General features: G+C 39.9%; 55 protein-coding genes and 2 pseudogenes (1 of these 57 running past the window's edge). 42 read left to right on the forward strand and 15 right to left on the reverse strand.

The window, feature by feature from the left end:
* Positions 1-123: 123 nt before the first annotated feature.
* Both BGP15_RS05900 and BGP15_RS05905 read right to left on the reverse strand, forming a co-directional pair.
* Positions 124-1032, reverse strand: coding sequence for an IS3 family transposase (locus BGP15_RS05900; RefSeq protein WP_286768954.1), 909 nt, complete (start codon positions 1030-1032; stop codon positions 124-126).
* Complete coding sequence (locus BGP15_RS05905) at positions 1029-1433, reverse strand: hypothetical protein (RefSeq protein ID WP_286768955.1); 405 nt, start codon at positions 1431-1433, stop codon at positions 1029-1031. The genes BGP15_RS05900 and BGP15_RS05905 overlap by 4 nt, the downstream gene beginning before the upstream one ends.
* Before the next feature lie 51 nt (positions 1434-1484).
* Here BGP15_RS05905 and BGP15_RS05910 point away from each other — a divergent pair.
* The 5 genes and pseudogenes from BGP15_RS05910 to BGP15_RS05930 form a co-directional block, all read left to right on the forward strand.
* Positions 1485-2093: pseudogene (locus BGP15_RS05910) on the forward strand (class I SAM-dependent methyltransferase); the annotation flags it as partial.
* A complete protein-coding gene (locus BGP15_RS05915) occupies positions 2083-2292 on the forward strand; it encodes a hypothetical protein (protein WP_286768956.1) in 210 nt (69 codons plus the stop codon). The pseudogene BGP15_RS05910 and the gene BGP15_RS05915, both read left to right, overlap by 11 nt.
* Before the next feature lie 284 nt (positions 2293-2576).
* Positions 2577-3071: a hypothetical protein gene (locus BGP15_RS05920; RefSeq protein ID WP_286768957.1), complete on the forward strand. Its 495-nt coding sequence runs from the start codon at positions 2577-2579 to the stop codon at positions 3069-3071.
* 127 nt (positions 3072-3198) lie between these two features.
* Positions 3199-3501 (forward strand): MGMT family protein, encoded by a 303-nt coding sequence (locus tag BGP15_RS05925; RefSeq protein ID WP_112374679.1) that lies wholly within the window; start codon positions 3199-3201, stop codon positions 3499-3501.
* A 9-nt stretch (positions 3502-3510) separates the two neighbouring features.
* Entirely contained in the window at positions 3511-4038 is a 528-nt protein-coding gene (locus tag BGP15_RS05930; RefSeq protein ID WP_286768958.1) for a DUF1697 domain-containing protein, read from the forward strand.
* A gap of 101 nt (positions 4039-4139) precedes the next feature.
* On the opposite strand, the gene mgrA is transcribed toward BGP15_RS05930, so the two are convergent.
* A complete protein-coding gene (gene mgrA / locus BGP15_RS05935) occupies positions 4140-5171 on the reverse strand; it encodes an L-glyceraldehyde 3-phosphate reductase (protein WP_286768959.1) in 1032 nt (343 codons plus the stop codon).
* Positions 5172-5390: 219 nt separating this feature from the next.
* Here mgrA and BGP15_RS05940 point away from each other — a divergent pair, with 219 nt between their 5' ends.
* A complete protein-coding gene (locus BGP15_RS05940) occupies positions 5391-6032 on the forward strand; it encodes a peptidylprolyl isomerase (protein ID WP_115048508.1) in 642 nt (213 codons plus the stop codon).
* A gap of 51 nt (positions 6033-6083) precedes the next feature.
* On the opposite strand, the gene BGP15_RS05945 is transcribed toward BGP15_RS05940, so the two are convergent.
* From BGP15_RS05945 to BGP15_RS05960, 4 genes are all read right to left on the reverse strand, one after another.
* Positions 6084-6719 carry an HdeD family acid-resistance protein gene (locus tag BGP15_RS05945; protein WP_046676237.1) on the reverse strand — a complete coding sequence of 212 codons (636 nt, stop codon included), beginning with the start codon at positions 6717-6719 and terminating at the stop codon, positions 6084-6086.
* 107 nt (positions 6720-6826) lie between these two features.
* On the reverse strand, positions 6827-8167 hold the full coding sequence (locus BGP15_RS05950; protein ID WP_286768960.1) for a TolC family protein: 1341 nt from the start codon (positions 8165-8167) through the stop codon (positions 6827-6829).
* A gap of 84 nt (positions 8168-8251) precedes the next feature.
* Positions 8252-9100 carry a helix-turn-helix domain-containing protein gene (locus BGP15_RS05955; protein ID WP_286768961.1) on the reverse strand — a complete coding sequence of 283 codons (849 nt, stop codon included), beginning with the start codon at positions 9098-9100 and terminating at the stop codon, positions 8252-8254.
* Positions 9101-9271: 171 nt separating this feature from the next.
* The gene (locus BGP15_RS05960; protein WP_286768962.1) at positions 9272-10111 is read right to left on the reverse strand and encodes an aldo/keto reductase; all 840 of its coding nucleotides are present in this window, start codon (positions 10109-10111) and stop codon (positions 9272-9274) included.
* A 273-nt stretch (positions 10112-10384) separates the two neighbouring features.
* Here BGP15_RS05960 and BGP15_RS05965 point away from each other — a divergent pair, with 273 nt between their 5' ends.
* The gene (locus BGP15_RS05965) at positions 10385-12604 is read left to right on the forward strand and encodes an NADP-dependent isocitrate dehydrogenase (protein WP_286768963.1); all 2220 of its coding nucleotides are present in this window, start codon (positions 10385-10387) and stop codon (positions 12602-12604) included.
* Positions 12605-12683: 79 nt separating this feature from the next.
* On the opposite strand, the gene BGP15_RS05970 is transcribed toward BGP15_RS05965, so the two are convergent.
* Both BGP15_RS05970 and BGP15_RS05975 read right to left on the reverse strand, forming a co-directional pair.
* A complete protein-coding gene (locus BGP15_RS05970; RefSeq protein WP_286768964.1) occupies positions 12684-13637 on the reverse strand; it encodes a glycoside hydrolase family 43 protein in 954 nt (317 codons plus the stop codon).
* Positions 13638-13891: 254 nt separating this feature from the next.
* A complete protein-coding gene (locus tag BGP15_RS05975) occupies positions 13892-14785 on the reverse strand; it encodes a DUF4377 domain-containing protein (protein WP_070560871.1) in 894 nt (297 codons plus the stop codon).
* 39 nt (positions 14786-14824) lie between these two features.
* Between BGP15_RS05975 and BGP15_RS05980 the strand changes: the two genes are divergently transcribed.
* The 4 genes from BGP15_RS05980 to BGP15_RS05995 all read left to right on the forward strand — a co-directional run bounded on the left by BGP15_RS05980 (position 14825) and on the right by BGP15_RS05995 (position 19902).
* The gene (locus BGP15_RS05980) at positions 14825-15724 is read left to right on the forward strand and encodes a hypothetical protein (protein WP_286768965.1); all 900 of its coding nucleotides are present in this window, start codon (positions 14825-14827) and stop codon (positions 15722-15724) included.
* Positions 15711-16637 carry an alpha/beta hydrolase gene (locus tag BGP15_RS05985; RefSeq protein ID WP_353681978.1) on the forward strand — a complete coding sequence of 309 codons (927 nt, stop codon included), beginning with the start codon at positions 15711-15713 and terminating at the stop codon, positions 16635-16637. The genes BGP15_RS05980 and BGP15_RS05985 overlap by 14 nt, the downstream gene beginning before the upstream one ends.
* 136 nt (positions 16638-16773) lie before the next feature.
* Positions 16774-19098, forward strand: a complete 2325-nt coding sequence (locus tag BGP15_RS05990; protein WP_286768966.1) for a TonB-dependent receptor — start codon at positions 16774-16776, stop codon at positions 19096-19098.
* A 6-nt stretch (positions 19099-19104) separates the two neighbouring features.
* The gene (locus BGP15_RS05995) at positions 19105-19902 is read left to right on the forward strand and encodes a DUF4249 family protein (protein ID WP_112374687.1); all 798 of its coding nucleotides are present in this window, start codon (positions 19105-19107) and stop codon (positions 19900-19902) included.
* On the opposite strand, the gene BGP15_RS06000 is transcribed toward BGP15_RS05995, so the two are convergent.
* Positions 19899-20450: a polysaccharide deacetylase family protein gene (locus BGP15_RS06000; protein ID WP_376746068.1), complete on the reverse strand. Its 552-nt coding sequence runs from the start codon at positions 20448-20450 to the stop codon at positions 19899-19901. The two genes, BGP15_RS05995 and BGP15_RS06000, sit on opposite strands and share 4 nt — an antisense overlap.
* Positions 20451-20564: 114 nt before the next feature.
* On the opposite strand from BGP15_RS06000, the gene BGP15_RS06005 reads away from it, so the two are divergent.
* The 5 genes from BGP15_RS06005 (at position 20565) to ispE (ending at position 25700) form a co-directional block, all read left to right on the forward strand.
* A complete protein-coding gene (locus BGP15_RS06005) occupies positions 20565-21944 on the forward strand; it encodes a TolC family protein (protein WP_159332923.1) in 1380 nt (459 codons plus the stop codon).
* 22 nt (positions 21945-21966) lie between these two features.
* Positions 21967-23271 carry an efflux RND transporter periplasmic adaptor subunit gene (locus BGP15_RS06010; protein WP_046676244.1) on the forward strand — a complete coding sequence of 435 codons (1305 nt, stop codon included), beginning with the start codon at positions 21967-21969 and terminating at the stop codon, positions 23269-23271.
* A 106-nt stretch (positions 23272-23377) separates the two neighbouring features.
* A complete protein-coding gene (locus BGP15_RS06015) occupies positions 23378-24340 on the forward strand; it encodes a ComEA family DNA-binding protein (protein WP_286768967.1) in 963 nt (320 codons plus the stop codon).
* Positions 24327-24854, forward strand: a complete 528-nt coding sequence (locus BGP15_RS06020; protein WP_046676245.1) for an adenine phosphoribosyltransferase — start codon at positions 24327-24329, stop codon at positions 24852-24854. Before BGP15_RS06015 ends, BGP15_RS06020 begins: the two co-directional genes overlap by 14 nt.
* 30 nt (positions 24855-24884) lie before the next feature.
* The gene (gene ispE, locus BGP15_RS06025; protein ID WP_286768968.1) at positions 24885-25700 is read left to right on the forward strand and encodes a 4-(cytidine 5'-diphospho)-2-C-methyl-D-erythritol kinase; all 816 of its coding nucleotides are present in this window, start codon (positions 24885-24887) and stop codon (positions 25698-25700) included.
* Positions 25701-25774: 74 nt separating this feature from the next.
* On the opposite strand, the gene BGP15_RS06030 is transcribed toward ispE, so the two are convergent.
* Positions 25775-26620: an ATP cone domain-containing protein gene (locus tag BGP15_RS06030; RefSeq protein ID WP_046676247.1), complete on the reverse strand. Its 846-nt coding sequence runs from the start codon at positions 26618-26620 to the stop codon at positions 25775-25777.
* 135 nt (positions 26621-26755) lie between these two features.
* On the opposite strand from BGP15_RS06030, the gene BGP15_RS06035 reads away from it, so the two are divergent.
* Positions 26756-27052, forward strand: a complete 297-nt coding sequence (locus BGP15_RS06035; RefSeq protein WP_046676248.1) for a YgaP family membrane protein — start codon at positions 26756-26758, stop codon at positions 27050-27052.
* 76 nt (positions 27053-27128) lie between these two features.
* Here BGP15_RS06035 and ychF read toward each other — a convergent pair whose 3' ends face one another.
* Positions 27129-28229 carry a redox-regulated ATPase YchF gene (ychF, locus tag BGP15_RS06040; RefSeq protein ID WP_070560853.1) on the reverse strand — a complete coding sequence of 367 codons (1101 nt, stop codon included), beginning with the start codon at positions 28227-28229 and terminating at the stop codon, positions 27129-27131.
* 68 nt (positions 28230-28297) lie between these two features.
* On the opposite strand from ychF, the gene BGP15_RS06045 reads away from it, so the two are divergent.
* From BGP15_RS06045 to trxB, 7 genes are all read left to right on the forward strand, one after another.
* A complete protein-coding gene (locus tag BGP15_RS06045) occupies positions 28298-28633 on the forward strand; it encodes a Rieske (2Fe-2S) protein (protein WP_286768969.1) in 336 nt (111 codons plus the stop codon).
* Between the two features lie 88 nt (positions 28634-28721).
* Positions 28722-29726 carry an NAD(P)H-dependent glycerol-3-phosphate dehydrogenase gene (locus BGP15_RS06050; protein ID WP_286768970.1) on the forward strand — a complete coding sequence of 335 codons (1005 nt, stop codon included), beginning with the start codon at positions 28722-28724 and terminating at the stop codon, positions 29724-29726.
* Positions 29727-29745: 19 nt separating this feature from the next.
* Positions 29746-30642 (forward strand): oxygen-dependent coproporphyrinogen oxidase, encoded by an 897-nt coding sequence (hemF, locus tag BGP15_RS06055; protein WP_070560847.1) that lies wholly within the window; start codon positions 29746-29748, stop codon positions 30640-30642.
* 20 nt (positions 30643-30662) lie between these two features.
* Positions 30663-31922 carry a M16 family metallopeptidase gene (locus tag BGP15_RS06060; protein ID WP_112374694.1) on the forward strand — a complete coding sequence of 420 codons (1260 nt, stop codon included), beginning with the start codon at positions 30663-30665 and terminating at the stop codon, positions 31920-31922.
* Positions 31912-33234: a M16 family metallopeptidase gene (locus BGP15_RS06065; RefSeq protein ID WP_286768971.1), complete on the forward strand. Its 1323-nt coding sequence runs from the start codon at positions 31912-31914 to the stop codon at positions 33232-33234. Before BGP15_RS06060 ends, BGP15_RS06065 begins: the two co-directional genes overlap by 11 nt.
* A 71-nt stretch (positions 33235-33305) precedes the next feature.
* Complete coding sequence (locus tag BGP15_RS06070) at positions 33306-34262, forward strand: 3'-5' exonuclease (protein WP_204991167.1); 957 nt, start codon at positions 33306-33308, stop codon at positions 34260-34262.
* A 28-nt stretch (positions 34263-34290) separates the two neighbouring features.
* A complete protein-coding gene (gene trxB / locus BGP15_RS06075) occupies positions 34291-35247 on the forward strand; it encodes a thioredoxin-disulfide reductase (protein WP_286768972.1) in 957 nt (318 codons plus the stop codon).
* A 45-nt stretch (positions 35248-35292) separates the two neighbouring features.
* On the opposite strand, the gene rnhA is transcribed toward trxB, so the two are convergent.
* Positions 35293-35787: a ribonuclease HI gene (rnhA, locus tag BGP15_RS06080; protein ID WP_112374834.1), complete on the reverse strand. Its 495-nt coding sequence runs from the start codon at positions 35785-35787 to the stop codon at positions 35293-35295.
* 428 nt (positions 35788-36215) lie between these two features.
* On the opposite strand from rnhA, the gene BGP15_RS06085 reads away from it, so the two are divergent.
* The 4 genes from BGP15_RS06085 to BGP15_RS06100 all read left to right on the forward strand — a co-directional run bounded on the left by BGP15_RS06085 (position 36216) and on the right by BGP15_RS06100 (position 40586).
* Positions 36216-38054 carry an alpha-L-fucosidase gene (locus BGP15_RS06085; RefSeq protein ID WP_070560838.1) on the forward strand — a complete coding sequence of 613 codons (1839 nt, stop codon included), beginning with the start codon at positions 36216-36218 and terminating at the stop codon, positions 38052-38054.
* A 174-nt stretch (positions 38055-38228) separates the two neighbouring features.
* Positions 38229-38684: a hypothetical protein gene (locus BGP15_RS06090; RefSeq protein WP_112374698.1), complete on the forward strand. Its 456-nt coding sequence runs from the start codon at positions 38229-38231 to the stop codon at positions 38682-38684.
* Between the two features lie 82 nt (positions 38685-38766).
* The gene (locus tag BGP15_RS06095; RefSeq protein ID WP_046676258.1) at positions 38767-39456 is read left to right on the forward strand and encodes an SIR2 family NAD-dependent protein deacylase; all 690 of its coding nucleotides are present in this window, start codon (positions 38767-38769) and stop codon (positions 39454-39456) included.
* 32 nt (positions 39457-39488) lie between these two features.
* Positions 39489-40586, forward strand: coding sequence for a DUF2891 domain-containing protein (locus tag BGP15_RS06100; protein WP_070560832.1), 1098 nt, complete (start codon positions 39489-39491; stop codon positions 40584-40586).
* On the opposite strand, the gene BGP15_RS06105 is transcribed toward BGP15_RS06100, so the two are convergent.
* Positions 40575-40940, reverse strand: coding sequence for a winged helix-turn-helix transcriptional regulator (locus BGP15_RS06105; protein ID WP_112374699.1), 366 nt, complete (start codon positions 40938-40940; stop codon positions 40575-40577). The two genes, BGP15_RS06100 and BGP15_RS06105, sit on opposite strands and share 12 nt — an antisense overlap.
* 91 nt (positions 40941-41031) lie before the next feature.
* Here BGP15_RS06105 and BGP15_RS06110 point away from each other — a divergent pair, with 91 nt between their 5' ends.
* The 10 genes and pseudogenes from BGP15_RS06110 (at position 41032) to BGP15_RS06155 (ending at position 52428) form a co-directional block, all read left to right on the forward strand.
* Positions 41032-41403: a DoxX family protein gene (locus BGP15_RS06110; protein ID WP_046676261.1), complete on the forward strand. Its 372-nt coding sequence runs from the start codon at positions 41032-41034 to the stop codon at positions 41401-41403.
* A gap of 920 nt (positions 41404-42323) precedes the next feature.
* Positions 42324-43034 carry a hypothetical protein gene (locus BGP15_RS06115; RefSeq protein WP_286768973.1) on the forward strand — a complete coding sequence of 237 codons (711 nt, stop codon included), beginning with the start codon at positions 42324-42326 and terminating at the stop codon, positions 43032-43034.
* Between the two features lie 15 nt (positions 43035-43049).
* Positions 43050-45284 carry a TonB-dependent receptor gene (locus tag BGP15_RS06120; RefSeq protein ID WP_286768974.1) on the forward strand — a complete coding sequence of 745 codons (2235 nt, stop codon included), beginning with the start codon at positions 43050-43052 and terminating at the stop codon, positions 45282-45284.
* Positions 45285-45362: 78 nt separating this feature from the next.
* Positions 45363-45809 carry a VOC family protein gene (locus BGP15_RS06125; RefSeq protein WP_112374702.1) on the forward strand — a complete coding sequence of 149 codons (447 nt, stop codon included), beginning with the start codon at positions 45363-45365 and terminating at the stop codon, positions 45807-45809.
* Positions 45810-46825: 1016 nt separating this feature from the next.
* Positions 46826-47413: a hypothetical protein gene (locus BGP15_RS06130; protein ID WP_070560823.1), complete on the forward strand. Its 588-nt coding sequence runs from the start codon at positions 46826-46828 to the stop codon at positions 47411-47413.
* Between the two features lie 228 nt (positions 47414-47641).
* Positions 47642-48988: a Gfo/Idh/MocA family protein gene (locus BGP15_RS06135; RefSeq protein WP_286768975.1), complete on the forward strand. Its 1347-nt coding sequence runs from the start codon at positions 47642-47644 to the stop codon at positions 48986-48988.
* 216 nt (positions 48989-49204) lie between these two features.
* Positions 49205-50038, forward strand: a complete 834-nt coding sequence (locus BGP15_RS06140) for a phosphatase PAP2 family protein (RefSeq protein ID WP_112374706.1) — start codon at positions 49205-49207, stop codon at positions 50036-50038.
* On the forward strand, positions 50025-51545 hold the full coding sequence (gene eptA, locus BGP15_RS06145) for a phosphoethanolamine--lipid A transferase EptA (RefSeq protein ID WP_286768976.1): 1521 nt from the start codon (positions 50025-50027) through the stop codon (positions 51543-51545). Before BGP15_RS06140 ends, eptA begins: the two co-directional genes overlap by 14 nt.
* Before the next feature lie 23 nt (positions 51546-51568).
* Positions 51569-51759: pseudogene (locus BGP15_RS06150) on the forward strand (penicillin-binding transpeptidase domain-containing protein); the annotation flags it as partial.
* 51 nt (positions 51760-51810) lie between these two features.
* Positions 51811-52428: a class I SAM-dependent methyltransferase gene (locus BGP15_RS06155; protein WP_286768977.1), complete on the forward strand. Its 618-nt coding sequence runs from the start codon at positions 51811-51813 to the stop codon at positions 52426-52428.
* 72 nt (positions 52429-52500) lie between these two features.
* Here BGP15_RS06155 and BGP15_RS06160 read toward each other — a convergent pair whose 3' ends face one another.
* Positions 52501-52842 (reverse strand): winged helix-turn-helix transcriptional regulator, encoded by a 342-nt coding sequence (locus tag BGP15_RS06160; RefSeq protein WP_070560815.1) that lies wholly within the window; start codon positions 52840-52842, stop codon positions 52501-52503.
* Between the two features lie 93 nt (positions 52843-52935).
* Here BGP15_RS06160 and BGP15_RS06165 point away from each other — a divergent pair, with 93 nt between their 5' ends.
* The 4 genes from BGP15_RS06165 to BGP15_RS06180 form a co-directional block, all read left to right on the forward strand.
* Positions 52936-53226 carry a redoxin family protein gene (locus tag BGP15_RS06165; RefSeq protein ID WP_286768978.1) on the forward strand — a complete coding sequence of 97 codons (291 nt, stop codon included), beginning with the start codon at positions 52936-52938 and terminating at the stop codon, positions 53224-53226.
* Positions 53227-53236: 10 nt separating this feature from the next.
* Positions 53237-54040, forward strand: a complete 804-nt coding sequence (locus tag BGP15_RS06170) for a DNA alkylation repair protein (RefSeq protein ID WP_112374710.1) — start codon at positions 53237-53239, stop codon at positions 54038-54040.
* Positions 54041-54222: 182 nt separating this feature from the next.
* Positions 54223-56988 (forward strand): TonB-dependent receptor, encoded by a 2766-nt coding sequence (locus BGP15_RS06175; RefSeq protein WP_286768979.1) that lies wholly within the window; start codon positions 54223-54225, stop codon positions 56986-56988.
* A 17-nt stretch (positions 56989-57005) separates the two neighbouring features.
* On the forward strand, positions 57006-57671 hold the 5' portion of the coding sequence (locus BGP15_RS06180) for a DUF4876 domain-containing protein (protein WP_286768980.1). 651 nt of this gene lie beyond the right edge of the window; the window shows 666 of its 1317 coding nt (coding positions 1-666); the start codon lies at positions 57006-57008; its stop codon lies beyond the right edge, outside the window.

Below are 57671 nucleotides of genomic sequence, written 5' to 3' on the forward strand. Positions count from 1 at the left end.
TCTCGTCCTGAAAAAACTTTACAGATTTAACCATTAGTCCTAAATAGATCTTACAGCATTTTTTGGTAATCCTGAAAATCCTTTACAATTATACAAAGTACTTTTCACATCTAAAATATTGATTTAAACTTCCGCTGTTATAGCCACCGATTTTCTAGGATATCGCTTCCATCTCTTTTTTATTTCACCAGTTTTAGAATGTGCATTTTTGGGAGTCTGGAAATCCAAACTGCTGTGTGGGCGTCGCAAATTGTAGACTTTAATAATCTTATCAATGTTTTTAGCCGCGTCCTTATGATTTTGGTATACTCGCTTAGGATAGAATTCATTTTTAAGAATACCGTTAACACGTTCAGCTAGCGCGTTATCGTAAGGACTGCCACTCTGCGTCATACTAATCGCAATGCCATAACGCCGGAGCATTTCTGTATATTCATTGCAACAATACTGGATACCTCGATCGGAATGATGGATGAGATAAAACGGAGATAAATGCTTCCAACCTGTTATCGCCATTTCCAATGCCCTTAAGCAACCAATCGCCTCTAACGTTGGATGCAAGGAATAGCCGACAATCATTCTTGAGTAGGCATCCGTAATCAAGCTGAGGTAACTAAACCCATGCAAAGTCCGAATATATGTGATATCGCTTACCCACAGCTGCTCGGGGCCAGTTATCATTAATTCCTTTATTAGGTTTGGATACCTTTTATAAACATGATTGGAATCTGTTGTTCGCGCGATACGCTTGCGGCGTCTGATCAAGAGGCCATGAAATCGAAGTAAATCAAAAAGATGGTCTCGCCCCATCTTAATGCCATGCTCAATTAACTTTGGTTCCAGCACATACATTAGTTTTCTTGTTCCCAACATTGGCATCTGACTCCGTATTTCTTTTACCAGAGTCAGCACCACCATATTTGCAATAGTAGCTTTTTCAGCATGTCGGATAGCGTCATAATAAGCTTGTCGGGTTACGCCAAACAGTGCACAGAGATCTCCTAAACTCACATAGGAATGGCTCTGCCTCATTCTTTTGACTGTTTGGCACCATGCTTTTTTCTTATTTTGATTTTAAGTTCTTCTTCGCTAACCTGGATTAAAGTTTCTAATCCATTAATTTTTAGGTTGGCCTTCTCCAAGGCTTTCTGCAATTCTAAAACTTGTTTGGATAGTAGCTTTATCTTTGAGTTTTCATTTGGTTCCTTCATCGGCTTTGCAATCAATTCATTACGTTTCAAAGGAAGTAAAGAAAACTGGGTAATCCAACTGTCAATTGTTTTCCGATTAATCTTATAAGTCCTTTCTACAGCACGTTGACTGAGCCGACCGCTCTCAACTTCTTGCACAAGCCTTTTTTTTAAATCTTCTGGATAAGACCTTCCAACTCTTTGGAACGGCTTGGATTTATCCACATTACTCTTTTTTGTCATATACTTTACAATTTAGTGTAAAGCTATTTCAGGACAAGACAGGTAGAGCCCGTTACAAAACATTTAAAAATAGCCCGCGACAGAGCTAATAAATTGAAAAACAAATTTGCTGTGCACAAAGGAGAATCTCGAAAATTAGAGTTCTCAAATAATTATGCCGACCTTATTATACTGCACGGTCCACTTTATCATCTTCAAGAGAAAGAGGACCGGGATTTAACCATTTGTGAAGCTAAACGAGTTTTGAAAAACAACGGCGTTATATTGGGTTTTGCCATTAATTATACTGCATCCACTTTGGTAGGTCTTTTAAATGGGTTAATCCACAAAAAGTCATTTTTTGAAATGTGTAAGGAAGAACTAACACTTGGCAAACATAATCCGCCCCCAGATTTCCCTTGGCTTTTAGCAGAAGCATTTTATCATAGGCCCGAACAATTAAAGAATGAATTTTTAAATCAACAATTAACCTATTTAAATACGTACGCAGTTGAAGGTATGGCATGGTTGGACAAAGACTTTTTTGCCAATATGCAGAACTACCAACGGCGGAGAGTACTCATGGAGCTTATTCAAATTACTGAAAATGATAGCTACCTTCTTCCGTTCAGTCCACATATGATGATAGCGGTACAAAAAACATATAACCATGGAAAATAAAGACAAATATTACTGGGCACTAATAGACAATGATGGTCAACTAAACGAAATTGATCTCGGAGAAAAAATAGGATTGAACGAAAACGAAACCAACGAAATAATTGTACAGCTTTTGTCTGAATATAAAATTGAATATACAGCAATCAGATCCTGCAATTACAGCCCGACGAAAAGAGCGAAGAGAATGAAGAAAAATTAACCGCTAATGTATTTTTCCTAGGAGATGTTACTGCAATAGTATGCGTTGCCTTTAGTCTGGCAAGGCTGGTCATGACGATAGTTGCGGCTTTGCTTATTGGTGGGTTTTACGCTGAGATTGTATTTCGAGGGATCAATTTGATACGTAAGGAATATAGCGATTGGGAGCGCGAAATCCTAATAACTTTTGTAAATTAGGAAAGCAGCAAAAGACGTTGTCTGTTGACAACAGATAACGTTTTTTTTGTTTGATTATATACTTATTAACGTTTAAAGGAACAAGATATGGGCGGAAAATTGATCCTACAGTTCTCACTTTTGGTCGGACAGCTATTCTTAGGAGAAAGCTGTACCCATAACTCACATCGGGTGACGGCAGAAAATACTAAAGATGAGATTACAGCAGTGTCAATTTCTATGGTTGGCGGATTTACAGTAACACCTTCAAAAGGTTATACGATGAAGATAACAAGAGATAGTATTTATTGTCTGTTTTCTGCAATTGATACAGCGCAGAGTACCCTAAAATCATATGTCAACACGGAAGATAAATGGAACTTGCTATTGGATAAAATTGATTTGGAAAAATTTATTGTCGCTAAAGAAGAGGAATCGCGTCAGCCATACGACGGAATAGATATAAAAATAAGCATTACAACAAAAAAGGGGCAATATGTAAAACTGAATGCTGACGATAACCCTAGCTGGAATCGTGTATATAGACAATTGGAAGAATCTTTTCCCCTACAATCATATGGAAACAAAAAATTAGACAATTGAATCAAATAAAGACTGTACAGCTTATAGTAGCTTTTTGTAACTTAGTTTACTTTCCTTTTTTGCTGTAGAAATAGCGAAAGAAAATTTTTTGACATGTATAATCAAGGCAAATAAAATATAAATTAACATGGATGAGCAATTCAAACAGCAGGTATATGAGGTTGCAAAGCTGATTCCGAAAGGTAGAGTGACGACCTATGGATCGATAGCAAAAGCCTTGGGCTATCCAAATCATTCGCGACATGTCGGAAAGGCTATGGGAGGGTGTCCCAGCGATGTACCCGCCCACCGTGTTGTATCCAGTGGCGGCACGCTTGCAGTGCCTGAATTTCAAGAACGGCTTGAAGCCGAGGGGCTTGTTGTCAATAATTTACGGATCAAGGACTTTAGAAAGCTGTTTTGGGATCCGATGGACGAAATAATCGATTAATGTAATACTATGAAATACTGTGCTTTTCTACGCGGCGTCAATGTGAAGGGAACCAATATGAAGATGTCAGATGTCTGTCAGGTTTTTAAGGACGCCGGTGTAACGGACGTTACTTCGGTACTGGCTTCTGGAAATATTGTTTTTTCGTCGGACAAAGCGCCCGCCTCGCTCAAGCAGTTACTAGAGGATTCCATGTCGGCATATTTTTCTTATGAAGCTTTTTTGTTCATCCGATCACAGGAAGAAGTGGAATTGCTGCAGGCAAATATTCCTTTTGAAATACATACAGACTTCCATGTCTATGCTTTTGTAGGGACAACAGGTGTCGAAACAATATTGATGGATGAATTCAGCAATTCGACACATGTGCCGGGAGAGAAGGGAGAAATTGTCGATACGGTCTTTTATTGGTGCGTACCCAAGGGCAATACCTTGGATTCCAGCTTCGGAAAGGTGTTGGGGAAAAAGAATCTGAAAGATAAGATGACAAGCCGGAATATCAACACCTTTGAAAAGATATTGAAAAAAATGGGTTAATTAACGGAATGAGCCCGGTATTATCCAGGCTCATTTTTAGTTTATGGAATTCAGCCATGCGCGAAGTAGTTCCTCGGATGAAAACTTTTATGGCATTGATCTTAATCAATCTCAGCCGATTTAGCCCAGATGTTAATATGGCCGTCTTTTGCATAAAGATCAATTTCGTGAATTTCTTCCGGGCTAAACGTCAGATTCTTCAGCGCACCCACGCAATCAATAACCTGTTGTGGTCTTGAGGCGCCAATTAGCGCCGATGTAACTTGCTTCTTGCGTAAAACCCATGCTATAGCCATTTGTGCCAGTGATTGTCCTCTACGCTGTGCAATTGCATGTAAGGCCTGGATGTTCTTTTGATTTTCTTCATTCAGAAATTTTGTCTGAAGTGATTTGGATTGCGCCGCACGGCTATTCTCGGGGATATGCTGTAAATATTTATCGGTGAGCATGCCCTGTGCCAAAGGGGAAAAGACGATAGAACCAATGCCTATCTCATCCAAGGTATCAAGCAAACCATCGGTTTCTACCCATCTGTTTAGCATAGAATAGCTAGGCTGATGAATAATAAAAGGTGTGCCCAATGATTTCAGGATTGCATGGGCTTCTTTTGTGCGTTGCGAATTATAGGATGAAATACCGACATAAAGCGCTTTTCCGCTACGGACAAGCTGATCTAGCGCCAGCATGGTCTCCTCCAAGGGGGTATTGGGGTCGAAACGATGTGAATAGAAAATATCGACGTAATCGATACCCAGGCGTTTAAGTGATTGCTCACAGCTTGATATCACATATTTACGGCTTCCCCATTCTCCGTAAGGCCCGTCCCACATATGATATCCCGCTTTTGATGAAATAATCATCTCATCGCGTAAACCGTAAAATTGTTCTTTTAATATTTGTCCGAAGGCCCTTTCGGCACTTCCAGCAGGCGGACCATAATTGTTTGCGAGATCGAAATGGGTAATTCCCAGGTCAAACGCTGTTGTGCAAATATCAACTTTCGTTTGATGAGCTGTGTCGTCACCGAAATTATGCCACATTCCCAATGAGATGGCAGGCAATAGAAGACCGGATTGACCACAACGATTATAGATCATATCTTGATATCGGTCTGGATTTGCTGTATACTGCATAGTCTTGAATAGTTTTAATCCAAACTAAGATAAATTTACGCTTATTTGCAAGTTTTAATTCCATACGATGGCTGTAATTTTTTAGTGCAGGAAAAGTTTTGAAAGTATCCTGTACAGATATTCTTCGAGAGCATTTGGAAAACTGCCGCTCAATGTCTTTCAAAAATCGAAATTTAATGTATTTTTATATGAAATCTAAGAAAACCATTAATTCATACGATGAGGAAAATTCTAACCATCCTAAGCTTTGTTTTTATTGTATTGGGGAATTGTTATGCCCAATCAAAACATTTACTTTTCAAGACTGATTTTGGCGATTTTAAAGTTGTACTTTATGATTATACCCCCAATCATCGCGATTTGATGTTGCGATCTATTCGGGATACGGTCTATCAAGGAGCATTGTTTAATCGCATTATCGAAAATTTTGTTGTGCAGGGCGGAGAGCATGATATCGATATTGAAAAACGTGAGGCGGCAGATCCTCTTCATAGAAAACCGCGATTGGCGGCAGAGTTCGATGACCGGGCGTATCATAAAATAGGTGCCTTGGGTGCAGGACGCGATGGAAACCCCGCAAAAGCATCTTTTTTGAATCAGATCTATTTCGTGGTCGGAAAGAAAATCACGGCAGCAGAACTGGATAGTCTGGAATTGAAGAAAGGGATAAAATATACTGCAGCACAACGTCAGGAGTACTTGGCTCGTGGCGGACAGCCAAGACTTGATCACGATTTTACCGTTTTTGGCGAGATTTATGAGGGATTAGAGGTGATCATGAAAATCAGTCGGGTAAAGACGGATAAACAAGATTTTCCACTTCATAATGTGCCTTTTAAGATTGTCGAAATAAGTAAATAAACTTAACAGTCGGAGCAATATTGATAAAAAAAGGGCAATTAAGCCCTTTTTCTATTTGCGGTGTTGATCAAATTCTTCTTTAAGCTTCTGATAACGCTCTTTCCACTCGTCTGGCAGCTTGCTCGGGATGTCTTTGAGACTTTTCAGCTGAAATGCAAAGACACAGGCTGCAAAGCCCACCGTACTTATGGCCATTCCGGTCCATATGACCAGCGAAAAACCTGCAAATAGCGGATTCCAAAGTAAGATAAAGCTGAAAATAATGCCTAAAATGGCAAATAATAAATTCCAGCCCCAAGATTTACTGCCGTAATTTTTGAGGTCAAAAGAAAAGGATAGCAACTGAAAGGATTTAAAGAGCGCATAAAAGCCTACAATAAACGCCAACGTGCTGGCTGAAAGCAACGGGTTGGCAATCAGTAATATGCCGAATAGGGTATAAAGAATTCCTCCGGTGAGGTACCAACCCCAACCGTCCACTTCATCTTTGTTCTGCACGGCAAAGATAATTTCCAAAATACCGGAAATAATAAATGACCATGAAAAAAGAATCGCTAATGTGAGAAATGCGGCAACAGGTGTGTAAATGGTATAGAACCCCAAAAGAATTAATAGAATGCCGATAATCAACGGAATATACCAGTGCTTGATGGATGATCTGATCGTTTTAAAAAATGAATTTGCCATAATAATGAGTTAAGATGATGCAGTATTGTCGATAAAAAAGCCCCATTAATTACTTAATGAGGCCTTACATATATAAAACTGATTAAATTAGGCAAAAGGAAAATGTACTAGATCTTTCCAGTCTCTTTTAAAAGTTTGTAATATGCATACACAATATTGATTTCAGCATTTGTGTATTTCAATTCCGCTTCAAGTTTTGAGTTTGAAGCATCCATGATATCGACGATCAACGCCAATTGGTTCAAATACTTTTTCTCAATAATACGATAGTTCTCATCTGCAAGGGCTTTATTGTATTCCAGCGTCTTGCGTTGTGAGTAGGCCTCATTGTATTTAATGTATGCAGTATTAACAGCGACGCTGGTTTTTTGTTTCAGAGCACTTGTGTATTTTTCGTTCTTTTCAATTTGTAGATCATTTAGTTTAAGCTTTTTTCCTGTCGTGTAGAGTGAAGAAATCGTATAATTCAGGGAGATACCGGTATTCCAGGTATTCATATACTTGTCGATCACCGGCATCACATTGGTGATAGGTTTCACAAGACTGTTTCCCGCGAATATGCTGAGGGCAGGGGATCGCTCTGATTTTGTAATAGCCTTTTCTGTCAGTAAAAGTTCGGTTTCCTTGGCCGCGAGCTGAAGGCCCGGGCTGAATACATACGCGTCTTGTTTTAAGCTCGCGAGGTCTTCCAGCTGAAAACTGCTGTTTAATAGTTTGTCATCCGGTTCAATTACTGTGCCCTCCGGTAGCCCTAATGCGACTATAAGCTCGTCATTCAGGATTTTCCGATTATTCTGAATCACCTCTTTGGCTAACTCCAACTCGGATATTTGCAATTGGTTGCGGATAACATCATTTTTGGTGATCATGCCCTGTTTATATAATTTTTCCGTCAGGTCCAGTCTCTTGTGCGCAAGCTCAATATTTTGATTGTAGACAGCTTCTTGATTTTTCAGTTTAAATAGATCAAGGTAATAGCCTAAAACCAAAATTTTAATGTTCTGTTCTTCATTCTTATGGTCCAATTCAGCCAGTTCTTCGCCCAGCGAGGATGCTTTGATGCTATTTTTTACGACACCGCCCTTCCAGATAAGTTCTTTCGCTTCCAATGCATAGTTGTTACCGAAATGGGGTAAGGGGACTTTTTCCGACCCCGAAAGGTCTTTGTCGATCAACGCAGCGTTGCCGAGGTAAAAAGCCGATGCTGAAGCACTGATTTCGGGAAGCCTTCTTAATTTTGCAACTTCCGTTTTTTGTTGGGCGATACTTACGGCGGATGCCGAAACAATAAGATTCGGGTGATGATGGATGGCAAGTTCAAACAGCGTTTCAATGGTTATTTTTCGGCTGTTTATGCTGTCTTGACCGTATGTTTGATTGCAAAAGAATGTAAAGAAGCATAACGTCAAGTAAAAACCTATTTTTCGGGCTCTTGACTTTGTATTCATGGTATTTAACTTTGTTTATATATGTGCTACAAAGTTAGTATGCCCTGGGGTGAAAAGAAATGTTTGATTACTGCTTTATGATGTTCAATTGGTAACAAGATTTGCCTGTTGTTCACGAAATAGCTTAGGTGTTATGCCGACATGTTTTTTGAAAAACTTGCTAAAAGCATATTGATCTGAAAAATTAAACTCTTGTGAGATCTGGTTGATTGTTTTGGTAGAAATGGTGAGCTGCGCTCTAGCTTCTGTGACTAGCCAGTTACTGATAATTTCCGAGGGCGATTCTTGTGTAATCTCCTTGACGCTGATCGACAGGTATTTGATGGAAATGTGGAGGCGGTCGGCGTAGAATGCGAGATCGCGCTGCGCTTTGTAGTGATCAGCTATAAGCTGTAAAAAATGTACGGTAATTTCTTCCTTTCTCTTGTTGCGTGCCTTTCCGGAGCTTTCACCAGCAGTATAGATCATATCGGCCAAAAGGTAGATAATAGCCATAAAAATATTGATGTTGGCTTTTTGGAGAAAATCCTTCTTCGGGTCGATCGGTTTTTTACGATTGCTATGCAAAGTGCATAACAATGTCCAGATAGCTTCAAAATCGTTGGGGGCGGGAGTAAAAGGTGTGGAACGATTGGCATTGATTAACCGATACGCATCATATCGACTGATCGACAAGCGTATTCGGTTGGAAAAATTCCGGTCATAATGAAGGATTTTAAATATAGCATCGGTACTAATTGTTGTAAAGCTGTAGTACTTATTGTATCCGATAAAGAGGATACTGCCAGCTTGGAGATCGGTAAGCGTACCATTGCTATTGACCTGGATAGAGCCTCTATACAGCAGTATACACGTCGTCCATAAGGGGTGATAGTAGTAGTCTTCTCCCTTCGCAGGAAGTTCCGATTGATCTATAAGTTCTATTTCATTCATTTTTTCAATGAAAAGGTACGGAATATTTTAGGCAACTTGGTCACTATGGTAGTAAAATATGTTAAATGTATTCAGGAAAACGGGAATCAGTTTCTTTGGTACTAAAAGCTCAACAGTATAAGATTGGTGGAGCAGCCCAAGAGCGACTCCATCAATCCTATAATATCACCTTTAAAAAGCGACTTTTTTAGGGTCCGATCCGGAAAAGCCCATTTCAGGTAAATCGAGGATAGTTTTGATATCGCTTGCTGTCAGCTCAAAATCGTCGACCGCTAAATTTCTTTTAATATTATCGGGATTGGTTGATTTTGGCAGCGGCAAGATACCCTGAGATAAAGCAAATTTGATACAGAGTTGTCCAACACTAGTATTCTTTTCCTTAGCCAGTGCAACGAGGGTTTCATCCTGTAATATTCTGCCCGAACCCAGGGGTGACCAAGCCTGAACAAGGATGTCATTGGATTGGCAGAGTGCCACAGTATCTTGCTGAAGGTAACCCGGATGAAATTCAATTTGGTTCACTGCAGGAATGATTGTCGCTGACTCCAGTAATTTGGCGAGGTAGTCTTTGGGGAAATTACTCACGCCGATCGCTCTAACTTTCCCCTCTTTGTACAGCTGCTCAAAAGCCCGCCAGGTATCGGCGTTGATGTCAAACCAGTTTGCAAATTGCGTTTCGTTGGCAGGCCAATGAATCAGGTAAAGATCAAGGTAATCCAATTGTAGATCGCTGAGCGATTTTTCGAATGCAGCAATAGTCTTATCGTATCCACGCTCGGTATTCCAGAGTTTTGTTGTAATAAACAGCGAATTACGATCGATACCACTGTCTTTTATCGCTTTTCCAACACTTTTTTCGTTGCCATATATGGCCGCAGTATCAATATGTGTATATCCAGCGGCAAGTGCTTCTTTAACTGCCTGATAAGCTTCGTCGCCCTCAGGAATTTGCCAGGTTCCAAATCCAATTGCCGGAATTTCAACTCCATTGTTCAATTTGAATATTTTCATTGTAAGTCGTGTTTTTATGTTGAGCTAAAATAGGATTTCGCCTGTAGTATCTGGTCACTGAAATGTCAAGAGGAAATACTTTTGGGTAGAGGAGGGGCGACTTATTCTGTATTGCCAAAATATATTTATTTTCACAATTTTATTGTCAAAAGGGGTGCAATTCCTCGTTAATTATGGCATTTATTCTTATCTTTAGGCGAATTTTTGAGAAATTCAGATTTTTCAATGATTTCACATAGCATTAAAAATTAAACATATTTCTAATAGATTACTATGTCAAACAAATCAAAAATTGTTTGGACAAAAACAGATGAAGCTCCTTTATTAGCGACTTATTCGTTTTTGCCTATCGTTCAAGCGATTACAGCTACAGCTGATATCGATGTTGAATTGAGAGATATCTCTTTAGCAGGCCGTATTCTTGCTAGCTTTCCAGAATTTTTAAAAGAAGATCAAAAAATTGCTGATGCATTGGCTGAGTTGGGTCAGTTGGCAACAACTCCTGAAGCAAACATCATTAAATTACCGAATATCTCCGCCTCGATTCCGCAGTTAAAAGGTGCTATCGCTGAATTACAGCAAGCAGGCTACGCTGTTCCAAACTATCCTGATGAAGCGACAACAGAAGAGGAAAAGTCAGCTAAAGCGAAATATGCCAAAGTATTGGGTTCTGCGGTAAATCCTGTATTGCGTGAAGGAAACTCAGATCGCCGTGCGCCTAAAGCGGTTAAGAACTATGCAAAAGCAAACCCACATAAAATGGGTGCTTGGGCGAAAGATTCTAAAACAAAGGTTGCATCAATGACTTCAGGTGATTTCTATGGCTCAGAGCAGTCTGTAACCGTAGAAAATGAAGGCCAATTTAAAATTGAGTTTGTTGATGAGCAAGGTGCAGTAACAGAATTAAAAGGACTTTCGCCATTGAAAGCGGGTGAAGTTATTGATTCTTCAACGTTGAGTTTAACAGCATTGAAAGCTTTTGTAGCAGATGCTATCGCTGAAGCGAAAGCGGCAGGGGTATTGTTGTCTGCACATTTAAAGGCAACAATGATGAAAGTTTCTGATCCGATTATCTTTGGTGCTGTTGTTGAAACTTATTTTGCAGATGTTTTTGCGCAATATTGCGATTTATTCAAAGAGCTGGGTATCAATAAAAATAACGGCTTAGGTGAGGTTTATGCTAAAATCGCGGGCCATGCAAAAGAGGCTGAAGTGAAAGCTGCTATCGACGCTGCTATCGCAAACGGCCCTGCTTTAGCGATGGTAAATTCGGATAAAGGCATTACAAATTTCCACGTGCCTTCTGATGTTATTATTGACGCTTCTATGCCAGCAATGATCCGTATTGGTGGTAAAATGTGGAATAAAGACGGTCAAGAAGAAGATACTATTGCGATGGTTCCTGATCGTTGTTACGCTGGCGTTTACGAAGCTACAATTGAAGACTGTAAGGAGCATGGTGCCTTAGATCCTAAAACAATGGGTTCTGTGCCAAACGTAGGTTTGATGGCGCAAAAAGCTGAGGAATACGGATCTCATGATAAAACTTTTCAAGCTGCAGGAAACGGCGTTATTCGCGTGGTGGATGCTGCAGGAAATGTTTTCATGGAGCAAAAAGTGGAGACAGGTGATATCTTCCGTATGTGTCAAACGAAAGATGCACCAATTCAAGACTGGGTGAAATTGGCTGTGAATCGTGCTCGTTTATCTGAAACTCCAGCTATATTCTGGTTAGATGAAAACCGTGCACATGATAGAGAAATCATCAAAAAAGTAGAAAAATACCTGCCAAACTTTGATACAACTGGTTTGGATATTCGTATTTTATCTCCGATTGATGCGACGAAATTCTCTTTGGAACGTATTCGTAAGGGCGAGGATACCATTTCAGTAACTGGTAACGTGTTGCGTGATTATTTGACGGATTTATTCCCGATCTTAGAAGTGGGTACATCAGCTAAAATGTTGTCTATTGTTCCATTGATGAATGGTGGTGGTTTATTTGAAACAGGTGCTGGTGGTTCGGCTCCGAAACACGTAGAACAATTCCTTCAAGAGGGTTACTTGCGTTGGGATTCATTGGGTGAATTCTTGGCGCTTGGTGCTTCTTTGGAACACTTGTCTCAAACACAGAATAATCCAAAAGCGCTTGTATTGGCGGAGACCTTGGATGAAGCAACAGAAAAATTCTTAGCGAACGATAAATCTCCGGCACGTCGAGTTGGTCAGATTGATAATCGCGGATCACATTTCTATTTGACACTATACTGGACTCAGGCTTTGGCGGCACAGACAAAAGATGCTGAATTGGCAGAGAAATTTGCAACTGTTGCAACGGTGTTGACAGATAATGAAGCGAAAATCAATGAAGAACTGATCGCTGCACAGGGGCATGCACAAAACATCGGCGGTTACTATTTCCCGAATGATGAATTAGCAGCTAAGGCAATGCGTCCATCTGAAACATTAAATAATGCAATTTCTAGCATTTAAGCGGTAATTGTTTTCATAAAAAAAAGCCCAGTTCGATTGATCTGGGCTTTTTTTGTTGTTTACAAAAACGAGTATTTTGCTATTTTAATGGATATTTTACACCTGTAAAGGTCATCTTCACAGGTATGATATGTCCATTTTTGTCAAATTTCATTTCCTCGATACAGGTGACGCGCTCATTGGCTCCATCTTTGCCAAGCGGTCTACGGTGGTAGACGATAAAATACTTGTCTTTGTTGGGCACTTTGATGACTGAATGATGTCCGGCGCCAACAGCGACTTCCGGATCTCGTTCTAATATTGTCCCGATGCGCTTAAAAGGCCCAAATGGCGAATCGGCGATGGCATAAGCGACTTTGTAGTCGGGGCCTGTCCAACCGCCTTCCGACCACATGAAGTAATATTTTCCATCTTTTATAAACATAAATGGTCCTTCAACGTAATCTTTAGGGGTGATTTCTTTGTAAAAGCTACCATCATCAAAAGGGAGCAAGCCGGTGAAATCTGGCTTGAGCTTCACCATATTGCAATGCTTCCAACCGCCGTAATACATATAGAAAGTTCCGTCTTTATCTTTAAAAACAAACTGATCTATCGGTTGAGCGCCATTGATAATATCGTTGATTAAGGGTTTGCCCAATAGGTCGGTATAGGGACCTTCTGGCTTGTCGGCCACAGCGACCCCGATGCCTCCGATCTCGCCTTGATGTACATCATTGGCTCCGAAAAATAGGTAATATTTGCCTTTGTTTTCCAATACCGCTGGTGCCCACATAGCTTTTTTCGCCCATTTGACATTGCTGTTTTCCAAGATGCGGCTGTGTTTTGTCCAGTTGGCCAAGTCGGAAGATGAAAACGCGTCGAAGAATATCTGCTCTTCATAAGGTGCCGAATAAGTCGGGAATATCCAGTATTTATTGCCATAGATAATACCTTCAGGATCGGCATAGTTTCCCTTGATGACAGGGTTCTTCTGGGCAAAAAGTGTCGCGGTTAAAAGTAAGGCTGTTGATGTTAAAAATGTTTTAATCATTGTATCGGTTTAAACCTGTAAGATACAGGATAAATATGGATCGGAATGAGTCAAAATGAATCATTTTTATGCTCATTTATCTCATTATTTTTTGAAATGTTAAAATTTTGTTAAAATATTATTGTGCTTTCGATTGTTTCCGATTTATTTCACATATTTGTTTATGTCATTTCCAAATGGCATAAATACTTTTCATAAAATAGGTTAATAATATGGCTAAGATACCCAAAGTCTCCCAGACTTTGGGTGTTTTTTTATTCCCGCTCTAACCCAAAAATCATGACTAGTTTTCTGTCGTTGTATAAATTTAAGGTTTGTTCGGCTATGTCAAATTGAATTTGTTTTTGTTCAAAAATTTGGAAAAAGTCATTTTCGATATTTTGGCCATTGCAGGCACGCATGGTGCTTGCTAGGTGTATAAAGCTGATTTTGTCCCCTTTAATAGTGAAATTTCCCCAAAAATTGTTGCATCCCGTTGTTCCGGTAATCGTGCCATTTCGGGCATCGAACCCGATGCTTGCTTTGCTGTCGGTGACATCCTTTCCATTTAACTGAAGTAAATTCCATTTAAAACGAGCCAGAAATGCGGCGACACTGGGCAGTTCATTTGTACGTTCTTTTGAGACAACTTCAATTAAGCTGTATCTGATGGTGTCTGTATCTTTTTGTTTCGTTTGTTTTACCCGAATGCGGTAACGGTAGCCCTCTTGGTAATCGAAACCTTGAATGGTTGCAGCGAGGTATTCCCATTTATTTTTTTTATCAGATTTTATCTGCAGACACTTCAATTTACCAAGGTTCTGAGCATTTACGTAGTTTTCTCCAACTTCCCATGTGTCTACGGCCGTCTCTTCCGATAATGATTTTGTGATCGTTTTGGCTAAGCTGTATGTTGGACGTGAACCGTTTTGACGTTTGAGGATCTTGATGTCATATTCAAATTTGGGATCATAATCAAATTGGCGTATCTCGGTATTGAATTTCTCCCAATCTTTGCTGTTGTAGTACTTGACAAGATAGGGGGGTGTTTGTCGAAGACCTGATTTTACTTTTACACGAAATGAAGAATTCTGCGCGAGTAGGCTGTGACAAGGAAATAAGAGTGTTAAAAGAAGGAGTAATGAACTGTATGTGGAAAGCTTCTTCATAATTGGAATGTAAATATCAATAAAAACGTATCTTTAAACATGAATATTGCACGATTGAATCTGTGCCTGCTGTTTACATTTTCGCTGTTAAGTTTGCAGGTGTACAGCCAAAATAGGAAGGATTATTTTAAAACGCAAATTGCTCTTGGGGAACTGACTGATCCACAATTGAAGGAAGTGTCGGGTATTACACCGGCATATCAGGAGGGTAATTTTTGGGTACACAATGATAGTGGTGACGGTGCAACTATTTATTTAATTGATCGTCAGGCCAAACTACTGAAAAAATTTTCACTTGAAGGAGTCTCTGTCGTCGACTGTGAGGATATCGATCGGGTGAAAATTGGAGATACCTATTTTCTCGTCCTCGCGGACATCGGAAACAATACCGGAAAAAGAACCTGGACATGCCTGTATGTATTTCCTGAGCCTCAGGCCGATGATCCTGGGCTTATTCCGAAGAAGTCCATTCGGGCTATCTTTCTTAAATTTCCCGGCCAGCAACGGTTAGATGCCGAATCGATTATGATTGATCCAATTGACAACATGTTGTATGTTATATCTAAACGTGAATTTCGATCGACTGTTTATAGCGCCGCTGTATTTACAAATGTTAAACAGCAATATTTTACCTTAAATAGGATAGCAGAGCTGCCATTTACTTTTGCTACGGCTTCTGCTATAGATCAGACAGGTACACAACTGCTTGTAAAGAATATTACCCATATTTTCTATTGGCAGAGAAACCGAAGTGAATCCTGGAAGCAGGTATTGCAACGAAAGCCAGCTATTCTGCCTTATCAGGTAGAGCCACAGGGGGAAGCAATAGCTTTCGATAGCAATGGAACTGGATTTTATACAATTAGCGAGCGCCCATTTGGTTTAAAATCCTATCTTTATTTCTTTGAAAGAAATCAATACATTTATGATAAACACTAGACCTATTTTCAGTTATTCGATGCATAATTTTCATCAAACCGATCCTATCAAAAGCGGCCTATTTTGTCTGGCCGGTATTAGACAGCTGTTAATTGCATTCACTTTATTTTTATGCACACTCACGAACTCCTATGCTGCCAAAGTGGATACCCTGTCCATTCAGAGCCCGTCTATGGGTAAAGCAATTAATACAGTCGTAATTCTTCCGCAAAATTACTCGAGCAAAATCAATTATCCCGTCCTTTACCTATTGCATGGTTATTCCGGTAATTATAGCAATTGGGTTAAAAATTCAAGTGTAAGCGCATTGGCAGATCAGTATGGTTATATGGTGGTTTGTCCCGATGGCGGTTTTGGAAGCTGGTATTGGGACATCGCTAACGATAAAAACTACCAATATGAAACCTTTGTGTCCAAAGAGCTGATCGATTATGTAGATCAGCATTATTCAACGATCAAAGATCGGAGCGGAAGGGCTATTACGGGTTTAAGTATGGGTGGGCATGGCGCGCTCTCGCTGGCCATAAAACATCAGGATAGCTATGGCGCTGCAGGAAGTACGGCCGGTGGGGTAGATTTTAGACCTTTCCCCCTAAATTGGGAAATTAAAGATCGCATAGGGAATTATGCTGATGTACCGCAAGAATGGGATAATCGTGTTGTTATGAATATGGTTCCCAAATTAATCAATAATAAACTTCGCTTAATCATCGATTGCGGTAAGGAAGATTTTTTCTACACGGTGAATGTTGCGCTGCATGATAAATTGATGTACCATAATATAAATCATACCTTTGTTACAAGTGAAGGTGGACACAATTGGGAGTACTGGTCTCGGTCAATTGTTTATCAAATGGCTTTTTTTAAGGGATATTTTGATCAAGCGAAGAAAAGTGAAAAGAAAAATGGATAAATATTTGGCATAAATGAATAAAATGCTATTTTTGTTAAACAGAGACCTTAACTAACAAATTATAAACTTATTATTAAGCCTTACAAATTGTAAGGCTTTTTTATTATTTTCAGCAAAATTTTGACTTCACTTGATTATGTTTAAACCTATAAAGGTTGTTTTTTGTCTTTCTTCCATTTTGTTCTGCGCGCAGCAAGCGTATAGTCAACAGTCTAAATCTATTTCGGGGTTTGTTAGGGACAGTATCAGCGGTGAGAATATTATTGGTGCCGTGATACGAAACGATGCGGAGAAAAAATCCACTGCGTCAAATAAATATGGTTTTTTTAGCTTGTCTGTCCGTGATGGCAGCAAAGGGATGGAAGTATCGTCGGTAGGCTATCGAACAAAAGGATTTTCTGTCCATCTGGAAAAGGACTCCACTTATATTATTCAGTTGGTACCTGAGGAAAATCAGCTCGCTGAGGTTACCGTGACCGGAAATAGGCGCAAATCAATAAAGGATCTAACGCCTGGGCTTACGCAGTTTAGCCCTAAAGAAATCGAAAAAGTCCCTGTACTATTTGGAGAAAAGGATATTCTCAAGACCATACAGCTATTTCCAGGAGTAACCAGCGGTGGCGAAGGAAGCAGCAATTTTTATGTGCGTGGTGGTGGTGGCGACCAAAATCTGATTTTGCTGGATGAGGCTCCTGTCTATAACAGTTCCCATCTGTTCGGTTTTTTCTCGACCTTTAATTCCGATGCGATCAAAGACGTTAATTTCTACAAGGGTGGGGTTCCGGCTCAATATGGGGGTAAAATTTCGTCGGTTATGGAAATAACCACCTTGGATGGAAACAATCAGCACTTCAACGTAGAAGGTGGCTTGGGACTTATCGCCTCGCGTCTTAAATTGGAAGGACCTATTCAAAAAGGCAAGAGCTCATTTATGATCTCCGGCAGACGTACTTATGCGGATCTTTTCTTAAAACTTTCAAGTGATGAGAATATTAAGAAGAGCGCGCTCTTTTTTTATGACCTCAATGCAAAATTAAATTATCGCATCAATGATAAGAATACACTTTACTTGTCTGGATATTTCGGTAAGGATGCAATGGCTTATCATGATTTGTTTGATTTCAATTGGGGAAATGCGACTGGAACCATGCGTTGGAACCATATCTGGAGCAATAGGTTGTTTAGCAATACAACGTTAATTTTTAGTAAATTCAATTATCAAGTTAAGATTGAGGATGATAATAACTTTAAGATCCGCTCAGATATCTTTAATTACAATTTTAAGCAAGATTTTCAGTACAATCTTTCGGACCGTCACAATCTAAAATTTGGATTGCAGGCAGCCCTGCAGGAAATCCGACCGGCAAGTATCGAAGCGGGGGAAGATTCGAAGGTGAATTCATTGCAAATTCAACATCGTAAGGGTGTTGATGTTGCTGCATATCTAACCGATGACTGGTCAGTTACCGACCGTTTAAAATTAAACTTTGGACTGAGAGCATCCGCTTACGCAGCATTGGGACCGGGAACATTTTATACTTTCGATCCTGCTGGCGAGGCCGTGGATTCTACCTATGTAGGAAATGGCAAGTTGGGTAAAAAGTACGTCTATCTGGAGCCTCGCATTTCCTTAAACTACGCGATCAATGATTTGACAACGGTAAAGGCTTCGTTTAATACCAATGTTCAGTATTTGCATCAACTGAGTAATACGACCAGCAGCCTTCCTACCGATCAATATGTACTGAGCAATAATACAATTAAGCCGCAGTTATCCAATCAGTATTCGCTGGGTTACTTTCGGAATTTTGCATCCAACAGATATGAATTCTCTGTTGAAGGTTATTATCGAGATTTAAAGAACCAGATTGACTATAGGAATGGTGCCGATCTACAGGCAAATGAATTGCTGGAAGGGGAATTGCTGTTTGGAAAAGGTAGAGCGTACGGCATTGAATGGTTTCTGAAAAAGAGACTGGGGCGATTTAGCGGCTGGCTGAGTTATACTTTATCCAAAAGTGAGCGCCAATTTGAACAGATCAATGATGGTGCGTGGTTTAGTGCGCGGCAGGATAAAACCCATAATATAGCCATTGTGGCGCAGTATCAGTTAAATCCGAAGTGGAATTTGAGCGCCAATTTTGTCTACTATACAGGTGACGCCGTAACGATGCCCGCGGGGAAATATTTTGTTGACGATCGTACGATCTTTTATTACGATAAAAGAAATGGGCAGCGGATGCCTGCTTATCACCGCCTGGATTTGGCAGCAACTTATGATATTAAGCGAACAAAGAATAGCTACTCGAGCTTGTCGTTTGGTCTCTACAATGCCTATAACCGAAAAAATGCCTATTTGATCGACTTTAGAGAAAAAGAAGGACAATCCAATGTCACCGAGATTTATCGGATAGCATTATTTGGAGCGATACCATCGATTACGTGGAATTTTAAATTTTAGCAAAGAATGAAGAAGATATTAGGAGTTATAGCTGTTGCATTATTTACTTTAGGGAGCTGCGAAGACAAAATAGATTTGGAACTGCCCGAAAATACAGGTCAATTGGTTATCACCGCAGATTTGATGGTTTCGGATCAACAGCATGAGATTAGTATACAGCAGGTTGTAAGTATTAAAGACTCGCTGTTTTCTCCGATAACAGATGCAGAAGTGATCGTTAAGAATATGCAAAATAATCGCACTTATACGTTTCAAGCGGGGGCTGACGGGCTGTATACCAATAAGACATTACGGTTACAGGAGAAGGTCACTTACCAGTTGCAGGTAAAGACCGCTGATGGAAGGGAGATCCAAGGGGTATCAAAGGTTCCCAGCTATGTGGATGTGGATTCTATAGGGCTTTCACAGCGCATTATTTTTACTGATACCATTTATTATCCAACTCTCGTATTTGTTGACCCCCCGGAAAAAGGGAATTATTATAAGTATAAGATGTCGGTGAATGGAGGTAAACTACGTTTTATTGATGTCTTTAACGATAAGTATAACAATGGCTTAGAGGTGCAGCATGATATTGTCGACCGCGATAGAGATTTGAAAGTTGGTGATCGTGTGCGTATCCTACGTCAATGTATCGATGTAGGCGCCTACAATTACTGGAATAGTTTTCAAATGATTAATCCTGGTTCGGCTTCGCCATCTAATCCGATTTCAAATTTAAGCAACAATGCATTGGGGTATTTCAGTGTCAGTGTAGGTAAATATTATGAATCTGAGGTGACGTTTGCTAGAAGTAAACCTTAATCTATTCTCGAAAGCTGATAGTTATTTTTTAATAGAAATTCTATTGTTTTAGGGAGAACATATTCGACACGGGGAATGGCTTTGATATTATCATGAAAAATAATAACAGAGCCATTTTTAATGTTGGGCAAAACGTTTTCGAGGCATTTCTGGGGACTTAAATTCGGATCAAAATCACCCGACATAATATCCCACATGATCACACGGTATTTTTTATAGAGTTGACGGAGTTGGGATTTTGTTGCTCGGGCATAAGGCGGGCGAAAAAGATCGGTTTGGGTCAGTTCCTGGCATTTTGCAACATTTGCCAAATACTGCTCATCATTTGTCTCCCAGCCTTTGAGGTGATTGTAAGTATGGTTGCCCACCTGATGTCCTTCCGCTAAAATTCGTTGAAACAAATGTGGATTTTTTTTAATATTTTCACCAACACAAAAAAATGTTGCCTTCACCTGATATTTTTTTAGGATATCGAGTATAAAAGGTGTAATTTCAGGAATTGGACCATCGTCAAAAGTAAGATAGACTTTTTTTTCATGACGTGGCATGTTCCATATTGATTTGGGATATAGCCATCTAAGGAAAAATGGAGATTTGACAAAATACATAACCGATAAATGAAGTTCAAATCTAAAAAAAAATGTATGGTTCTACATATGGACATGAAAAGATTTTATTATTCTGCAGTAGTATTTACTGGGTTATTTCTTGGAACTAATGTTTTAGTTCAAGCCCAACAGGTTGTGGGGGTGGCCGAGGCCATTCGTATGACATTGGAACGGAACGTACAGATAAAGCAAGCGGCCCTGAACAAAGATCTTGCTGAGCAGGACCTGTTTCAGGCAAAAAGTAATTTGTTGCCAAACCTGAGTGCTACTGTGGATCAAAGTTTCCGTTATGGTTTTGGTTTCGATTTAACTTCTGGACGAATCGTTAATAACACTTGGACAAAAGGAACCAGTGGCTCCGTGGGATCTAGTGTCAACTTATTTCAGGGTTTTCAGCAGGTCAATCAGATCAAAGCGAATAAATTGCAACTGGAGTCTACAGCGACTCAGGTAGATAAGATCAAAAATGATCTCGTGCTCAATGTGTTGGTGAATTATTTGGAAGCAATAACCAATCATGAGATGATGGTTGCCAGTGAAGATCAGATTGCTTTATCAAAGCAACAATTTTCTTTGGACTCCATCCAATTTGCAGTTGGTAATAAAACAATTGCCGATCTTGCTAAGTCAAAAAATCAGGTTGCCACAAATGAACTGAACAAAGTTAATCTAAAAAATTCATACGAAATGTCTTTGTTGACCTTGAAGCAGTTGATGGAAATGCCTCCTGAAACCGTTATTTCTTTGGAACGCCCGAGTCTGGAAGCCATATTGGTTCATGCAGTGGATAAGAATGCCGTGGATGTTTACCAAAAAGCGCTCACCTTACAGCCCGATATTCACAAATCTGCATTGGATAAAGAGGTGGCATTGAAACAAATCGATATTGCGAAGGGAGGCTATTATCCTACACTCAATCTGAATGTGAGTTATGGAACGAATTACTCCTCTGCAACGACAAGACAAACCGATCCCTTAGATCCTGCAACTCTTTTTAGAGTGCCCTTTGGCCAGCAGGTATCGGATAATAAGTCATTTTTCACAGGTTTATCTCTTGCTATTCCTATTTTTTCGAGAAATCAGAATAAAGTGAATGTGGCCAAGGCAAAGATTGGTTTGAAACAGGCGGAGGCATCCGAGCAGTTGGCAAAAAATAACTTAAACAAGGCCGTTAATCAGGCTGTATTGGATGTGAATGCGGCCAAACAACGCTATAGCTCGGCTACTGTAGCATTTGAAAGTGCTGAAACAGCATTCAAGGCAACAAAGGAGCGTTATGATATTGGTATGGCGAATTCACTGGAATTGTTTACAGCTCAAACAGAACGAAATAAGGCCGAATTTGACCTTATTCAAGCAAAATATAACGTAATATTCAGATCGAAGATCATCGATTATTACCTTGGAAATCCAATTCAATTCGATAACAATTAATCTATTTGAACTAACAAAAGAAATGGCAAAGAAAAAACGTAGCATTGGAAAAATTATACTGATCATCGTAGTGCTCTTGGTGGTCCTTGGCTTCATAGGTTTTAAAGCTGGCTGGTTTGGAAAGGGAGAGATTACTAAAGTCGCTGTGGATGTCGTAAAGGAGACCGATGTCGATGAATTAGTTTCTGCGAGTGGGAAGATTCAGCCTGAGGTGGAGGTTAAGTTGAGTTCGGAGGTATCTGGAGAGGTTGTTGAGCTTAACATTAAAGAAGGTGATTTTGTTAAAAAAGGACAGGTGCTCTGTCGCATCAAACCTGATATTTTGCAGTCTGGTTATGATCGTTCGGTTGCGGCAATGAATTCACAGCGGGCCAATCTCGCAGCTGCACAACAGCAATTAAAACAACAAGAAGAAAACTTCAAAAATGTTGCCGCTACCTATAAACGGAATCAGGAGCTTTTCGAAAAACGTGTTATTTCTGCTTCAGAAATGGATAAAAGTTCTGCCGAATATTTTGCTGCACAGGCTTCTATCCAAGCACAAAGGGAAACGGTACGTTCGACAAAATATGGCATTGACCAATCACAAGCGTCAGTAAAAGAAGCACAGGATAATTTGAATCGGACGACAATCTATGCGCCCTCAGATGGTATCATCTCGCTCTTGTCTATCGAAAAGGGAGAGCGTGTTGTTGGAACGGCGCAGATGGCAGGTACAGAAATTATGCGTATAGCCAATATGAGCTCGATGGAGGTTAATGTCGATGTAAATGAAAATGATATTAATAATGTAAGGGTAGGGAATCAAGCTGAGATCGAAGTCGATGCTTTTAAGGATAGGAAGTTTAAAGGTGTTGTGACGGAAATTGCTAGCTCGTCTAAAAATATAGCAACAACAACGACGACGACATCATCGACAGATCAGGTAACAAATTTTAATGTAAAAGTGCGCATCAGTGCAGAATCGTATCAGGACTTGATGAAAGAGAACGTTGCATCGCCATTTAAGCCAGGGCTTTCAGCAACCGTTCAGATATTTACAAAACATGATAAAGGGCTGGTTGTTCCGATTCAATCGGTAACTGTGCGTTCTGATGATAAAGATTCTACCAATACAAATAAGAAAGTAGATGAGTATGTATTTGTCCTAAAAGATAAAACTGTTAAGCAGGTGTTGGTAAAGACCGGTATTCAGGATGATAAAAATATCATCGTTACCTCAGGGCTGAAAAAAGGGGATGAAGTGGTCTCTCGGCCATTTGATGCTATTTCAAAAACTTTAAAGGATGGTAGCCAAGTTGAAAAAGTGGACAAGTCAAAGTTATAAATCTCTTTGTAGATAATAATTAATAAAAAGGGAATTGTTTTTAGTAATTCCCTTTTTATTTTCCTTATAATTTATTAAATTTAGATATCCCAATTTTTAGCGGCTTATGAAGAGGCTATTGGCTTATTTTAAATTTAATAAAACAGAACAAAATGGGTTTTTCATTATTTTGGTAATCATTGTGTTGTTTGTGACGATCTATGCTTTGATTAAAAGCAATACGCGCGATCCAATTCCCAATCAGGCCAAATTATTTGAACAATCCTTTCATGACTCTCTTGAGGTCTCTGGTCCGGTAAACAAACAGGAGGTCGAGGCAACCTATTCGACTAAAGACAAAAATGCGGGGGCAATATCTGAACATTCGGTTTTGGAAGAGACCAAACTATTCTATTTTGATCCAAACAATTTACCACACGCTGATTGGCATAAGTTGGGGCTTTCTGATAAACAGATTGCGGTCCTGAAAAACTATGAAAAAAAAGGTGGAAGGTTTAGAGTAAAAACCGATCTGAAGAAAATTTACTCGATCAATGGCCGACTTTACAACAGATTAGAGCCCTACATTCAAATCAAAACAATGCCTGATTCAGCGCGAACAAAACAACAAAATAAAGCGCCTTTGCTTTACGATAAGTTTGAAAGAAATAAAGCCGAGCTTATCGATATTAATACCTGTGATACCACAGCATTAATCAGTCTTAAAGGGATAGGTTCGGTTCTATCCAAACGCATTTTGAAATATAAAGAGGTTCTTGGTGGGTTCTACCGCATAGAACAATTAAAGGAGGTTTATGGAGTTACAGCCGAGACCTATGACCAGATTAAAGACTATATTGTTGTAGCCAATTTAGATGGAATCAAAAAAATCAATATTAATAAGCTTGATGCAAATTCATTGGCCAAACATCCGTATCTTAGCCCTAAAGATGCGAAACTAATCGTCAATTATAGGGATCAGCATGGAAGTTATGTCAATATTGAGGACTTGACAAAAATAGGAACACTTTCAGATCTTGCTATTGCGAAGATTGCGCCTTATTTAATATTTGAGAATGATTCAAGATAAATTGAAACTGGAAATCCGGGATATTGTGGATTTTCCTAAACCTGGTATTGTCTTTAAAGATATTACCCCTTTGTTGAAAGATGCGGCATTGTGTAGCGAAATGGTTGATGCGATTATTGATCAATTGCAAGGCATAGAGATAGATGCTATTGCTGGAATTGAGAGTCGGGGTTTTCTATTTGGATTTTTACTTGCCAATAGGTTGGGCTTGCCTTTTATTCCAATCCGAAAACAAGGTAAATTGCCTTTTAAAACCGTATCTGAATCCTATGCACTGGAATACGGCCAGGCAACCATTGAAATCCATGAAGATGCTTTTGAAAAAGGAAGCCGTATATTGGTTCACGACGACCTTTTAGCGACAGGGGGTACCGTCGTTGCCGCCAGTAAACTTATTGAACGACTTGGTGGGGAGATTGTCGCCTACAGTTTTATTATCTCTTTGGATTTCCTTAAAGCGAAAGGACGGTTATCTAGGTTCAGTGATAATATCTTTTCATTGGTAAGTTATTAATTTTGAAATATACGATTTAGAGCAATTCACATGATACTTTTTGCAAACGCTAAACTAAATATTGGGCTGCAGATCATTGCCAAGCGTACGGATGGTTATCATGAACTGAATAGCGTTTTCTATCCACTTCCAATTTACGATATTATCGAATTATTGGAAACGACTGCTGCGGAGACAACACTAAACATTCAAGGAGAACGTATCCCAGGGAATCTCCATGATAACCTTTGTATAAGAGCTTTTGAATTGTTGAAAAAAGATTATGGCATTCCACCCGTTTCCATTGATTTGATCAAACAAATTCCGATTGGAGCAGGATTAGGCGGCGGTTCTGCGGACGCGTCTTTTGTTTTGAAAGGACTCAATACGCTCTTTCAATTGAATCTTACTGAAGAGCAGCTGGCGGGATACGCCGAAAAGCTAGGTGCCGATTGTCCTTTTTTTATCGCAAATAATCCTGTTTTTGCAACAGGTATTGGGACAGATTTTAAAGACTTAAATCTAAATCTGGATGGCTACCATCTTGTGGTAATTATGCCTAATATTCATATTTCTACAGCTGAAGCTTTTGCTGCTGTGCAACCTAAGGTACCCGAAGTTAGTTTGGAAGAAGCGATTCGTTTGCCTATCCAAGAGTGGAAATTTCATATTCGAAATGATTTTGAGGATGGTATTTTCGAAAGTTACCCCTTGTTGAAAGAAATCAAAGAAACTTTATACCAAAAAGGAGCAATTTACGCTTCTATGTCGGGGTCCGGAGCAGCCATTTATGGTATATTTTGGGAAAAGACAGATTTAAGCGAACTTGCGAAATATGGCAAGATCTATCATCCGACCAAGCTTTAGAAGTAATATCGACTACTGAAAAAGGTGTTATGTATAGCTGTCCAAACAGGTATACATAACACCTTTTTTTATAATTAATATTCTTCTTCCACCTGATAGTTGATGAGTTCGCGAGCCTCGTTTAAGACCTTTTCTTTCCGTTCTTTTGTTAAGTTTAGGAGATCCAATTTTTCGGGATTACTCACGATATCTTTTACCAAAATAAGTTGATTTTTGAGCAGTTGCTGTTCCTCAAGGTCGGAAAGAGTTGTGAGACAAGTGACCGGATAGAAAACAGCTTTGTCTACTCTTTTTTTAATGCTATTTTCTTTTGGATAATCCCAAGAAAGCAAGTTGATATGATAGTATTTGGCAAAATCAATCGAGTCGGAGGTGAAGTATGCATTGGTAATCAGCCAGCCTTCTTGAAACTGCAGCTGTTTTCCAAAAAACTGATAATTGATATTGCTGATATCTTTGAATCTTGAAAGATAATACATGGGCGTCGTTACGGATATTTTTGCGTCAATATCGTTTCGAAATTTGCATTCGGCGGTGATCAGTTTACCGTCCTTATAGGCTACAACATCCAATTCATGGGAAACGGCATGTCCCTGTACGGTCTGTCCGGTGGTGCTTTCATATCCGATGGATCGCAGAAGGTGGGCAATGTATTTTTCGAAGTAGAAACCTTCGGGGCCAAGTTCACGCAGGGCTTTCTTAAGGCTGTAGCGAGCGGCGTAAGAATTTCGCACAGTTTTTAACGTATCAAAGGCCAGCTGATAGAGTTCTCTTGTTGAAATCCCATCATATATTTCGTTGAGTACCTTATCGTAGACCTGATTGACCTGGTCAGCATTGGCACCGGAACGAGAAAGCGAATGACGTAGCGATTCACCATTAAAGGGTACCAATTCACCAGAATATTTTTTGATTTGCATGTATCTCTAATTTGTTAAATACGAATATAAGAGATGTCGTCGGAGAAACAACATAAAAAACTATTATTCTATTCCTAAACTTTTTTAGGACACCATTTGTTTATAACATGTACGATAAATAAAATGGAGATAATTATGAGTAACCTACTAAACTTTGCATTTGATAAGATAAAAACAAAGATCGAAGACGATTGTATCGAAGAAAATATTGGCACCTCTGAGCGTGTTCTGTCGGTGATTGCCGGCGGATTCATATTGGGCTTGGGTGTTAAAAAACTTTTTAAATCACCACTGACTGGATTATCAGGATTGACCCTTGGCGGAGCGCTGATCTATCGCGGCGTAACTGGTCATTGTGATGTTAAGAAAGTGCTGGAAGATAAGGATATCAAAAAAGTAGAGGTGATTGAACACCGCTATTTTGTTAAATAACACAAAAAAAAGAGGCCAGTACATGAAATGTACTGGCCTCTTTTTTGTATTTATCTGTTTGAACAGGTGGGAATGATTATACATTAAAACGGAAGTGCATGATATCGCCATCTTGGACAATATATGTTTTTCCTTCCACTGATAATTTTCCAGCTTCTTTTACTGCATTTTCGGAGCCAAGTGAGACAAAATCGTCATACTTGATTACTTCAGCGCGGATAAACCCTTTTTCGAAATCTGTGTGGATTACACCTGCAGCCTGAGGGGCTGTAAATCCGTTCTCAATCGTCCAAGCGCGAACTTCCTGTACACCAGCGGTAAAATAAGTCGCCAAATTTAAAAGCGAATATGCAGCGCGGATGAGCTTATGTACGCCAGATTCTTCAAGACCCAAGTCGTCTAAAAACATCTTTCGTTCTTCGTAGCTTTCCAGTTGTGCGATTTCAGATTCGATCTGTGCTGAGATAATCAATACCTCGGCTTTTTCATCCTTTACAGCTTCCTTAACACGTTCTACGTAAGCGTTACCTGTATTAACAGAACCTTCATCTACATTACATACATAAAGTACAGGTTTAGCCGTTAACAAGGCTAAATCCTGGATAAACTCAAAATCTTCCGCTTCTATTGCTGCTGTACGGGCGGATTTTCCAGCTTCAAGATGATCTTTGACGATTGATAGGATGTCAAACGTTCTTTTTGCATCTTTATCGCCGCCTGTTTTAGCCATTTTTTCTACCTTCTGGATACGTTTTACTACAGTGTCCAAATCTTTAAGCTGCAATTCGGTGTCAATGATTTCTTTATCTCTGATTGGGTCTACCGAACCATCTACGTGGATCACGTTCCCATCGTCAAAACATCTTAAAACGTGAATAATAGCATTTGTTGTACGAATATTTCCTAAGAATTGATTGCCTAAGCCTTCACCTTTTGAAGCTCCTTTCACAAGACCGGCGATGTCGACAATCTCGATGGTGTTTGGAACAATTCGTTGCGGGTTGACTAATTCAGCTAATTTATTGAGACGGGCATCCGGTACGGTAATTACCCCAACATTTGGTTCAATTGTACAAAATGGAAAGTTAGCCGCTTGCGCTTTCGCGTTCGACAAACAGTTAAATAATGTTGATTTACCGACGTTTGGTAAACCTACGATACCGCATTGTAAAGCCATATATAGTGCAAATTTTTGAAATTGCACAAAGATAGAAAATTCACTGTAATTTTTAGCTATCTTGTCGAATGGTTCATTGGTACAAAATTGAACATGCCGATTTTCTTAAAAATCAGGGCATCAGCGAACATAAATTCGGTGGAAAAATTATTTGTATTACCTGGTACGAAGACCAACTCTATGCTTTCTCGCCTAAATGTCCACATGCTGGGGCACCATTGAAAAATGGCTGGTGTGAACGTGGCAAAGTAATCTGTCCTTTTCATCGCCATGAATTCGATCTGGTGTCGGGAAGAGGTAATCCCGAACAGCATGATTTTATTCGCGTTTACCCCATAAAATTCGAAAACAACGATTATTATGTTGGCTTGGAATTAGGCTTCTGGAAGCGTTTATTTGCTTAAAAAGTAACGAAAGTATCATATCTCACCGCGTGAATCGTATATCTCGTTAGTAAATAAGTATATTTGCTGTCGAAAACAAATTAAAGACATGCAGGGGAAAAAGATTGGTATAATTGGTAGCGGAAGTTGGGCTACTGCTATGATCAAGATGCTATGTGAAAATGACCAAGACAAGCATATTTTTTGGTGGGTAAGAAAGGAAGAGGATGCAGAATATATTCAAAAATTCAAACATAACCCGACTTACCTGAGCAGTGTTTCGGTTGATCTTAGTATTACGACGATTGATACCGATGCTAAAAATGTAATTACTAATTCAGATATTATCATTTTAAATACGCCTGCGGCCTATTTGAAGGATGCACTGGCCAATGTGACGAAGGAAGATTTTAGAAATAAAATTGTTGTTTCAGCCATCAAGGGGATTATTCCCAAAGATAATTTGATTATCGGTGAGTTTTTGGAGCAACGCTATGAGGTCGATATGGAACAGATCTGTGTGGTTGGTGGTCCCTGCCATGCGGAGGAAGTTGCCTTAGGCAAATTGTCGTATTTAACTTTCGGCTGTAAGAACCTGGATAGTGCAGCATTGGTTGCTTCCTTTCTGTCGTCAAGGGTTATCAAGACGATTCTTTCGGAAGATGTACTCGGAATAGAATTTGGTGCAGTATTGAAAAACATCTATGCGTTAGCTGGAGGTATCTGCCACGGCTTAGGTTACGGTGATAATTTTCAGGCTGTGCTGGTCTCCAATGCAATTCGCGAAATGCGTCGTTTTGTAGGTAAAGTAGATGGTGATACGTCAAGGGATGTGAATACTTCGGCTTATTTAGGGGATCTTTTGGTAACAGCCTATTCCCAATTTAGCCGAAATAGAACCTTTGGTAATATGATCGGAAAGGGCTACAGTGTACAATCTGCGCAGTTGGAAATGAATATGGTGGCTGAAGGGTATTACGCATCGGCATGTATTCAAGAGTATGCGAAAAAATATGCGGTGGAATTGCCAATATGCGATGCCGTGCATCAAATTTTGTATGAACACCTCCCTGCATCTAAAATTATTCAAGCATTGAGCGAAAAATTAACATAATAAAGTAGCAATAGAGTAGATGATAACAAAAGAAGCGATTGCTTTAGCTTATAAAGAAATTCAGGACGAAATATGTCAGGCGCTGGAGAAATTAGACGGATCGGCACGCTTTGAAGAAGAATTGTGGGAGCGTGAAGGCGGCGGTGGCGGTCGCACCAGGATCATTCAAAATGGTCAAATTTTTGAAAAAGGAGGCGTTAACTTTTCGTCTGTGTATGGCAAATTACCTGAAGCGATCAAAAAGTCATTTGCGGTGGAAGAAGATGATTTTTTTGCGACAGGAGTTTCCATTGTAATCCATCCAAACAATCCCTTCGTACCTATTATACACATGAATATCCGCTATTTTGAACTGAACGATCAGATTCGTTGGTTTGGCGGCGGTATTGATTTAACTCCGCATTATATCGATGAAGAGGATGCGCGTTATTTTCATCAGCAGCTGAAAGATGTCTGTGATAGACATGATTCTACCTACTATGAAAAGTTTAAAAATTGGGCGGATGATTATTTTTATATCAGACATCGCCAGGAAACACGTGGCATAGGAGGTGTATTTTACGATAAGTTGAATACTGAAAAAACGGGGGTGAGCATGGAAGATATTTTTGCTTTTTCCTGTGACCTTGGACGCACGTTTGCACCAACCTACACTGCATTGGTGGAGAAAAATCGACATAAAACCTTTACAGATCAACAGAAAAATTGGCAATTGATCCGTCGCGGACGCTATGTCGAATTTAACCTCGTATGGGATTCGGGGACTAAATTTGGACTTGAAACGAATGGTCGGATTGAGTCCATATTGATGAGTCTACCAGCCCAAGCCAATTGGGTATATGACTATCGTCCTGAAGAAGGCTCCGAAGAAGCCAAAACCTTATCTTTATTGCGAAAAGGTATTAACTGGATTTAAAAACATCGAAGAAAAAATAGATGGTTTCTTATCAAAAATTTACGTTGGAAAACGGCCTACGTGTATTGGTACACGAGGATCATAATACAGCCATGGCCTGCGTCAATATCTTGTACGATGTGGGGGCAAGGGATGAATCTCCGGAACAGACCGGATTTGCGCACTTATTTGAACACCTGATGTTTGGTGGAAGTATCAATATTCCTAATTTCGATACCGAATTGCAAAAAGTGGGTGGCGAGAATAATGCATTCACCAGCAACGATATTACAAATTATTACATCACTTTACCCTCTTCAAATTTAGAAACGGCATTGTGGTTGGAGTCGGACCGGATGTTAAGTTTGGCTTTTTCCGAACAAAGCCTCGAAGTGCAGCGGAATGTCGTGAGTGAAGAATTCAAACAGCGTTATTTGAATCAGCCTTATGGTGACGCTTGGCTAAAATTACGTCCATTAGCCTATCAGGTACATCCGTATCGTTGGGCAACCATCGGAAAAGAACTGAGCCATATTGAAGAGGCTACAATGGAAGATGTTAAAGCATTTTTCAAATTACATTATAATCCGCAGAGTGCAATTATGGTTGTTTCTGGGGATGTTCATTTTGAGGAAGTAAAAGCTTTGACTGAAAAATGGTTTGGCGATATCGAGGCGGGCGAAAAATACAATCGCCAATTGCCTAAAGAACCCGCGCAAGATAAGATTAGGCGTGAAACGACTTGGGCAGAGGTGCCTTTGGATGCGCTTTATATGGCATTTCATGGCCCTGCTCGATTGGAAGAGGGGTATTTTGCAATGGATCTTTTGTCGGACATTTTATCGAGGGGCTCTTCTTCACGTTTGTATCGTCGATTGGTAAAAGAGGGGCAGTTATTTAGTGAAATAAATGCTTATGTGATGGGAAGTATCGACAATAACCTCTTTGTTATTGAAGGAAAACCGTCGGAAGGCATCTCGCTAGAGGAAGCTGAACGTGCGGTGTGGGCAGAATTGGAGGTCATAAAATCCGAGTTAGTACCTGCCGCTGAATTGGAAAAAGTGAAGAATAAGATCGAATCGACAAATGTTTTTGCAGAACTATCTATTTTGGATAAAGCCATGAACTTGGCTTTCCATGAGTTGCTGGGGGATGCAGACGGCATTAACACAGAGGTTTCAAAATATTTGAAGGTGAGTGCTGAGGAAGTTCAACAGCAAGCTCAGGTTATTTTTAGACCGGAGAATGCTTCTATATTAATGTATAAATCAAAACAAGAGGAGGCTGTACATGTTGGATAGAACAAAAGCACCCGAGTTCCGTGAAATTGGAAATATAAGTTTGAAAGAACCAATCAAGAAGCAGTTTGCAAACGGATTGCCTGTCTATGTATTCCAGTCGCCCGAGCAGGAGCTGGTACGGATAGAATGGATCTTTGAGAATACCTATCTTGACGGTGCGGCTGAAAATCCGTTGTTAAATAGTACTTTAAGTGCATTGCTTAAGGAGGGGACAAAGACCATGTCGAGTGCAGAGATTGCAGATAAAGTGGATTTCTACGGAGCATTTCTTGTTCCTGAATATTCTTTTGACGTAACGTCTTTGTCGCTTTATACATTGAATAGACATAGTCAAGTACTCTTGCCGCTTGTAAAAGATATTCTGACGGAAGCATCGATTCCGCAACAGGAGTTAGATACCTATTTGCGTAATAACAAGCAAAAGTTTCAAGTTTCTATTCAGAAAAATGATTATCTGGCGAGACGCAAATTTTACAATTTGATCTTTGGTGAGAACAATCGTTATGGGCGTACACCAAAACTAACAGATTACGATGCAATTACGCGTGCGCAGCTGATCGAATTGTACCGTAGGGAAATTGTTCCTACAAATTGTACATTAATTGTTTCAGGTAATGTTTCTGAAGAGCTTTTGCAGGAGTTGGAGCAAATCTTCGGTGTCGATTGGCAAGGAGCAGCTGCTGTATCTCCTTCGGAAGTCCCAGTTTTGGTGCAAGGTTCAAATAACCTGGCTTATGAGGAAAAAGATAATGCCTTGCAGTCTGCCATTCGGTTAGGCTGTCAGACAATTGGAAGGGAACATCCCGATTATCCGGCATTACAATTTGTCAACACATTATTAGGTGGTTTTTTCGGTTCCCGCCTAATGCGCAATATCCGAGAAGAAAAAGGGTATACCTATAGCATTGGTTCGGCTGTTGCTACCTTGAAACATACTGGTTTTATGACCATTGTAACTGAAGTTGGGGTAGATGTAACACAGGCCACGTTGACTGAAATAGAAAAGGAGATCAATTTGTTGAAAACAACTTTGGCCTCCGAGGATGAGGTCAATCTTGTGAAGACCTATATGGAAGGTTCTATGTTGGGTTCGTTGGAAAGTATCTTTTCGCATGCCGACAAGTTCAAAAGTGTTTTGTTAAATGGGATGACATTGAACTATTATTCCTACTATATGGAACAGATCAGAAATATGTCGCCCGAGAAGGTGCAGCATCTTGCCAATAAATACTTTGACTACGATGCCATGGTGAAGGTTGTGGTTGGGAAAATCAGTCAAGTAGAACCAGTTCATCAAGCGGTTGTAAATTAAATTTCTTAGACTACAAAAATCGAATACTACTTTGTATTTTTGGTTTTTGATAAAAAAGTGTATTATCCAGCATGGAATTAAAATTAAAAAGACCATTGGTATTTTTCGATTTGGAAACTACAGGTGTTAATGTAGCGACCGATCGTATTGTGGAAGTATCATTTCTGAAAGTGATGCCCAGTGGTGAAGAAACAGTCTATACAAAGAAGATCAATCCAGAAGTGCCTATCCCTGCGGAATCCTCTTTTTTTCACGGCATTTATGATGAAGATGTGAAGGATGCTCCTAATTTTAAAGCAATCGCAGTGGAACTTGCGGCTTTTATTGCCGATGGAGATCTCGCGGGCTATAATTCCAATAAATTCGATGTCCCAATGCTTATGGAAGAGTTTTTACGGGCAGGTGTTGATTTTTCATTGGAGGGTAGAGCATTTGTTGATGTTCAAAATATCTTCCATCAGATGGAACAACGTACGCTGAAAGCTGCATACAAGTTTTATTGCAACGAAAATCTTGAAAATGCGCATACAGCGGAAGCGGATGTTCGTGCCACATATGAGGTCTTGAAAGCGCAGCTGACAAAATATGAAGGCGCAGCATTCGAAGATAAACATGGGACAGTATCTTATCCTGTCGTAAACGATGTTGAGGCGCTACATACGTTTACCAACCTAAGTAAACCTGTAGATTTTGCCGGACGTCTCGTCTATAATGCGGAGGGATTGGAAACGATCAATTTTGGTAAACATAAAGGAAGACCTGTTATAGAAGTATTTGAGCAAGAGCCCAGTTACTACGCATGGATGCAGAATGGTGATTTTCCATTGTATACCAAGAAGGTCTTGGAGAATATCTGGAATCGGTATAAAAAGGAAAAGAGTGAGCAAAAGGCAAAAGCAGCTGCAGCCACCCATTCTGTAGAAGATAAAAAACTTGCGAAAAAGGAATTCAATCAACAAAAAGAAGAAGCGCCGCAGAACATTTCTTTGGATATGCTGAAAGGATTGCAAGATAAATTTAAAAAATAACGTTAATTAATAGCTTAGAAAAAGGATTATGGAATTCAAACAAGAAGTGGAACATGTACAGTGTTTGATTATTGGTTCGGGACCAGCAGGTTATACTGCCGCGATTTATGCAGCCCGTGCGGATATGAAACCAGTCGTTTATACCGGTATTGTGCCAGGGGGACAGTTGACTCAAACAACTGAGGTGGACAATTTCCCTGGTTATCCAAAAGGTATCACTGGACCAGTGATGATGGAAGATTTGCGCGAGCAAGCTGAACGCTTCGGAACTTCAGTGCGTTTTGGATATGTGACTAAAGTGGATTTTACAGGTGAGGTACACCGTGTTGAGATCGATGGAACGGTACAAGTTACCGCAGATACTGTGATTATTGCGACAGGAGCCACAGCAAAATGGTTAGGCTTGGAATCTGAACAAAAATACAATGGTTTTGGTGTTTCAGCATGTGCTGTATGTGATGGGTTCTTCTTTAAAAACCAAGAGGTTGCTATTGTAGGTGCTGGGGATACAGCGGCAGAAGAAGCAACGTATCTTGCAAAATTATGCTCAAAAGTACATATGTTGGTTCGCCGTGACGAGTTTCGTGCTTCTAAAGCAATGGTACATCGCGTTATGAATACACCAAATATCGAAGTTCACTACAATTCTGAGGCAAAAGAAGTCCTAGGAGATGGTCAGGTGGTGACCGGAATACGTGTTGTAAACAATAAAGACCAGTCTGAAAAAGATATCGAAGTAACAGGTTTCTTCGTTGCTATTGGGCATAAGCCTAATACCGAGCTTTTCACAGGTATATTGGATATGGATGAAACAGGTTATTTAATTACAAAACCAGATAGTACTGCAACAAATATCCCGGGTGTTTTTGCTTGTGGTGATGTTCAGGATAACATCTTCCGTCAGGCAATCACTGCTGCAGGTACAGGTTGTATGGCAGCTTTGGAAGCTGAAAGATACTTAGCAGCTAAGGAAAGCGGCGAATAATCGCATGGAAATAATAAAAACGGGGCATTGTACAATGCCCCGTTTTTATTTACCTTCTTCCATTTCAAAAACACTATCGATTTTCCAATTTGCCTTATCTTTGGATGCTGCGACAGCTAAACGATCACAGCGCTCATTTAACGGATGCCCAGCATGGCCTTTTACCCATACAAGGCGTACGGTATGGAGCTTATAGGCGTTCATTAAGCGCAACCAAAGATCTTTGTTCTTTTTTCCCGCAAAACCTTTTTGTATCCAACCATATACCCATTTCTTATCAATGGCGTCAATGACGTATTTGGAGTCAGAATACACGGTAACATGTTGCTGTAGATTTTTCAGTGCCTCGAGGCCGACGATCACAGCCATCAATTCCATCCTGTTGTTAGTCGTTTTGCGGTAACCGCCCGAAAACTCTTTTTCGATCAGTTTACCTTTAAAGGCTTCATTATCGCCTGTATAAATAGTTCTTAAGATGGTTCCGTAACCTCCAGGGCCCGGATTTCCACTTGAAGCCCCATCTGTATATAATTCGATCATACCGGCCAAATATACATGAAGTTTTTGTAAGCACATACAAACAGGTAAAAATGATCAAGACTAGTCCATATTTTGATGCTCGAAGTAGAAGAATTTTAACACTGCGACATGTTCAATCAATTCAACGATGGAACATAGTGCTACAAGCATCAAAATTAATAGGTATTTAAGACTGACTTTATAGGTGTTTAAAAGGGACTTTACACGGCTTTATCCGAATGAGGTCCGAATGAGGTCCCTATAAAGTCCCTATGAGGTCCGTTAAAATAATAGGAATATTCCCTTTGTGTTTTAAGCTTAAGCTAAGCGAAGTATGATGATAGATTTCAATTGCTCTCCAACTTAATTTATCCCTTACATAGTTGGATTGTGCTGATTTATGTGTATTTTGCCGGCTTAAACTCGTTATGTAATCGATAAAATAGCTTATGAAGTTTCGAAAGATTTCTCTTTTTGTTCTATTGGCGTCCGCGTGCTTAAACGTTTCAGCGCAGAACAATGTATCACCGCAAAAAATGGATTGGTTTGAAGATGCCAAACTGGGTATTTTTATTCACTGGGGGATTTATTCTGTCGATGGAATATCAGAATCTTGGTCATTCTTCAATAATTACATCAACCATGACAATTATATCAAGCAACTGAATGGTTTTACAGCAAAGGATTATAGACCGAAGGAATGGGCCAAATTGATCAAAGAAGCCGGTGCGAAATACACGGTGATTACGACCAAACACCATGACGGGATCTCGATGTGGAATACGAAGGCTGATAAAGCGATCACGACATTACAAGACGCAGCTGCCAAACAGGATGTAATCACACCATTTGTGAAAGCCATACAAGAAGAAGGCTTGCATACTGGACTGTATTATTCTTTGCCCGATTGGAGCCATCCTTATTACGATGTTTTTACGCGCAATCGAAAACGTTATGAATTGAAAAGTGAGCCTTCTCGTTGGGATAATTATGTAAAATATTACCAGAAGCAATTGACTGAGCTATCCGAACAGTATAAGCCCGAATTACTTTGGTTTGACGGGGACTGGGAGCATAGTGCCGAGGAGTGGAAAGCTAAAGAGACCTTGAATCTTTTGCGGAAGTATAATCCGAATATTATTATAAACTCGCGATTGAATCATCATGGAGATTACGATACACCTGAGCAAGGGATTCCAGTAACCCGTCCTGATGCTAAATTTTGGGAACTCTGTTATACCATGAATGATTCTTGGGGCTATCAACCCTTTGATAAAAAGTACAAATCACCGAATATGATCATTCGAACGTTGGTAGATTGTATTTCCATGGGTGGAAACCTATTGTTGGATATCGGTCCAAAGGCAGATGGAACGATCCCTGAGGAACAATTAAATATTTTGAAACAGCTGGGGCGATGGACACATAAGCATGCAGCTGCGATCTACGGTACAAGAGCCGGTATTCCATTTGTGAACTACGGCGGGAAATCTGCTTTATCAAAGGACGGAAAGACACTTTATCTGTATGTATACGAACAGAAACCCGAATTGCAGCTCAGAGGTTTGGTCAATCATACAGCCATTAAAGAAGTCTCAGTTGTTGGTGATGCATCCGCGAAAGTGAACGTTAAGTCTGAAAACGGAACCGTTCAAGTCGATTTGACGAAAGTAAACTTTGATCAGGATGTGACTGTGATTGCACTAACCTTTGCGGAGGTGCTTCGTTGGACTGCACCGCAAGATACTGAAGTTACGTTGAAATCTGTACTGGATAATAAGTTGACAGGTCGTGCTTTAGGTCAGATCGCTTCAACACTGCATGCCGGAAAAAATATCTTTGATAATTCCGGATTGACCGTGGATGGCTTAGAGACCAAATTGCCAAGTAGTAATGCGACTAATCCAACGGTATTAAAGTGGATTAAGGATCATGCCGAAGCACTTTATGAGACTGGAAAAGGCTTACCTGAAGGACATTATGAAGGACTAAGCGCGCTCTCTAAAGATCGCCAGACATTGTATCTGTTTGTCGAGGGAAAACCTACGGGTCCTATTGCACTAAAAGGTGTTAAAAATGGAGTCGCCAGGATCCGCGTGGTCGGTGAGGGCTCCATGATAAATCATGAGATTTTCAATAAGCTTTATTGGAGTAGCATCCCGGGTATTATCTACATTCAGGCACCAGCAGAGCGCTTGGATAAAAATATGACAGTTATTGCTGTTTTGTTGGATGCGCCAATACAACTATATCGCGAGAAAGTGGGCGCTATCGAAAATAACCTTTAAGAGGTCGGATAGCAATTAGCGTTGAAAAAGAGCCTGGGATAACAAAATATCCTGGGCTTTTTTGCGGGATATAAACTATGCTGATTTATTAATTCTGATCCATTTTCTTTCGGTATTCGGTGCATTTTCTCCTGAATTGTGGCGCAAAAGCATTTTTTATTATAACTTAGGCCTATGAATCCAATCAAAGCTGTTTTGATCCCAATTTTTGCTCTTCTTTGTGTTTGTTGTTCTTCCGGTGACGGAAGTAAATCCGAGCGATTGCGGGCAGATTCGTTAGTGAATGAAGTGGTCAATGGAAGGTTAGCTCTAGCAACATTAGCAGAGTCAAATGAATTTATGTATTTCAATGATAAATACTTTCATGAACCGGCGGATTTAAAGGTCATTCCGAAATTTGATAAGGTACAGATTCAAGTTGTTACTTATCGGATTTATCAGCATGTCAAATTAAAAAATAATCGCTATGTGTTCAACGTGCAGAAAGCCAGTGAACTGCATATACCAAATAGCGCTTTTGTGTATTACCAACGTTCTTTTGATGATATGAACCGTAAGGCAGCCTTGAGTAAAGATTCGATCCGACTCGAGCTGCCGGATAATTATGCATCTTTGTTGATAAATGAATGATCTAGATCAGGCCTACAGACATGATGAAGGTCATATCAAAAGTCAATCTTAACTATACAATGGTGCAACAAATAGATTTAAGATGGAAAAGAAAAATATCGTTGTATTGACGGGGGCCGGTATTTCGGCTGAAAGCGGTATACCTACCTTTAGGGATGCCAATGGATTGTGGGAAGGACATGACGTCATGGAAGTTGCTTCCATTGAAGGTTGGCATAAAAATCCAGCCTTGGTGCAGGAGTTTTATAATCTGAGACGGAAAGCCGCTTTGGTCGCACAGGCAAATGCGGCTCATTATGCGCTGGTAAAATTGGAATCAGCATACCGGGTGAGTATTGTGACGCAGAATGTAGATCTACTGCATGAACAGGCAGGATCCTCCCATATCGTTCATTTGCACGGCCGCCTGGATCAGTCGAAGTCATCTGTCGATGACCGTTTGGTGTATCCCATTGTTGGTGATGAGATCAAAATGGGCGATCTTTGTGAGAAGGGTAGTCAGCTGAGGCCAAATATAGTCTGGTTTGGAGAGGCTGTGCCGGCCATTGAGGAAGCGATAAGCCTGGTTTCGAAGGCCGATATTTTGATTATTGTGGGAACCTCCCTACAGGTTTATCCCGCTGCGGGACTTAAAGAATTTGCGCCTAGTCACTGTAAATCGTTTTTAATTGACAAAAAGATTCCTCATGACAACGCTTTACGTAATATACAGTGTTTTGAAGAATCGGCGACCATAGCTGTTCCTGAACTGGTAGAACAATTACTTAATTAAATGTTATATAGTCGTTTATAAAATAAGGGTTTATGAAGAAAATAATAGGGCTTCTTTGCATGTCCGTTGCTTTTGTTGCATGTCAAAATAATTCAGCGATCAAAGTAAATACGAGTTCAAATGATCAGCCTTTAACCTTGGATAGCGTTCAGGCCAAGCATCTGCTCAGTTTGCCACTGCATTGCATCGAAGTGGAATATCCCAATAAGCTGGGACAGGTACTCGGTAGTGATGGTGATCTAAAAGCACCGCGTACATTGCATCCAATTTTTTACGGTTGTTTTGACTGGCATTCTTCTGTACACGGGTATTGGTCAATTGTGCATATTTTGAAGGAATTTCCAAATTTGGATAGCTCAGGTGAAATTCGACGCCAATTGAACCGAAATATTACAGCAGAAAATGTGGCTGTTGAATTAGATTTCTTTCAAGATAAGAACAATAAGAACTTTGAGCGTACGTATGGCTGGGCTTGGTTGTTGCAGCTGCAGAAGGAATTATTAACTTGGGAAGATGCCGATGCAAAACGCTGGGCATCGAATCTTGAACCGTTGGTGAAACATGTGGTAAAATCGTATCAGGAATATTTGCCCAAATTGGTCTATCCGATCAGGACAGGCTATCATGATAATTCGGCCTTTGGCCTTTCGCTGTCCCTGGACTATGCAAGAAGCACGGGAAATGTGACGTTTGAAAAATCATTAATGACGAATGCTTCTCGTTTATACAGTCAGGATAAGAGCTGCAACATTTCTTTTGAGCCAAGTGGAAGCGATTTTCTTTCTCCTTGTCTTGAAGAAGCCCTTTGTATGAGTATGGTGCTGCAACAGGAGGATTACCGTAAATGGTTAAAGGATTTTATGCCAGATCTGTTTAATCCCGATTTCAATTTAGAACCAGGAATCGTGAAAGATCGAACCGACGGACATTTGGTCCATCTGGATGGACTTAATTTTAGTCGCGCCAACTGTTTAAACGGTATCGCCAAAGCGCTGCCTGAATTAAGTTATTTGCATAGGTTGGCGAATAAACATTTAAAGTATTCTTTGCCCAATATTACAACCAAGGATGATTACATGGGGTCACATTGGTTAGGTACTTTTGCACTCTATGCACTATCAAAGCATTGATTCGGGGAGATTATCTTCTCCCCATTTATCCATTAGGTTTAATATTTCCTCGAGCGAACGGCCGAGCTCGGTTAATTCATATTCTACCTTTGGGGGAACTTGCTGGTATACAATTCTATTAATCAGCTTGTCATGCTCCAGTTCCTTTAATTTGGCGATCAGCATACGTTCAGATATTCCCACGAGTCTTTTCCGCAACTCACTATAGCGGAGTTTACCTTCATTTAGCAAATAGGAAAGGATATTGATTTTCCATCTGCCACCTATGGTGGCCAAGGTAAATGCAATACCACAACGGTCTTTCCAGTATAGCTCATTAATGTGATTGGTTGAATTCTCTTTTCGCGGGTTCATACAAACTTTTTTGTTGGTATCATACAATCTTGTATGTACTGTTATTCCTGCAAATTAATAAAGAAATTTGTAGGAAAGCAAAAAGTATAACATGGAAACGATTAAATCAGTCGCTCATTGGTTGAGCTATGCGTACTACCTTTATGTATTTGGATATGCATCATTATTCAAAGTTTTTCAAAAGAGCGCCATGATGCAAAGCATGCAGTCCCTGGGTTTTAATAAGACTTGGACGATCATTATCGGAATAGGGGAACTAATGGGGGTAGTATTGCTCTTAATAGGTTTGTATAACCCGCAATTTAAGAATGCTGCAGTGCTGCTGTTGTTTCCATTTGCGGTTGCTGCGTTTACGGCACATATGGCGCATCAAGAGTATCATCATTTCTACAACTCCTTGCTGATGTGTGTACTTAGTATTGTGCTGTTGGCCACAGACAAAACCTTTAAAATTATACTTTAAATCCTGCGTCAGCGTTAGCATGATCATTAGAAAATTAGGATTATTTTATGGCTTAATTTTCTAAAAATCCTATGTTTATCCGGAAGCAAGTGGTGCTGGAGATGCAAGAGGGAAAATAATGTGATAGACTACAATTATAAGCGGTATGGCAAGCCGGTCGATAGCCGAAAATATAGGAGCGACTTGATCGGTTGTAAATCGTGATTTGTGCTAATTTAACTCTGTTGATTTATGCTGGGATATTTTGTTTTTCTACCATTTTATTGCGTTGTTATTGGTATAAGTAAAGTTTTCGCGCTGTTTTTTTTAGATATACATTTTTTAGCAGGTTAGAAAAAGGCTATAAAATTCAAGATTTGTGCTACTCTACACGATCAAACTTATAATACATTTGATCTATCAATCCCATAGGGATGTTACATGCTATGTATAGGTATTTAAGACAACTTTTAATGGTTTTGTCCATTGTTTTTTTCTGTCTGTTTTTTACAGGTAAAATAAACAAGGATGTCTTTTCACATACTGCCTATAAAAACACCTCAAAAACGGCAATAACTTCTTCACAATCCCATTTCGATTTTTATGTCGGATCGATCGAAGAATGCTCGTTCGAATGGCGTTATGATCAACATTTAGCATATGCCGTTCGGCTCTGTACCTTGGGACTGATTCTACCAATTTTCTTGCTATTTGCGGATAAGAAGTCATGGCATAGTTTTTATGAACTCCAAAATAAATATCTATCGAACAGGCTGCCAGACAGGTGTATCCTATACCATTCCTTTAAAATTTTCGGTTAAATCCCTTTTCCTTTTCGTGAATATCATCGGTTGGGTCGACAGACGGCTATAAAACCGATTTAATAAATCATTGCTTGAAGAAAGCGGCTTAATCAGCTGCTTTGCTATTAAATCATTTATATGAACACAACACTTTACGCATTAGCTATTACAGCTATTACGATCAGTTTTTTTCATACTGCATCGGGCCCAGATCATTATCTGCCATTTATTGTATTGTCCAAATCGAAAAAATGGTCGTTGGGGAAAACCATATTATGGACTATTATATGTGGGCTTGGGCATGTTTTCAGTTCGGTCATACTGGGGATTATTGGCGTTTATCTTGGATGGCAGCTCAATAAGATCAGCTGGTTGCAGGACGTGCGCGGCAATGTTTCGAGTTGGGCACTATTTATTTTTGGACTTGGATATTTGATTTACGGGATCTGGAAAATGTCAAAGAAGCATTCTCATAAGCATTTTGATGTGATGGGTGATGAGGTGTATGTGCATGAACACACGCATGGGAAAAGCACATCAGGGCATCATCACCATCATCAAAAAACGAAGGTAACGCCTTTGGTATTATTTGCAATTTTCGTCATGGGACCATCGGAACCATTGATTCCACTTTTATTTTTTTCAGGTGCTCACCGCTCAATGCCAGAGGTGATTACACTGATTAGCACCTTTATCATCACAACAGTGGCAACTATGGTTGGGATGGTCTTGTTGGGAATTTATGGTTATAATTTGCTCAACACCGAAAAACTTGATCGATATGTACACGCTATTAGTGGTGCTGTCCTGTCAATTTGCGGTGCGGGGATGTTATTTCTGGGATGGTAATTTTTTAAATAGGATATGAACAAACATCAAATCACCTTTTTTATAAGCCTAATGGCTACTACACACAGTTATGCCCAGCAACATGTAATTCAGGGAACTGTGAAAGATAAGGATAGTAAACAGAGATTAGAAGAAGTCAATATACGTTACCAACGTGGAATAAAACATAGTCATACAGCATCGAATGGTACTTTTTCCGTACAGCCGGGAACATTTCCGGATACTTTATTGTTGAGCCGGATTGGCTATCTCGATCAGGTATACATCCTAAAAGAAGCGAAGTCTCCGATTGAAATCGAGATGCAAAAAAATGAAGTGCAGTTGAGTCAAATTCAGGTGGATGCATTCAATAGCAGTAAAACATTGAGCAAAGTTGATTTAAGTAAGATTCCCGTTAATTCGGCGCAAGATCTGTTACGAAAAGTTCCTGGGCTCTTTATAGCACAGCATGCCGGTGGTGGAAAGGCTGAGCAAATATTTTTGCGTGGATTTGATAATGATCACGGTACAGATATTGCCATTACTGCAGATGGCATTCCCGTTAATATGGTCTCTCATGCGCACGGTCAAGGATACGCAGATCTCCATTTTATTATTCCAGAAACGGTAAAAGACATTGATTTTGGCAAGGGTGCTTATTATGCAGACAAAGGCGATTTGAACACATCGGGTTATGTTAATTTTACGACCTTGGATCATTTGGATCATAATCTTTTTAAGGTTGAAGGCGGTTCTTTTGATTCCTGGCGTACCGTGGCCATGCTTAATCTGCTGAATAACCATGAGCAGAATAAATATGCCTATGCCGCAGGAGAGTTCAATTATTCGAATGGTCCTTTTGACATCAAGCAAAATTTTAGTCGTGTCAATCTATTTGCGAAATATAATCAGTGGATCGATGAGAAACATTATATCAATCTCCAGGGGTCCATATTCAGTTCGGGTTGGAATGCATCGGGTCAGATTCCGGAGCGGGCTGTTCGTCAGGGACTGATTAGCCGTTGGGGTTCGATTGATTCTACAGAAGGCGGGAATACATCCCGCATGAATTTGGCGATGCAATACCGTGCGCTGATCAGTGATCAAGAAAGCTGGGAAAGCAATGTTTACTTCTCGCGCTATAAATTTCAGTTGTTTTCGGATTTTACTTTCTTTCTGAAAGACCCCATTCATGGCGATGAAATAGAGCAGGTTGATAATCGATACTTGTACGGTATCGAAAACAAATACAATCGCCAATTTCATTTTGATCATAGTCAGCTTTCTTGGACATCGGGGTTTGGGCTCCGAGTGGATGATATCAAAGATCTTCAACTGAACCATGTCTATCAGCGCGACGAATTATTGGATCGGCTTTCGCATATTTCGGGTGTAGAAATGAATCTTCATGCCTATAGCAATCTGGATTGGCGTATTGGAAAATGGACGATTAATCCTGCATTACGTGTCGATCACTTGATTTTCAACTTGCATGATAAGCTGAAAAGTGATCCTGCAGGGCAAGAGGCTTCTGCAACAAGAATCAGCCCAAAGCTGAACTTTGGATATACGTTCAATCATAGCGCCCAAATCTATTTGAAAACGGGTATGGGATTTCATTCCAACGATATCAGGGTGGTGATGGAACAACAGGGAAAAGATATTATGCCCATTTCCTTTGGTGCAGATCTTGGCTTGATCTGGAAGCCAACTGATAACCTTTTTATTCAGCCTGCTTTATGGGGGTTATACCTGCAGCAAGAATTTGTGTACGTCGGGGATGAAGCTGTTGTAGAGCCTTCAGGCAAAACGAACCGTCTGGGGGCTGATTTGAGTCTACGCTATCAAGCTACTCCATGGTTATATTTTGATGGCGACATCAATTATGCGTACGCGCGGGCAATTGACCAACCTAAAGGCGAAAACTATATCCCGCTGGTACCTTCTTTAACAAGTACAGGGGGAGTATCTGTGAAGCTACCGCTCGGCATTTCGGCCAATTTGCGCTATCGTTATATGAATACAAAACCAGCGAAAGAAAATAATTCGGTACGTGCTAAAGGTTATTTGGTCAACGATCTCCTGCTTAACTATGGCGTGGGAAAATGGAATTTTTTGTTGCAGGCCCAAAACGTATTTGACACCAAATGGAATGAAGCACAGTTTGAGACCGAGACTCGATTAAGAAATGAACAACAGCCCGTTTCTGAATTGCATTTCACCCCTGGAACACCTTTTATGGTAAAAGCGGGCCTAAGCTATAAATTCTAAAGACTGGGCACGATGGTAGCTTTAAAATTTTCCTTTGTATCTTTAATAGGAATTATAAGTCCTTATAAATGATGTATTATGGAAAAGAGTAAGTTACTTCGAATGGATAATATGGGTATCGTGGTGGAGTCGTTGGACAACGCGATTTCGTTTTTTTCAGAACTTGGTTTACATTTGGAGGGAAGGGCACAGATTAAAGGGGAATGGGCAGGTCGAATAACAGGTCTCGGTGCTCAGCATGTGGAGATCGCCATGATGGTGACACCAGATGGGCATAGCCGATTGGAGCTTTCAAGATTTATTGATCCAGCGATAATTGCAGATCATAGAAACGCTCCGGTCAATGCCTTGGGGTATTTGCGGGCAATGTTTACCGTTGAAGATATCGATGATGTGCTGCGGCGACTCATTGACAATCATGGAGCTGTGCTGGTCGGGGAGGTGGTACAATATGAAAATGCGTATCGTCTCTGTTATCTAAGGGGAGTAGAGGGATTATTGATTGGTTTAGCACAACCGCTGTAAGGTAATCGATATGAACTGGTAAAAGACAGCTATAGGAATAATTACAAGGCAAGTGATAGGAATTGAATCTTTGTACGAAAAAAGAAAATTTAAGAAATTTCTATGTTTTACAAAATAAATAGGAAACTAAGACGTTATTGATACAAATACTTTTCATAAAATAGGTTAATATATGGCTAAGACCCTAGAGTTCCCCGCTCTAGGGCTTTTTTGTAATTATACGTCCGGGAATAACGAAATTTTGTACAATCTGTCTGGATCGCGTTCTTTCCTGATCAATAAAGCGAAATTTAGCTACTTGATGAAAGCCATGAGGAGGGCCTAAGAATCTATTTTTTAGATGCTGTTTTCAGCGATGAACTCGTCGTTATCACTGGTTTTGCAATTTTGCCCAAACTGGATATAAATTAGGCAATTTTTGAACATGTGGTCATTAGTATAATCACACATAAGACGAGTAATATAATAACAGATGTGGTGTAAGGCGTTCTTCTCATAATACTTTTTTTTACTTAGTAGTTTACAAAAGCCGTGCCTTTATTTTTAGAACTTGCAGTAAGTCTGGTTGTTGTAGCTTCGTGTCTACAAGGCGTCGATATGAATAAGGAAATGATATGTTTGAAAAGGCTTTTGCCGATGTCTTGTGCATCGATTGTGGAATTAATGGATCTGGTTCCTATTGTTCGTTTGAAACGATGTTTTTTTTGATAGTCTATAGACGATGAGAATACCCAAAAGCATTACAATCGTATAGGCAATAAACGCGATGTTTTCAGACTGATGTTCGCTACCCTTTGCAACACAACGCTGTCTGTTTGGTCACAGCGGCAGCGAAAGCAAACAACACCAGCGAAGCCACGTAAAATAATATTACTTTTAGGTATATGGTTTCTCTTTTCATTTTCTAACTGTTTGGTAAACGTGAATTTACACTATTTTTGAAGAAATAGTGAAGGTTATCTGAAAGAGTGGTGTGCTTTTTGTTTATAGGGGAGAAAGATTAGAGAAATAATAATATGAAGTATCCTTATTTAGGAATTAGTATGGTATGTGCGGCCCTAGCGAGCATGGCCAATTCAAAGGCTGTATTTGCCGGAGAGCAATTAGCTGTTCAACACATTGAATATGTGCAGGTAAATTCAGACTCATTGAAGGTTGAACAATTAGCAACAGCGCTGAGAAAGATGAAGCCTATCAGTTCGGCAGATTTTAAGGCAAAGTTCAAACCGGAAATCAACGGATTTAAGCTCACAGAGGTGACGGCTTTCGAGGATGCGGAGTCAGGATCTTACGCAACGGCAAACTATGTGAAGGGAGAGCAAAATATTTATTTGATGGTTACCGACGGAGCCGGTCCAGGTTCGGATCAGGTAAAGTTAAATTTGATGAACTATATCGACCTAAAATCAATTGAAGACCTAGGAACCAAAATGCAGGTTAAGCCTTACAAAGGTTGGCTGGCGTCTTTTGACTGGAGCATGTTTGAAAACGATGGTTTGACTAGCATTCAATATCTCGAATCAAATCGATTTGCAACTGTCTCTTCAGCAAATAATGTAGCAATTGAAGAATTAGAGAGTTTTTTGAATAGTTTTAGTCTATAAGAAAATTGGCACAGTCCCGGAACCTTTAATCAAAGCCGGGACTCAGTCCATCAAACCGATTTAATCCATTCCCCGACTGCTAATAGTCGTTAAATATCTATATCTTCCGAGCCTTTCTTTCCGTAATTTCCCAGATTATCCGCTCTATAGCTGCGCTTGTTGATGCAATATTTTATTGTTTATTGCTTATTTTTCTTATATTAGGTAATAAACCAGCAAATTGTGTCTATGTTCAATCTAAATCGGAGAAAATTTATTCAAGGAGCGGGAGCAGTCTTAACTTTATCCGCTTTGCAAGTTAAAGGTCTGTCGTTTAAAGATGCGATTAAAAATTTTCGGGTCGGATTGATCGGTGCGGGTTGGTATGGGAAGAGTGATTTGTTCCGTTTAATGCAGGTTCGGGATGTTGATGTTATCGCCATATGTGATGTTGACGACAACCATTTGCAGGAGGCGGGGCGATTAACTGCTGAGCGCCAGGTTTCAAAAAAGGTTCCAAAGCTTTATAGAGATTATAGGGAGATGCTCGCTAACCATAAATTCGATCTTATCCTTATTGGCACACCGGATCACTGGCATGCAAGACAGGCTATAGACGCGATGCGTGCGGGGGCTCACCTTTATTTGCAGAAACCCATCAGTGTGGATGTACTTGAGGGCGATGCCATATGGCGCGCGGCTAGAAAATATAACCGGAAAGTGCAGGTAGGGACCCAACGGCGGAGTACGGCGCATCTCATCGACGCTAAGAAGCGGGTGGTCGATAGCGGCCTGCTTGGTAAGGTTTCGCATGTGGAGATGTGCTGCTACTATCATATGCGGAAAAATGGTAACCCGCCTACACAACAAGTTCCAGAGTTCTTAGATTATGAGTTATGGACAGGACCGGCACCTTTACGAGCTTATGATGGTTTACCGCATGGCAGCTGGTGGCGAACCTTTATGGCTTATGGAAATGGGATAACCGGCGATATGGGAATGCATATGTTTGATACGGTACGTTGGCTTTTGCAACTTAAATGGCCCAAAAGCGTGAGTGCCAAAGGCGGTATTTATGTCCAAAAAGAAGGCAAATCGACGATTGCAGATACGCAGACCGCTCTATTTGAATACGAAGATCTTAACTGTGTCTGGCAGCATAGGACATGGGGAGCAGCAACAGACCCTGAATATCCTTGGGCATTTGTTATATACGGTGACAAAGGTACTTTAAAGGGAAGTGTGATAAAATATGAGTTCATTCCCATCGGAGAAGGTGAGACTATCCGAAAGGATGTTATCTTAGAAAAAGAGACGTTTCCTAAAGATCTGGAAGAGCATCGAATAGAACTGCATACAGCTCCGGCAACGCGACGACACATGCTCGATCTTTTATCAGCAATTGAAAATAATCACCTACCTGTAGCCGATATTGAAGAAGGCTATATCTCCACCGCAAGTTGCATATTAGCCAATTTGTCGATGCAGTTGAATCGGCCCCTGATTTATGATCCTACGCAAAAAATATGTATTAATGACCCTGAAGCAACTCAATTATTGCAGAGAGGGTATCGCAGTCCATGGCAACATCCGTAATAACAATATCAAGCGACAGATACCGGCAAATGGAAAAAACGCACCCGTCAAAATATGCCATGCATATGGACCGACTTGGCATTTATCAATATATAGAACGTTCCTGACCTAACGGCAAAGGGATCCAATAGATTAAACAAAATATGTTCAAGCTTAAAATTCTAAATTTCTACAGAATTCGAACCGTTCTTTACTCGATTAAAAGACGAGTAGACGATGAATATGAATTCGACGATAACCCATAATTATGCTAGGCTTAGAAAACCCTTGTTCTTTCTACCTATACTTCTATTAGTTCTGCTCATTCTATTTCTCTATTTTAATCATGCATTGAATGTATATGGCTATACGGTCATTCAGAAGAATAGCTTTTTCACAATAAATGCTTACCTCGGACAATATCCAAATCTTGAGTCTAATTTTACACAGTTTGGAGATTGTTTAATTAGCCTGTCACTATTGAGTGTTTTTGTATTATATGCGCCTAAATTATGGGAAGCATTGATATCAGCATCGCTAATTTCAGCTTTTTTTTCCATTGTTTTAAAAGTGGCATTTGCTGTGCCTCGACCTGCAGCGGTGTTTAATCAAACGAGTTTTTTGATTACTGGTAAGATGCTTCTTGGTAACAATAGCTTGCCTTCGGGCCATTCCATTACGATATTTACAACGCTGACCGTTATCATGTATGCTTTTATGCCGCAACGATTGAGTTATAAAATAATGTGGTTTTTTTGTTTAACATGTATTGGGTTAATGCTTGCTTTATCTCGCGTCGCGTTGGGAGCACATTATCCATTAGATGTAGTTAGTGGCTGTATTATAGGATATGTTTCGGGACTGCTCGGAATTTTTTTTAGCAGGGAATTTAAAATATGGAATTGGGTCAACGACCAACGGTATTATCCAATTTTCATTTTATTATTCCTCGTTTTCAGTATAGTATTGGTCAATAGAATAATTAATGATAATTTGCTAATATTTTATTTTACATTTATCTGCTTAATTAGTACACTTTATAAAACCATTACCGTTTATGCTAAAAAATAGCTTAAAACTAGTTCATTTTGTCCTTTTCATGAGTGTGTTGAATTTTATATTCTTCCATTTTCCATTTTATACTTTTGTTTTTAAAAATGTTGATTATAAAAGCTTTGGGGGCATTGTTCTCATCGGCAGTCTAATGGTTTTGATGCTGGTAATGAATGCTTTTGTACTTTATCTATTTTTTTCAGCCTCGCGTCGCTTCGGGAAATCGATACTTGTGTTGTTCTTTCTTATCAATTCAGTAGCCGTTTATTTTGTAAATACCTATAGCGTTATTTTGGATGAAACCATGATCGGCAATATCTTGAATACCCGTTATTCCGAGTCCAGCGGTTTCTTTTCCCTGAAATTGATCGTTTATCTCGTTTTTCTCGGTATTATTCCCAGTATCTTCATTATTAAAGCAAAAATAATAAAGGATAAACCAAAGAAGTTCTTTATCACTTCGTCACTTTCGCTATTATTTATCGTTATTTTAATATTCGCCAATGCGGCAAATTGGTTATGGATCGACAAGAATTCGAAGACTTTGGGCGCACTTGCCATGCCGTGGTCTTATACCGTCAATATTTCGCGTTTTTACATTCACGAACATCAAAAAAATAAAAAAGAGATTTTATTGCCAGATGCGACGATAACTGACCACAAAAAGACAGTGGTTGTCCTTGTTATTGGTGAATCTGCTCGAAGGGATAACTTTTCCTTATATGGCTATCAAAAGAATACAAATCCGCTACTTTCCAAAACACCCAATCTTTATCATTTTGACGCAACTTCTTGCTCCACCTATACGACAGCAGGAGTAAAATGTATATTGGAGCATAAAAATACAGATGATTTGTACGAAATCCTGCCGAACTATCTCTATAGAAATGATGTCGATGTGATCTGGCGAACAAGTAATTGGGGGGAGCCACCTGTACATATTAAAGAATATGAAACAAATGATCAACTTGCCACAAATTGTAAGGGTGAAGGATGTGCTTACGATGAGGTACTTTTAACAGGTCTAAAGGAGCGAATATCCTCCAGTAAAAAAGATAAAATTTTTGTTGTGCTCCACACAAGTACAAGCCATGGGCCAACATATAGCAAAAAATATCCCGCTCAATTCGAGCTGTTTAAACCTGTATGCAATAGTGTTGAACTCGGGAACTGTTCTAAAGAAGAGTTGATCAATGCTTATGATAACACCGTTGTTTATACAGATTATATTTTACATAATCTGATTGAGGATCTAAAACAATTGAAGGACTATAATAGTGCCATGTTGTTCGTCTCGGACCATGGCGAATCGCTGGGTGAAAATAACCTGTATATGCACGGATTGCCGATGAGCATTGCACCAAAAGAGCAATACGAGATTCCCTTTATTGTTTGGGTTTCTGATCATTCAAAACAGTTGAAACCAAATAAAACGTTGACCCAAAATCACGTATTTCACAGTGTGTTGAAATTTCTGGATATGAAAAGCCCTATTTATGATGAAAATATGGATATTTTCGAATAGACAGGATTGCGGGTACAGTTTGGTCTAAAACGGGATGGACTATGGCCAATCAGATCAATACCGGATGGTGGATAGGTTATGTTGAGCAAAAAGAAAAGATTTATTTCTTTGCAACGCGGCTTATTCAGGACCGCAAGTTCAATCGTCCTGATTTCTCGCGCTGCCGCAAAGAGATACGCGGAAAGTCTTTAAGGAGCTAAAAATTTTGCCCTAAACCTTAGGGCATTAGATATCAATCATCAAATTTTACCAGGACAATAGACAGATGGAAAATTTTAATCGAAAGAAGCATTGGGAAGACATATACGAAAACAAGCCGCTGGAATCAGTGAGCTGGTATCAGCCCAATCCAGAAGCATCGCTACATTTTATAGAGCAAGCTAACCTTCCAAAAAAGGCGAAAATCATCGATATAGGTGGTGGTGACAGTTTCCTGGTTGATTTCTTGCTGAAAGCAGGATTTGAAGATATTACTGTATTGGATATATCCAACGCTGCAATTGAACGAGCGAAGAAGCGATTAGGGGATGAGGCGACTAAAGTCAAATGGATTGTTTCGGATATCTTGGATTTCGTTCCCGACGCAACTTATGATTTTTGGCATGATCGGGCCACCTTTCATTTTTTGACTGTTCGCCAGGAGATTGATCGTTACATCAAAATCGCAGATCAATCAATTGCGGTGGGAGGTATTTTAGTCGTTGGAACTTTTTCTGAACAGGGGCCAAAGAAATGTAGTGGCATTACTATTAAACAGTATTCAGCACAATCAATAAGCGATTTATTCCAGACATGTTTTAGGAAAATTGAATGTATGACTATTGACCATATAACACCCTTCGACACGAAACAGCATTTTGTGTTTTGCAGTTTTCGTAAATAGCTGTCATAGCTGGGGCGAACGCATTTCGTACAAATAGCGCATCGGTGTGTGGCTCGAATCTGCCCCTTTGTGCTAATTTTTATTGGAATTTTCCAATAAAAGTTCTCCCCAGGCATTTAATTTCCAGAGTACTTCCACTAAACTTTTCCCTAAGGGTGTCAATGAATACTCCACTCTGGGAGGAAGCTCATGGAAAGATTGTTTACTTAAAATACCATCATTGACCATTTCGGCCAATTGTTGGTTTAGCACCCGTCTATCAACTGTTGCAATACCACGAAGCATTTCACTTGGGCGTTTTTCCCCTTCATTGATACGCCAGACAATCGGAATTTTCCATTTCCCGCTAATCGCATTGACGGCAAATTCCAATGGACATATTTTTTGTTTTATTGCTTTCTCTGTTATACTCATAAAATTGACTTTTTTGCCCCATAGGGATAATAATATGCGGTATTGTGATTGTGCATTTACTTTTAAAACTTTGCAGAAATAACGTACAGCATCATGAAAAATTTAGAACACAAAATTGCTAAATTAAATGCGAATTTAGCTAATCTTCGTCTTGAAATAAAGGAAATATTTGGCAGATCCATTCAGGATTTTCAGTCTGGCGATCTAACCGAAAAGAGCCTGCAGATCGGGGACAAGGTCCCGAATTTTAGTTTGATGAATTCGCTGCATAGCAAAATTGAGCTCGGAAAACTTCTGGAGAATGGAACGGTTAGCGTGGCCTTTTTCCGCGGCAACTGGTGTCCTTACTGTAATCCCGAGCTAAGACTAATATTGATGCGTTAATCATACAGCTATGAGCAAAGTACAACGTAAAGGGGCAAGGCGGACAGCTGATATTTCAATAGACTGCCTAGCCAGTCTGAACCGCGGTGAAATTGAAACTGCAAATCTTGTAGAGTGGCTAGCTGTTGACCAACGGCTTTTACTTGAGCACATTCTTCAGCAGAATGCGCGCATTCACTACTTAAAGCCAATCTTGCTGCTGTTGGAGCAGTTACAGAAACCGACGGTAAATTCCATCAATGAAACGATCGGACGTGCGCTGTTCGACATGATTACACAAAATCGTGATAATACCTTTCTGACAATATTATCCAATCATCCTGCAGATATCGTGCGTTGCTGGGCGACCTACGCGATTGGAAATGATAAACAGCTTGAAATTGAGGAACTGCTTTCATCAATACGTCCTTTTGCTGCAGATACACATTTTGGTGTACGAGAAATCAGCTGGATGGCCATCCGTAATAGGATAGCTTTTGATTTGGACAGGAGCATTACCTATCTGAGCCTATGGGCGATGGAGAAGGATGAAAATGTGAGGCGTTTTGCTACGGAGTCGACCCGACCGAGGGGCGTATGGTGTAAGCACATCGATCGGTTGAAGCAGGAACCAAGTCTAGCCTTGCCTATTTTAGAACCGCTAAAATCCGATCCTTCAAAATATGTTCGGGATAGCGTCGCAAATTGGCTGAATGACGCAAGCAAAAGCCAACCTGGTTTTGTTAGAGCACTTTGTCATCGTTGGGAAGAAGAAAGTAATACCAAGGAAACACACTACATTATTCGAAAAGCATTACGCACAATTTCGAAGTAAAAATTATCCGTGTCAGTATTCTGTTTTTTGCGTCTTTCTAGTTCATATTTAATTTTTTATGCAGTAGTTTATTTAGAATTATTAAAAATAATTTGAAATACTGTGTTAAAATACGTTACATTTGCATCTGTTTAGAATCATTTTAAATAGATATGCCTTTTTGTGCGCTTTTATTCTCACTTATGAAAAAGCTCTATTGGACTAGTTTTATTTTATTTTACACAATTGCAGTTGCGCATGCACAGTCGATATACATCCGGGGAAAGATCACTGATAGTAATAAGAAAGTCCTATTGGGAAGTACCGTTATTTTGGATCAGTTAGGATTCTCCAGTATGAGCGATGGGCGTGGTGAATATCGTTTAACCATCCCTAAAGAGCAGTATGGCAAACTTGTTACGCTATCGGTTTCCTACATTGGTAAGAAAAAAGTTGAAAGGACAGTCCTGTTAGATTCGATGCAAAAGATTGAAAATTTTTTGTTGCAAGATATGAGTCTTGCTCTTGAAGAAGTTGGGGTACAGGCGAAGAGAGGGGAGTTGAGCAACTCATCACTCGTATTTGATCGCGAAATGATTGAACGTTATCCGGCGCTAAGTTTAAACGATCTGCTGAACCGATTGCCAAACCGGAAGAATACAGCCCCTTCTGTGCAGGAGATGCAAAATCTGACGCTGAGAGGTGCTTTTAGTGAGACTACAGGACGATCGCGAGACGCGAATGAACTGAATAACTCCTTTGGTGTCGCTATCATAATGGATGACATGGTTTTGGGTAACAATGGAAATATGCAAGGGCGGAACGCTGGAATATTTGGCATGTCTTCCGCAACGAATGCAATTAGACCTTCAGATTATGGTTTAACCGGTCGACCGACAACGGGAAAATTCTATTCTGGAGAAAACGTGTTTAGCGGTCTGGATCTGCGTCAGATTCCGATAGAAAATATCGAACATTTGGAAGTTATTTCTGGCGTAGCACCGGCACGCTATGGCGATTTATCAAATGGTGCCGTTATTATCGAAAGGCAGGCAGGCAAGACTCCGGCTTTTTTTAGGCTTCAAGTGCGGAGCAATGCAACTTCATATGGTCTGTCTAAGGGAATGCAGCTCGGAAAGAAGCTTGGGACAATTAATGTGGATTTAGGTTATGTGCAGTCTTACGCAGACAATAGAGATAAGCTGAAACAATACGACCGCGTAAACGGAACTTTGATATGGACAAACTATTTTGGCGCAGATAAGCGTCTGAAACAAACCTTCTCAGGCTCTTACAATAAAGTTATTGATCAGGTCCGAAAAGATCCAGATGACCCACTCTCGAATGCCATTTCTTTTGGCGGCTGGGGTTGGAATGCTGCTAGCCGAACCAGTTACAAATTGGACCATAAATTCCTTAAAAGCATTAGTCTCAATGCAGGAATAAGTTCAACACTGCAGAAAACCTATCGGGAGTATTACTATAATGGTGCAGTCGTGCTTTATACCGATTCTGTGCAAACTGGAATTGTAGAAGGACAATATGCACCTGGTCAGTATACTGCGCTAGATCATGTGGATAATAGACCATTGAATTTAAATGCCCGATTGGAAGGAAATGCCATCGCAATTACCGGCGATATTATCCACAAAATAAACTTTGGAAGTAACTATAGTTATGACATCAACCGTGGAAAGGGGCGAATTGCAGATCCTTCTATTCCCAAAAAGGATCTTGGAGCGAGATCGGATAGGTATTATGATTTTTCATTAACAAACGCTTTGCAAAACCTGGGCTTGTATGCAGAGGATGCTATGCGGACAAAAGTATGGGGAAGGGATCTTAGCATGCGGGCGGGCGTTCGCTGGGATCTTATGAATGGTCACTCTTCCATCTCTCCAAGAACCAACATCAATTATTCACTTTCTAAATCAACTCAGATTGGGCTAGCATACGGCTTATCCTTCAAATCTCCTGGATTAGCACAACTATATCCCGGGCCTACTTTTGATGAAATTATATTGCTCAACTCTTATAATGGTAAGGTTGACGAAAGTATGGCATTGATTTACTTGCGGCGTTATGAAAAAGATAATAGCAATCTCAAAAGTAGTGTAGGGCAAACGCTGGAATCATCGTTTTCATGGCATAAGAATGGGCATCAACTACGTACGAATCTTTTCTATAAAAAAAATACGCGCGGAATCAACACGGTTACGGCTGATCAACTCATTGACTTGCCTACCTATTCGGCTACTGCGGTGCCCGGGGGTAAACCAATAGTTGAACAGACGGGGACGAGAAGCTATTTAATGTCCAATCTGTACTTCGCCAATAGTAATAAATCGTCCAATATTGGTGCGGAAGTCATGTATTCTACACCTAGAATTCAACAGATTATGACAACTTTCTCCGCTACTGCCGCATTTACCCTAGCCAATTCTAGTTCCAGTGCGCTGAGCCGTTTGAATTTTAATGCCGAAAAGACAGCGTTAGATGACGTTATCCTTGGATTTTTTCCGTCCAAATCTACCAAGAACTATTTAAGTCGAGCGCAGTTACGAAGTTCAACTCATTTTCCCGCTTTGCGTTTGATTATTGAACTGAGTGCAGACTGTGAATTATTAAACTACAATAAATCTAATTACCGAGATATTATTCCTGTAGGATATTATACACGTGATTATACGTATCATACCATTGACCAATTTGATATAAACAATCCGAAGCATCTCGAATTATACACAGCAAGGAAAAATGAAGCTGACTTGGTAAATATTGAAAACAACTACATCTACTGGAACTTTGGTCTCAATATGGCCAAGGAAATAGGCAAGAATATTTACCTGTCATTTAACGTCTATAATTTTCTGGATTACCAACCGCGCTTTTATAGGGAAGGAGCTTCTTCAGTGCAAGCCCCAAATTCATCTCCCAACTATGGCGCCCAACTGACTTATAAATTTTAACATAAAAACTAAACACAATGAAAACCCGTTACTTAATTCCTTTTCTCTTTTTACCTTTTATCTCCTGTAAAAAAGATAATACATCCGGTGTACAGCCGCTGGATATTAAGCTGAATTTAAAATATGCTTCTGAAAATTTTAATACCAAGTTGGACTTAAGCAAGGTTATTGTTAAGATAACCAATCTGGCAACAAAAACCAGTGCTACATATTCTTCGTCCCAAGGTGTGGTCAACCTGACTTCTATTATACCGGGTGAATATGATATTGATGCTTCTATTACGATACCCAAAGCGCAATACAACAGTTTGACAGGAGAATCAAGTATTGAAGACGTGACATTCAATGCTTCGCTGAAAAAAATCAGTTTAACCAGTTCTACGACTTTGGATATGGAATTGGTTGCAGGTCTATTGGGCGACTTTGTCATCAAGCAGATTTACTATGCGGGTTCTGATAATAAAGAAGGAGCGGTATTCAGGGATCAGTTTTTTGAAGTTTACAATAATACAGAACGTGTTTTATATGCCGATAGTCTTTACTTTGGCCGGTTATGGGGAAGGCAATCTCCGACCAGTCAATCCGATTACTATCAACCCAATGGCCAATTGGATTGGAGTAAATCTTCAGGAATGGGCGGCTACGAATCAGAAAATACAGACTATGTTTACTTAAGAGATTTA

The sequence above is a fragment of the Sphingobacterium sp. 40-24 genome (assembly GCF_001899705.1).
Lineage (GTDB): Bacteria > Bacteroidota > Bacteroidia > Sphingobacteriales > Sphingobacteriaceae > Sphingobacterium > Sphingobacterium multivorum.

Coding starts and splice junctions, on each gene's coding strand:
- BGP15_RS06085 (WP_070560838.1), top strand. CDS start 36,216: ATGAAGTTTCGAAAGATTTCTCTTTTTGTTCTATTGGCGTCCGCGTGC.
- BGP15_RS05925 (WP_112374679.1), top strand. CDS start 3,199: ATGGATGAGCAATTCAAACAGCAGGTATATGAGGTTGCAAAGCTGATT.
- BGP15_RS06155 (WP_286768977.1), top strand. CDS start 51,811: ATGGAAAATTTTAATCGAAAGAAGCATTGGGAAGACATATACGAAAAC.
- BGP15_RS06130 (WP_070560823.1), top strand. CDS start 46,826: ATGAAGTATCCTTATTTAGGAATTAGTATGGTATGTGCGGCCCTAGCG.
- BGP15_RS06165 (WP_286768978.1), top strand. CDS start 52,936: ATGAAAAATTTAGAACACAAAATTGCTAAATTAAATGCGAATTTAGCT.
- rnhA (WP_112374834.1), bottom strand. CDS start 35,787: ATGATCGAATTATATACAGATGGGGCTTCAAGTGGAAATCCGGGCCCT.
- BGP15_RS05990 (WP_286768966.1), top strand. CDS start 16,774: ATGTTTAAACCTATAAAGGTTGTTTTTTGTCTTTCTTCCATTTTGTTC.
- BGP15_RS06140 (WP_112374706.1), top strand. CDS start 49,205: ATGAATATGAATTCGACGATAACCCATAATTATGCTAGGCTTAGAAAA.
- eptA (WP_286768976.1), top strand. CDS start 50,025: ATGCTAAAAAATAGCTTAAAACTAGTTCATTTTGTCCTTTTCATGAGT.
- BGP15_RS06030 (WP_046676247.1), bottom strand. CDS start 26,620: ATGCAAATCAAAAAATATTCTGGTGAATTGGTACCCTTTAATGGTGAA.
- ispE (WP_286768968.1), top strand. CDS start 24,885: ATGATACTTTTTGCAAACGCTAAACTAAATATTGGGCTGCAGATCATT.
- BGP15_RS06160 (WP_070560815.1), bottom strand. CDS start 52,842: ATGAGTATAACAGAGAAAGCAATAAAACAAAAAATATGTCCATTGGAA.
- trxB (WP_286768972.1), top strand. CDS start 34,291: ATGGAATTCAAACAAGAAGTGGAACATGTACAGTGTTTGATTATTGGT.
- mgrA (WP_286768959.1), bottom strand. CDS start 5,171: ATGCAGTATACAGCAAATCCAGACCGATATCAAGATATGATCTATAAT.
- BGP15_RS06170 (WP_112374710.1), top strand. CDS start 53,237: ATGAGCAAAGTACAACGTAAAGGGGCAAGGCGGACAGCTGATATTTCA.
- BGP15_RS06120 (WP_286768974.1), top strand. CDS start 43,050: ATGAACAAACATCAAATCACCTTTTTTATAAGCCTAATGGCTACTACA.
- BGP15_RS05975 (WP_070560871.1), bottom strand. CDS start 14,785: ATGAAGAAGCTTTCCACATACAGTTCATTACTCCTTCTTTTAACACTC.
- BGP15_RS05940 (WP_115048508.1), top strand. CDS start 5,391: ATGAGGAAAATTCTAACCATCCTAAGCTTTGTTTTTATTGTATTGGGG.
- BGP15_RS05930 (WP_286768958.1), top strand. CDS start 3,511: ATGAAATACTGTGCTTTTCTACGCGGCGTCAATGTGAAGGGAACCAAT.
- BGP15_RS05970 (WP_286768964.1), bottom strand. CDS start 13,637: ATGATTAAAACATTTTTAACATCAACAGCCTTACTTTTAACCGCGACA.
- BGP15_RS05980 (WP_286768965.1), top strand. CDS start 14,825: ATGAATATTGCACGATTGAATCTGTGCCTGCTGTTTACATTTTCGCTG.
- BGP15_RS06095 (WP_046676258.1), top strand. CDS start 38,767: ATGGAAAAGAAAAATATCGTTGTATTGACGGGGGCCGGTATTTCGGCT.
- BGP15_RS06175 (WP_286768979.1), top strand. CDS start 54,223: ATGAAAAAGCTCTATTGGACTAGTTTTATTTTATTTTACACAATTGCA.
- BGP15_RS06050 (WP_286768970.1), top strand. CDS start 28,722: ATGCAGGGGAAAAAGATTGGTATAATTGGTAGCGGAAGTTGGGCTACT.
- BGP15_RS05965 (WP_286768963.1), top strand. CDS start 10,385: ATGTCAAACAAATCAAAAATTGTTTGGACAAAAACAGATGAAGCTCCT.
- BGP15_RS06015 (WP_286768967.1), top strand. CDS start 23,378: ATGAAGAGGCTATTGGCTTATTTTAAATTTAATAAAACAGAACAAAAT.
- BGP15_RS06125 (WP_112374702.1), top strand. CDS start 45,363: ATGGAAAAGAGTAAGTTACTTCGAATGGATAATATGGGTATCGTGGTG.
- BGP15_RS05960 (WP_286768962.1), bottom strand. CDS start 10,111: ATGAAAATATTCAAATTGAACAATGGAGTTGAAATTCCGGCAATTGGA.
- BGP15_RS06035 (WP_046676248.1), top strand. CDS start 26,756: ATGAGTAACCTACTAAACTTTGCATTTGATAAGATAAAAACAAAGATC.
- BGP15_RS06000 (WP_376746068.1), bottom strand. CDS start 20,450: ATGCCACGTCATGAAAAAAAAGTCTATCTTACTTTTGACGATGGTCCA.
- BGP15_RS05915 (WP_286768956.1), top strand. CDS start 2,083: ATGGAAAATAAAGACAAATATTACTGGGCACTAATAGACAATGATGGT.
- BGP15_RS06020 (WP_046676245.1), top strand. CDS start 24,327: ATGATTCAAGATAAATTGAAACTGGAAATCCGGGATATTGTGGATTTT.
- BGP15_RS05950 (WP_286768960.1), bottom strand. CDS start 8,167: ATGAATACAAAGTCAAGAGCCCGAAAAATAGGTTTTTACTTGACGTTA.
- BGP15_RS06105 (WP_112374699.1), bottom strand. CDS start 40,940: ATGAACCCGCGAAAAGAGAATTCAACCAATCACATTAATGAGCTATAC.
- BGP15_RS05900 (WP_286768954.1), bottom strand. CDS start 1,032: ATGAGGCAGAGCCATTCCTATGTGAGTTTAGGAGATCTCTGTGCACTG.
- BGP15_RS06070 (WP_204991167.1), top strand. CDS start 33,306: ATGGAATTAAAATTAAAAAGACCATTGGTATTTTTCGATTTGGAAACT.
- BGP15_RS06135 (WP_286768975.1), top strand. CDS start 47,642: ATGTTCAATCTAAATCGGAGAAAATTTATTCAAGGAGCGGGAGCAGTC.
- ychF (WP_070560853.1), bottom strand. CDS start 28,229: ATGGCTTTACAATGCGGTATCGTAGGTTTACCAAACGTCGGTAAATCA.
- BGP15_RS06100 (WP_070560832.1), top strand. CDS start 39,489: ATGAAGAAAATAATAGGGCTTCTTTGCATGTCCGTTGCTTTTGTTGCA.
- BGP15_RS06090 (WP_112374698.1), top strand. CDS start 38,229: ATGAATCCAATCAAAGCTGTTTTGATCCCAATTTTTGCTCTTCTTTGT.
- BGP15_RS05945 (WP_046676237.1), bottom strand. CDS start 6,719: ATGGCAAATTCATTTTTTAAAACGATCAGATCATCCATCAAGCACTGG.
- BGP15_RS06005 (WP_159332923.1), top strand. CDS start 20,565: ATGAAAAGATTTTATTATTCTGCAGTAGTATTTACTGGGTTATTTCTT.
- BGP15_RS05920 (WP_286768957.1), top strand. CDS start 2,577: ATGGGCGGAAAATTGATCCTACAGTTCTCACTTTTGGTCGGACAGCTA.
- BGP15_RS06110 (WP_046676261.1), top strand. CDS start 41,032: ATGGAAACGATTAAATCAGTCGCTCATTGGTTGAGCTATGCGTACTAC.
- BGP15_RS05905 (WP_286768955.1), bottom strand. CDS start 1,433: ATGACAAAAAAGAGTAATGTGGATAAATCCAAGCCGTTCCAAAGAGTT.
- BGP15_RS05955 (WP_286768961.1), bottom strand. CDS start 9,100: ATGAATGAAATAGAACTTATAGATCAATCGGAACTTCCTGCGAAGGGA.
- BGP15_RS06045 (WP_286768969.1), top strand. CDS start 28,298: ATGGTTCATTGGTACAAAATTGAACATGCCGATTTTCTTAAAAATCAG.
- BGP15_RS05985 (WP_353681978.1), top strand. CDS start 15,711: ATGATAAACACTAGACCTATTTTCAGTTATTCGATGCATAATTTTCAT.
- hemF (WP_070560847.1), top strand. CDS start 29,746: ATGATAACAAAAGAAGCGATTGCTTTAGCTTATAAAGAAATTCAGGAC.
- BGP15_RS06060 (WP_112374694.1), top strand. CDS start 30,663: ATGGTTTCTTATCAAAAATTTACGTTGGAAAACGGCCTACGTGTATTG.
- BGP15_RS06115 (WP_286768973.1), top strand. CDS start 42,324: ATGAACACAACACTTTACGCATTAGCTATTACAGCTATTACGATCAGT.
- BGP15_RS05995 (WP_112374687.1), top strand. CDS start 19,105: ATGAAGAAGATATTAGGAGTTATAGCTGTTGCATTATTTACTTTAGGG.
- BGP15_RS06010 (WP_046676244.1), top strand. CDS start 21,967: ATGGCAAAGAAAAAACGTAGCATTGGAAAAATTATACTGATCATCGTA.
- BGP15_RS06065 (WP_286768971.1), top strand. CDS start 31,912: ATGTTGGATAGAACAAAAGCACCCGAGTTCCGTGAAATTGGAAATATA.